General features: G+C 30.1%; 55 protein-coding genes and 1 riboswitch (2 of these 56 cut by a window edge). Of the genes, 13 read left to right on the top strand and 42 right to left on the bottom strand.

All coding sequences use genetic code 11. The features are described from left to right. Positions 1–294: the 3' portion of a hypothetical protein gene (locus tag OREMA_RS0106850; RefSeq protein WP_018248529.1), read on the top strand. It extends 105 nt beyond the left edge of the window; 294 of the gene's 399 nt are visible here — the last part of the coding sequence; its start codon lies beyond the left edge, outside the window; it ends in the stop codon at positions 292–294. A gap of 45 nt (positions 295–339) precedes the next feature. On the opposite strand, the gene lnt is transcribed toward OREMA_RS0106850, so the two are convergent. From lnt to OREMA_RS0106885, 7 genes are all read right to left on the bottom strand, one after another. Continuing rightward, positions 340–1,833, bottom strand: coding sequence for an apolipoprotein N-acyltransferase (gene lnt / locus OREMA_RS0106855; protein ID WP_018248530.1), 1,494 nt, complete (start codon positions 1,831–1,833; stop codon positions 340–342). A 50-nt stretch (positions 1,834–1,883) separates the two neighbouring features. Then, a complete protein-coding gene (locus OREMA_RS0106860; protein ID WP_018248531.1) occupies positions 1,884–2,366 on the bottom strand; it encodes an ECF transporter S component in 483 nt (160 codons plus the stop codon). 143 nt (positions 2,367–2,509) lie between these two features. Then, entirely contained in the window at positions 2,510–3,172 is a 663-nt protein-coding gene (locus OREMA_RS0106865) for a cell wall hydrolase (RefSeq protein WP_018248532.1), read from the bottom strand. 350 nt (positions 3,173–3,522) lie between these two features. Then, on the bottom strand, positions 3,523–4,431 hold the full coding sequence (locus OREMA_RS0106870) for an esterase/lipase family protein (RefSeq protein WP_018248533.1): 909 nt from the start codon (positions 4,429–4,431) through the stop codon (positions 3,523–3,525). 121 nt (positions 4,432–4,552) lie between these two features. Beyond that, entirely contained in the window at positions 4,553–5,521 is a 969-nt protein-coding gene (locus tag OREMA_RS0106875) for an NAD-dependent epimerase/dehydratase family protein (protein WP_018248534.1), read from the bottom strand. Positions 5,522–5,523: 2 nt separating this feature from the next. Continuing rightward, positions 5,524–6,111 (bottom strand): GDYXXLXY domain-containing protein, encoded by a 588-nt coding sequence (locus OREMA_RS0106880; RefSeq protein WP_018248535.1) that lies wholly within the window; start codon positions 6,109–6,111, stop codon positions 5,524–5,526. After that, complete coding sequence (locus tag OREMA_RS0106885; RefSeq protein WP_018248536.1) at positions 6,101–7,366, bottom strand: DUF2157 domain-containing protein; 1,266 nt, start codon at positions 7,364–7,366, stop codon at positions 6,101–6,103. Before OREMA_RS0106885 ends, OREMA_RS0106880 begins: the two co-directional genes overlap by 11 nt. A 989-nt stretch (positions 7,367–8,355) precedes the next feature. Between OREMA_RS0106885 and OREMA_RS0106890 the strand changes: the two genes are divergently transcribed. Next, entirely contained in the window at positions 8,356–8,940 is a 585-nt protein-coding gene (locus OREMA_RS0106890; protein WP_018248537.1) for a lysophospholipid acyltransferase family protein, read from the top strand. A gap of 57 nt (positions 8,941–8,997) precedes the next feature. On the opposite strand, the gene OREMA_RS0106895 is transcribed toward OREMA_RS0106890, so the two are convergent. From OREMA_RS0106895 to glgB, 8 genes are all read right to left on the bottom strand, one after another. Then, entirely contained in the window at positions 8,998–10,899 is a 1,902-nt protein-coding gene (locus OREMA_RS0106895; RefSeq protein WP_018248538.1) for an alpha amylase N-terminal ig-like domain-containing protein, read from the bottom strand. 185 nt (positions 10,900–11,084) lie between these two features. Next, entirely contained in the window at positions 11,085–12,962 is a 1,878-nt protein-coding gene (locus tag OREMA_RS17330; RefSeq protein WP_018248539.1) for a methyl-accepting chemotaxis protein, read from the bottom strand. Positions 12,963–13,246: 284 nt separating this feature from the next. Continuing rightward, complete coding sequence (sdaAA, locus tag OREMA_RS0106905) at positions 13,247–14,125, bottom strand: L-serine ammonia-lyase, iron-sulfur-dependent, subunit alpha (protein ID WP_018248540.1); 879 nt, start codon at positions 14,123–14,125, stop codon at positions 13,247–13,249. Between the two features lie 11 nt (positions 14,126–14,136). After that, positions 14,137–14,808, bottom strand: a complete 672-nt coding sequence (gene sdaAB / locus OREMA_RS0106910) for an L-serine ammonia-lyase, iron-sulfur-dependent subunit beta (RefSeq protein WP_018248541.1) — start codon at positions 14,806–14,808, stop codon at positions 14,137–14,139. A gap of 29 nt (positions 14,809–14,837) precedes the next feature. Then, on the bottom strand, positions 14,838–16,946 hold the full coding sequence (gene recQ, locus OREMA_RS0106915; protein ID WP_018248542.1) for a DNA helicase RecQ: 2,109 nt from the start codon (positions 16,944–16,946) through the stop codon (positions 14,838–14,840). A 200-nt stretch (positions 16,947–17,146) separates the two neighbouring features. Continuing rightward, positions 17,147–17,911, bottom strand: coding sequence for an exodeoxyribonuclease III (locus OREMA_RS0106920; protein ID WP_018248543.1), 765 nt, complete (start codon positions 17,909–17,911; stop codon positions 17,147–17,149). A gap of 94 nt (positions 17,912–18,005) precedes the next feature. After that, a complete protein-coding gene (gene trhA / locus OREMA_RS0106925; RefSeq protein WP_040657345.1) occupies positions 18,006–18,659 on the bottom strand; it encodes a PAQR family membrane homeostasis protein TrhA in 654 nt (217 codons plus the stop codon). Positions 18,660–18,901: 242 nt separating this feature from the next. After that, on the bottom strand, positions 18,902–21,097 hold the full coding sequence (gene glgB / locus OREMA_RS0106930) for a 1,4-alpha-glucan branching protein GlgB (RefSeq protein ID WP_018248545.1): 2,196 nt from the start codon (positions 21,095–21,097) through the stop codon (positions 18,902–18,904). Between the two features lie 413 nt (positions 21,098–21,510). Here glgB and OREMA_RS18280 point away from each other — a divergent pair, with 413 nt between their 5' ends. Next, on the top strand, positions 21,511–22,848 hold the full coding sequence (locus tag OREMA_RS18280) for a 3'-5' exonuclease (RefSeq protein ID WP_018248546.1): 1,338 nt from the start codon (positions 21,511–21,513) through the stop codon (positions 22,846–22,848). Positions 22,849–22,969: 121 nt separating this feature from the next. Here the strand turns inward: OREMA_RS18280 and OREMA_RS0106945 are convergent, their stop codons facing one another. Continuing rightward, positions 22,970–23,863 carry an MBL fold metallo-hydrolase gene (locus OREMA_RS0106945; RefSeq protein WP_018248547.1) on the bottom strand — a complete coding sequence of 298 codons (894 nt, stop codon included), beginning with the start codon at positions 23,861–23,863 and terminating at the stop codon, positions 22,970–22,972. A gap of 299 nt (positions 23,864–24,162) precedes the next feature. Between OREMA_RS0106945 and OREMA_RS0106950 the strand changes: the two genes are divergently transcribed. Together OREMA_RS0106950 and OREMA_RS0106955 are read left to right on the top strand one after the other, a co-directional pair. After that, complete coding sequence (locus tag OREMA_RS0106950; protein WP_026188937.1) at positions 24,163–24,609, top strand: staygreen family protein; 447 nt, start codon at positions 24,163–24,165, stop codon at positions 24,607–24,609. A 576-nt stretch (positions 24,610–25,185) separates the two neighbouring features. Next, positions 25,186–25,968 (top strand): hypothetical protein, encoded by a 783-nt coding sequence (locus OREMA_RS0106955; protein ID WP_018248549.1) that lies wholly within the window; start codon positions 25,186–25,188, stop codon positions 25,966–25,968. 125 nt (positions 25,969–26,093) lie between these two features. Here the strand turns inward: OREMA_RS0106955 and OREMA_RS0106960 are convergent, their stop codons facing one another. The 4 genes from OREMA_RS0106960 to OREMA_RS0106975 all read right to left on the bottom strand — a co-directional run bounded on the left by OREMA_RS0106960 (position 26,094) and on the right by OREMA_RS0106975 (position 29,438). Beyond that, positions 26,094–26,873 carry a tRNA 2-thiocytidine(32) synthetase TtcA gene (locus OREMA_RS0106960; protein WP_018248550.1) on the bottom strand — a complete coding sequence of 260 codons (780 nt, stop codon included), beginning with the start codon at positions 26,871–26,873 and terminating at the stop codon, positions 26,094–26,096. A gap of 275 nt (positions 26,874–27,148) precedes the next feature. Further along, entirely contained in the window at positions 27,149–28,138 is a 990-nt protein-coding gene (locus OREMA_RS0106965) for an AIR synthase family protein (protein WP_018248551.1), read from the bottom strand. A 37-nt stretch (positions 28,139–28,175) separates the two neighbouring features. Then, complete coding sequence (locus tag OREMA_RS0106970; protein WP_018248552.1) at positions 28,176–28,694, bottom strand: ECF transporter S component; 519 nt, start codon at positions 28,692–28,694, stop codon at positions 28,176–28,178. A 198-nt stretch (positions 28,695–28,892) separates the two neighbouring features. Next, entirely contained in the window at positions 28,893–29,438 is a 546-nt protein-coding gene (locus OREMA_RS0106975) for a DJ-1 family glyoxalase III (protein WP_018248553.1), read from the bottom strand. Positions 29,439–29,635: 197 nt separating this feature from the next. Here OREMA_RS0106975 and OREMA_RS0106980 point away from each other — a divergent pair, with 197 nt between their 5' ends. Continuing rightward, positions 29,636–29,866 carry a DUF1657 domain-containing protein gene (locus OREMA_RS0106980; protein ID WP_018248554.1) on the top strand — a complete coding sequence of 77 codons (231 nt, stop codon included), beginning with the start codon at positions 29,636–29,638 and terminating at the stop codon, positions 29,864–29,866. Positions 29,867–30,384: 518 nt separating this feature from the next. On the opposite strand, the gene OREMA_RS0106990 is transcribed toward OREMA_RS0106980, so the two are convergent. Then, positions 30,385–31,035, bottom strand: coding sequence for a hypothetical protein (locus OREMA_RS0106990; protein ID WP_018248556.1), 651 nt, complete (start codon positions 31,033–31,035; stop codon positions 30,385–30,387). Between the two features lie 406 nt (positions 31,036–31,441). On the opposite strand from OREMA_RS0106990, the gene OREMA_RS0106995 reads away from it, so the two are divergent. Both OREMA_RS0106995 and OREMA_RS0107000 read left to right on the top strand, forming a co-directional pair. Then, on the top strand, positions 31,442–32,725 hold the full coding sequence (locus tag OREMA_RS0106995) for a glycosyltransferase (RefSeq protein WP_018248557.1): 1,284 nt from the start codon (positions 31,442–31,444) through the stop codon (positions 32,723–32,725). A gap of 162 nt (positions 32,726–32,887) precedes the next feature. After that, positions 32,888–34,117, top strand: coding sequence for a glycosyltransferase family 2 protein (locus OREMA_RS0107000; protein WP_018248558.1), 1,230 nt, complete (start codon positions 32,888–32,890; stop codon positions 34,115–34,117). A gap of 13 nt (positions 34,118–34,130) precedes the next feature. Here OREMA_RS0107000 and OREMA_RS0107005 read toward each other — a convergent pair whose 3' ends face one another. From OREMA_RS0107005 to OREMA_RS19045, 8 genes are all read right to left on the bottom strand, one after another. Further along, the gene (locus OREMA_RS0107005; protein WP_018248559.1) at positions 34,131–34,976 is read right to left on the bottom strand and encodes a DUF7164 domain-containing protein; all 846 of its coding nucleotides are present in this window, start codon (positions 34,974–34,976) and stop codon (positions 34,131–34,133) included. A gap of 70 nt (positions 34,977–35,046) precedes the next feature. Further along, positions 35,047–35,820: a sulfotransferase family protein gene (locus tag OREMA_RS0107010; protein WP_018248560.1), complete on the bottom strand. Its 774-nt coding sequence runs from the start codon at positions 35,818–35,820 to the stop codon at positions 35,047–35,049. A 650-nt stretch (positions 35,821–36,470) separates the two neighbouring features. After that, positions 36,471–37,307 (bottom strand): dTDP-4-dehydrorhamnose reductase, encoded by an 837-nt coding sequence (gene rfbD / locus OREMA_RS0107015; RefSeq protein WP_018248561.1) that lies wholly within the window; start codon positions 37,305–37,307, stop codon positions 36,471–36,473. 150 nt (positions 37,308–37,457) lie between these two features. Then, complete coding sequence (gene rfbB, locus OREMA_RS0107020; RefSeq protein WP_018248562.1) at positions 37,458–38,540, bottom strand: dTDP-glucose 4,6-dehydratase; 1,083 nt, start codon at positions 38,538–38,540, stop codon at positions 37,458–37,460. A gap of 35 nt (positions 38,541–38,575) precedes the next feature. Then, positions 38,576–39,145, bottom strand: coding sequence for a dTDP-4-dehydrorhamnose 3,5-epimerase (gene rfbC / locus OREMA_RS0107025; protein ID WP_026188938.1), 570 nt, complete (start codon positions 39,143–39,145; stop codon positions 38,576–38,578). Next, complete coding sequence (gene rfbA / locus OREMA_RS0107030) at positions 39,138–40,025, bottom strand: glucose-1-phosphate thymidylyltransferase RfbA (RefSeq protein WP_018248564.1); 888 nt, start codon at positions 40,023–40,025, stop codon at positions 39,138–39,140. The genes rfbC and rfbA overlap by 8 nt, the downstream gene beginning before the upstream one ends. Before the next feature lie 146 nt (positions 40,026–40,171). Continuing rightward, a complete protein-coding gene (locus tag OREMA_RS19040; RefSeq protein ID WP_018248565.1) occupies positions 40,172–40,372 on the bottom strand; it encodes a hypothetical protein in 201 nt (66 codons plus the stop codon). A gap of 349 nt (positions 40,373–40,721) precedes the next feature. Beyond that, positions 40,722–41,075, bottom strand: coding sequence for a hypothetical protein (locus OREMA_RS19045; protein WP_018248566.1), 354 nt, complete (start codon positions 41,073–41,075; stop codon positions 40,722–40,724). Positions 41,076–41,198: 123 nt separating this feature from the next. Here OREMA_RS19045 and OREMA_RS19115 point away from each other — a divergent pair, with 123 nt between their 5' ends. Continuing rightward, entirely contained in the window at positions 41,199–42,548 is a 1,350-nt protein-coding gene (locus tag OREMA_RS19115) for a hypothetical protein (RefSeq protein ID WP_018248567.1), read from the top strand. Positions 42,549–42,977: 429 nt separating this feature from the next. On the opposite strand, the gene OREMA_RS18290 is transcribed toward OREMA_RS19115, so the two are convergent. The 8 genes from OREMA_RS18290 to OREMA_RS0107090 form a co-directional block, all read right to left on the bottom strand. Then, positions 42,978–43,460: a protease complex subunit PrcB family protein gene (locus OREMA_RS18290; RefSeq protein WP_018248568.1), complete on the bottom strand. Its 483-nt coding sequence runs from the start codon at positions 43,458–43,460 to the stop codon at positions 42,978–42,980. Positions 43,461–43,553: 93 nt separating this feature from the next. Further along, a complete protein-coding gene (locus OREMA_RS0107055) occupies positions 43,554–44,075 on the bottom strand; it encodes a chromate transporter (RefSeq protein ID WP_018248569.1) in 522 nt (173 codons plus the stop codon). Next, positions 44,062–44,625 (bottom strand): chromate transporter, encoded by a 564-nt coding sequence (locus OREMA_RS0107060; protein ID WP_018248570.1) that lies wholly within the window; start codon positions 44,623–44,625, stop codon positions 44,062–44,064. Before OREMA_RS0107060 ends, OREMA_RS0107055 begins: the two co-directional genes overlap by 14 nt. 267 nt (positions 44,626–44,892) lie before the next feature. Continuing rightward, positions 44,893–45,714 carry a sigma-70 family RNA polymerase sigma factor gene (locus OREMA_RS0107065; protein ID WP_018248571.1) on the bottom strand — a complete coding sequence of 274 codons (822 nt, stop codon included), beginning with the start codon at positions 45,712–45,714 and terminating at the stop codon, positions 44,893–44,895. Positions 45,715–46,294: 580 nt separating this feature from the next. Further along, the gene (locus OREMA_RS0107075; protein ID WP_018248573.1) at positions 46,295–46,660 is read right to left on the bottom strand and encodes a hypothetical protein; all 366 of its coding nucleotides are present in this window, start codon (positions 46,658–46,660) and stop codon (positions 46,295–46,297) included. Positions 46,661–46,722: 62 nt separating this feature from the next. Further along, on the bottom strand, positions 46,723–47,397 hold the full coding sequence (locus OREMA_RS0107080; RefSeq protein ID WP_018248574.1) for a Crp/Fnr family transcriptional regulator: 675 nt from the start codon (positions 47,395–47,397) through the stop codon (positions 46,723–46,725). Positions 47,398–47,499: 102 nt separating this feature from the next. Continuing rightward, positions 47,500–47,697, bottom strand: a complete 198-nt coding sequence (locus OREMA_RS0107085) for a DUF1858 domain-containing protein (RefSeq protein WP_018248575.1) — start codon at positions 47,695–47,697, stop codon at positions 47,500–47,502. Between the two features lie 182 nt (positions 47,698–47,879). Continuing rightward, complete coding sequence (locus OREMA_RS0107090; protein WP_018248576.1) at positions 47,880–48,797, bottom strand: Gfo/Idh/MocA family protein; 918 nt, start codon at positions 48,795–48,797, stop codon at positions 47,880–47,882. Between the two features lie 314 nt (positions 48,798–49,111). On the opposite strand from OREMA_RS0107090, the gene OREMA_RS0107095 reads away from it, so the two are divergent. Continuing rightward, complete coding sequence (locus OREMA_RS0107095; protein ID WP_244871493.1) at positions 49,112–49,780, top strand: M15 family metallopeptidase; 669 nt, start codon at positions 49,112–49,114, stop codon at positions 49,778–49,780. A 49-nt stretch (positions 49,781–49,829) separates the two neighbouring features. Here the strand turns inward: OREMA_RS0107095 and OREMA_RS0107100 are convergent, their stop codons facing one another. From OREMA_RS0107100 to OREMA_RS0107115, 4 genes are all read right to left on the bottom strand, one after another. Beyond that, on the bottom strand, positions 49,830–50,105 hold the full coding sequence (locus OREMA_RS0107100) for a DUF1540 domain-containing protein (RefSeq protein WP_018248578.1): 276 nt from the start codon (positions 50,103–50,105) through the stop codon (positions 49,830–49,832). 97 nt (positions 50,106–50,202) lie between these two features. Continuing rightward, a complete protein-coding gene (locus tag OREMA_RS0107105) occupies positions 50,203–50,385 on the bottom strand; it encodes an aspartyl-phosphate phosphatase Spo0E family protein (protein ID WP_018248579.1) in 183 nt (60 codons plus the stop codon). Positions 50,386–50,612: 227 nt separating this feature from the next. Then, positions 50,613–51,503, bottom strand: coding sequence for a cation diffusion facilitator family transporter (locus tag OREMA_RS0107110; RefSeq protein ID WP_018248580.1), 891 nt, complete (start codon positions 51,501–51,503; stop codon positions 50,613–50,615). Positions 51,504–51,921: 418 nt separating this feature from the next. Next, positions 51,922–52,323, bottom strand: a complete 402-nt coding sequence (locus OREMA_RS0107115) for a cytidine deaminase (protein WP_018248581.1) — start codon at positions 52,321–52,323, stop codon at positions 51,922–51,924. Between the two features lie 237 nt (positions 52,324–52,560). Further along, positions 52,561–52,667, top strand: a riboswitch (SAM riboswitch). A 440-nt stretch (positions 52,668–53,107) separates the two neighbouring features. Between OREMA_RS0107115 and OREMA_RS19185 the strand changes: the two genes are divergently transcribed. From OREMA_RS19185 to OREMA_RS0107135, 3 genes are all read left to right on the top strand, one after another. Further along, positions 53,108–53,452, top strand: a complete 345-nt coding sequence (locus OREMA_RS19185; protein ID WP_018248583.1) for a hypothetical protein — start codon at positions 53,108–53,110, stop codon at positions 53,450–53,452. Positions 53,453–53,498: 46 nt separating this feature from the next. Beyond that, the gene (locus OREMA_RS0107130) at positions 53,499–55,916 is read left to right on the top strand and encodes a homocysteine S-methyltransferase family protein (RefSeq protein ID WP_018248584.1); all 2,418 of its coding nucleotides are present in this window, start codon (positions 53,499–53,501) and stop codon (positions 55,914–55,916) included. A gap of 63 nt (positions 55,917–55,979) precedes the next feature. Then, positions 55,980–56,843, top strand: a complete 864-nt coding sequence (locus OREMA_RS0107135; protein ID WP_018248585.1) for a methylenetetrahydrofolate reductase — start codon at positions 55,980–55,982, stop codon at positions 56,841–56,843. Between the two features lie 163 nt (positions 56,844–57,006). Here OREMA_RS0107135 and OREMA_RS0107140 read toward each other — a convergent pair whose 3' ends face one another. Next, positions 57,007–57,671 carry the 3' portion of a GGDEF domain-containing protein gene (locus tag OREMA_RS0107140; protein ID WP_018248586.1) on the bottom strand. It continues 982 nt past the right edge of the window, so the window shows 665 of its 1,647 coding nt (coding positions 983–1,647); the start codon falls outside the window, past its right edge — the gene reads right to left on this strand; it ends in the stop codon at positions 57,007–57,009.

Genomic DNA, 57,671 nt, shown 5'->3' on the forward strand with positions numbered 1-57,671 from the left:
GAGTTAATAAATCACTTTTTTAGATTTATTTCTAATAGCCTAATATATGTTTCAGCATTACTGATATTTGTTGCTTATTCTAACAAAGCAGAAGCTCTAGCAAATATTATAACGCTTCAAGATCTACAGAGTTTTAGCTTAGGAAAGGTCGCAATTTTAATAACTTTATTTATTGATCTATTTATTATTCTAGCTGTTATATTTAATTTGATTAATAAGCTAAATAACAGAAAAGCAAAGGAAAACTCTGCTTCTCAATTAATTGATCAAGAAAAAGCTAAAAAGATAACATAGAAATAAAAAAGAGTGGCTCTTTAGCCACTCTTTTTTTATTTAATTCTACTTATTTGAACTTATGAGAAATTCTTTTCTTTCTAGATAAATTTTAGATAAAATAAAGAAAGTTATTAATAAAAGTGTCCATCCAAATACGTTTCCATACTTATAATATATTGTTTCTTTACGTACTGGAATAGCTAAATTAAAAGTTAATGTTTTAGTTTCAAAAATGTCAGTTCTAATTAGTACTTTTCCATTTTGGTTTATCACTCCACTAATACCTGTGTTACCTACTTTGACAATAGGAGCCCTGTGTTCTACTGCCCTAAATATAACGGCTTGTAAAACCTGTAAAGAAGCATGACTCTCTTCAAACCAAGCTTCATTAGAGATGTTAACCATAAAATCATTTTGATCATATAAATCTCTAACATAAAAAGGATTTAGAACTTCAGAACAAATTGGACTCACCCAAGTAATTTTATTATAATTAAAAGAATTCAATTCCTTTCCTGGGGTTAAATGATTTAAATTACTTTCTATTATATCAGGAATCAAATTAGGAAATGGTACATATTCTCCCCAAGGAACCAGTTTATTCTTACTATATCGGTCTACAATTCTTCTATTTTCATCAAATAAGAAGGAACTGTTTAATGTTTTCTCTAGATTCTCACCTTCTCTAGCAAAACCACCAATAAATAGTGGAGTATCTTTAGGCAAGTGATAAGGAAAGCCTCTACTTTTATAATAGGTCCTTAAAATGGCTGTTTCAGGCCAAATTAATAGATCAGGATCATTCTGTTCTAATTCTTTCGATGATAATTTTAGTAGCTTATCCACTACTTCTCTTTGGTGTTTTGAACTCATTTTAATATTTTGAGGTATATTAGGCTGAACAATTCCGATAGCTACTTCCTTGGAGATATTGTTATTCTGCTTTAAAACTAAAGATCCATAAGAAAATACTAAAACAAAGATTGAAATAGCTATTATTCCATAGCTTTTATTTTTCTTCTTAATAAAAAGATAAAGAAGAGTATTTACTAAGACAATAATAAAAGTAACTAAGTATAAGCCACCATATTCAGCTAACTGAATTAACTCAGGAATAAAACTCTGAGAGTAAGCAAGGAAAGCAAATAAAAATTGAAAAGAAAAGATACTCCGTAAAAATTCAACTGCTGTCCAAACTATTGGTACTACAATAAATACAGCTAAACTTAACTTAGATTCTACAGTTTTTAATATAAAAGCAAACAAAGCAAAATATAAACTAAGGATAGATATAGCTAATATAAAGATAAGAATACAGATAGCTAAAGGATACCCACTAAAATTAATCAATGGATTAACCAGCCAATAACTACTAATAGCTAAGAATGATAACCCCATAATCCATCCTAAATAAAAGGATCTTTTCTTATTCTCTCCTTCTAAGGCGAATAAGAATGGGATTAATCCTACCCAAGCCAATAATGCTAAACTAGGAAATTTAAAAGGAATCCCCAATAACAGACCTGCTAAAATAGCTAATAAAGAATGTATCATCATTTTCTTCCTCTCTTATAAACAAGTAATAAATTTATAATTCTTGTTGAAATCTATTCTTGATCTAGATTAGTTTTCATAATATAGGTAAAGATAAATAATGCCAAAAAACCACCAGTTAAGGCTGTTATCAATTGTGGAGTTTGCATTAGCTGAGCTATCTTAGCTGGTACATCAATTAAGAATTTAACTGCAATCGATAACACCAAAAACTTAAATAAAGAGGCAATAATAATGCCTAAGTATTTATTTGTGCTATCTAAGAGATGATAGATTAGCACAAATAAGATATTAGAAGCAATAATAAAAGGAATTACAGGTGCTAAAGGTGGTGGTAATATTCCTCTAATTAATGCAATCCAAGGTGTTAAACCACCGATTAAAACACCACTTCCAAGACCAATTAACATCGTTGCAAGTAATAACATCATATTAATTAAAGGCCCGGTAATATAAATTGGAAAACCTAAGATTTGGACTACCAAAGTTAAAGCTAATAGCATTGCCGTTCTAGAAAGCCACTTAGTATGTTTCATTTTTTCACCTCTCTTTTTTAAAATTTAATAAATTACCTATTTTATTATTCTTTAATAATGGAAATTGTCCTTTTTAATAGTTGCTTATTATCTGAAAAGTTATTATATAACAGAAAAAGCACCCATAATGGATGCTCTTTATATTAACTACGTAAATCAGCAAAAACATGATTTCCAATTGTTTTTCTAGCAATTGTATTATCGAAGATCCAACTGGCTGTAGCTGTAACAGGATTATAATAATATAATGCTCCTTCACTAGGATCCCATCCTTTTAAAGCATAATCTACTGCTTTATAAGATGTCTGATCAGGAGTTAAATGGATTTGACCATCCCATACTGCAGAAAAAGCATAGGAATTCCCTCCTGGTTTTTCAAAGATAACTCCTTTAACGTCATTAGGAAAGTGATTATCTAATACTCTATTAATTACTACTGATGCAACTGCAACTTGTCCTTCAAAAGGTTCCCCTCTTGCTTCTGAATAAACGGCCTTAGCCAACCAATCTCTTTCATCCTGGGTTATATTCAACCTTTGATAGGAAGATGTTTGAGATGAATCTTCTTGTGATGCTGACTCATATGAGTCTTCTAAATAATTTGACTCATCCTTATTAGACAGAAATGAAAAGAAGAATAACATTAATAGCCCTTTAAGTAAAGACATAAATCCTTTATTCTCTGTAAGCCCACCCTCTGCATAGGCTGGAGTAATTAAAATAAGTCCCGACATCATAGGAAAGACTAGAGTAAAAATTAGTATATATATTATGAATTTCTGATGAAGTGTAATTTTCTTTTTCATGACTTTAGCCCTTTCTAATTTGTTTTATCCGATACATAAGCGACTCTAAAACTCCCACTTAATAGAAGTGATAGGTAAAGAGACGCTATGGTTCTGGATTCGTTCTACTAAGTTTCAAGGGGAGATAACTGCTATCTCCTATTTTATACGCAATATTGATCCTAAGTACTACCGAATCGACTTGGCATAAAACTCCCTTTGAAACTAAGAAGTCACTTTATCTCCATTAGTTTATATCATATTGCTAATAATAAGTTTCAATCTCATAAGTTACATTTACATTTTCTCTTATTTTACTTTAAATTGCAAAGGTAATTCTTTGTAATGATAGTAATTTAAATACTTTAATACTAGTGAAGTGCCCAATCAATTCCCTTGAAGGTACCTGAATGGAATAATAAGCCCATATGAGTTGTATCTACTACTAATCTAAAACCAAAATTAGAAGTATTATAAGTTGCTTTATTGAACCCTGCTTCAATTGCTGCTTGCCATTCATAAGGTATTGCTGAAGATATAGTAACAAAACCTGGACCTGCAGAATCCGTAGCATTAGCAGATAACCTACTATTAAAAGACATTGTCTTATCAACTGCTCCTATTACTCCCCATTTCTGATAAGATGAGTGCTTAGATAATTCTTTCCATCTATTAGTAAGCAGATTCAAAAGCTTACTACCTTCTTTTAAATCTTCTAATTGTCCTACAATTCCTATAGAAGTACCAACACCTTGATTTGGAGTACCAACAGTAAGAATCTTATAGACAGAATTCCAAGACTCTTGATCTAAGGTCATATATCTTCTAGCAACAACTCCTCCCATACTATGGGCGATAATAACAACCTTATCCTTTCTAGTCAACCTCTTAATCTCTGCTATCATCTTCTTAACTCTCCAAGCATATAAATCCAAATCAGATAATAATATCTCTTCTGCAACCTGATTGCTATAATAAGAGATTCCCCAAACAGAGTAGTCTCTTCCTTGGTTATCAAAATCATAAATTATCGTATCTCTATCTTTAAATTTCATTTTATAGTAATTATCTTTAATTGTTTTCATACTCTGTTGCCAAAAATCTATTTTACCACCTATACCATGGATAAAAATCACAGGATAATCTACTATATCCTCTTTATTATATATACTCTGCCAAGTATCTTTTCGAAAATAACCCTCTTTTGCCCATGCTAAGGGAGTGTTTGAAATTATACTCAAGCAGATTATCAGTATTACTATTCTATATATTCTATACATATATACCACCTTGCTTTGAACTTTATAATTCAATAATCATATAATATCATATTTGAAAGTTAATTCCTAAATCAATTATTTCCTGTTATTAATAAATTTTCTCTTATCATCATTTTTAATTCTACTCTAGTTTGTCTAAAATAAAATCAATCTTAGTCATCGAATGAACAAATTGATTAGGATCTTCTTTCAAATACCATAGATAAGATCTTCTTAAACCTTCTTCTAAACTAGTAGCTGGTAAATATATCTCATCTTCTTTTAACCTTTCTGTACTTAAGATAAAATTAATATTTCTAAAAGGAAAGAAATCTTTAGAAACTAAGTTGAATTGCTTTCGAAATTCTTTGTCTACTTTTATTAAATTAACATCTTTTCTTGTTACCTCCATTATTTTATTTATTAAACCTTCCCAAGTAATCTTTTCAGGATGTGTTAGGTTATAGGCTTTTCCAAGAGAAGCTTTAGAAAGTGCTCCCTTTTCAAAACTCTTTACTAGGTCCCAAATATAGATGAATTGAACTTTCTTTTTAATGTCTGGAATTGGAATAGGCTGACCTTTAAGTACTCTATCAAAAAAGTAAACTTCACGATATAAATTATTCTCCTCACCATAAATATAAGTTGGTCTAAAGATAGTAATAGGAAACTTTTCTTCTTTATATAGCTTAAAGAGGTGATCTTCTGCCTTGGCTTTTGCTAATCCATACTCTCCCCAGTGTGGATTGGTACCTCTTGGATAGTTTTCAGATATAAGTTCTTGATTTGGTTTTGGTATATAAACTGCTCCTGAGCTACAAAAGACATATCTCTTTAATTCTTCTTTGTTAATTATTTTAATTAATGATTCTACATCTTCTCTAGTATAAGCTGAAATATCAAAGATATAATTATATTTTCTATCACTAAGTTTATCTTTTAAATCTTTAATAGAGTGTCTATTACCAGTTAAATGATTTTTTACTCCTGAGTAATCTAACTTCTTTTTCCCTCTAGTAAATATATCTACTTCATAAGCTTTTGAAATTAAATATTTAGCTAATGACTTACTAACAAACTCAGTACCACCCATAACTAACACTTTTTTCATAATTAGTCCTCCCGATGATTCTCTTTATGTTCTTTAATAAACTCTATGATTGCTTGGTTATCTAGATAAAGTTCTTCAATAACTGCAGCTCCTGATTTAACTCTGACTTTAATATATGTATTTGGATTTTCTTCCCTGTTGAGTTTTCTATATAATTTTTCAACTAGAGGAGCTATATTTTCATCCAAATAATATCTTTCAAAGGGTAAATCTAGATATATTTTATTCTCCTTTCTATTAATATAAGTAACTTTGGCTTTAATATAAGAAGATCCTGTTGGAACTTCTAGAGTCGCCTTAGTAAAATAAGCAAATCCTTCTTGATTCTTTTTTAGGTGGGCATAAATTTCATCACCTCGGCTGATATTCAACCTGCTTTCTGGTAAAGGAGCATAATCTTCTCTTATATCTAAGGCCACATAACGACCTCTATAAGGGTCATAAGGATCTATAGGAGCTGTTTTGAATTTAAAACTTTCCCCTTGCCTTAAGATTAATTCTCTTTTAATAATCATAGATGCAGGTACTGTTAATTGAATAATAACTATAATTAGAAATAGAATCACAAGTTTCGGTCTATTAATCTTCATTTTTTTCACCTCTATTCTTGCTTAAGAAGATATTACTAGCTAAAATAAATAAACCTAAAATTATAAAGATCAGAGCTCTTGTTAGAAAGGTAATTTCAAACATGAAGAAAAACCTACTTATTATTTGTATTGATATAATCAACATTCCTAAATTGGCTTTTCCTATCTTCTTTTCTTTAATTCCATAAACTATAATTAATATGCCTAAATAAAATAAATAAGCATTATAGATAAAGATCCTTAAGCTTGGAATCAAAAAAGTAAAAATTACTAGTAAAGGCAAAATAGCTAAACTTAATATAAGCTTATTAAAGCTGTTATAATACTTAACTGCTAAGAATACACAAGCAGCAAAGAATAAAACCGCTAAAAAATAATCAATAAAAGCCGCATTGAAGATTTCTATATTATCTACATCTTCAAAGCCTTGTATATAGCTAATAATTAATATACCTAACAGACCTATAGTCTGTAATGGTTTTTCTAATAATTTGTCTCCTTTGTTCATGAATAAAGAACCTAGCAAATATATAAGCACAAAATAACTACTATAAGATAGGGTCACTAATCCAGAATTATCCCATTCCAAACTTAAGCTAGTAGCTATAATAGAAGCTAGGATAACTTCCCACAATAATAGTAAATTGGAATTTGAGTAAAGATCTTTTTTAAATCTTTTAAAATAGTAAGGCAGTATTAAGCCTATTAAAGGCCAAATAAATAGCACTTCCATAGTATTATTAAGATTAATTCCCCAAATACTTATTCCAAGTACATAGATAAAAGATGGAAGAGTTACTTGGGCTAGATAAATAATAGGTAAATTTAATAACATCAGTACTAAAATAAAGTTATTAAAGTCCCCTGGTAAGTTATAAGTTTGGCTGATTAAAGCAATTGCTGCTCCAAGGATAAAGATTAAGAAGGTTGTGCTACCTTCTTTCCATGGTCTGGATTTGTCATTATAGATAACCCACCCCACAAAGATTTGCGTACTAATTAAAGATAGAAAAATGATAATAGTTCTAGTTAAACGAGTAAGTTGTAGCCAATTATGGGCTAATAATAGAATAATGCCTGAACCAATTAAAATTGTTCCCAAAATACTAAAGATATTTAATCCAAATCCTTTCCAATCTCTTTCAGTTACTGGCCCATAATGTTCTTTTATAAGCTTGGCAGTATCTGCTGAGATTATATCTTGCTGTACTAACTTAGGCAATTCTTTATAAAGCCAAGAAATTTCTTTTTTCATTATTTCCCTCCTTTGGTACTAAGTCTTTTATTTATATATAGTCTAATACAGACTAATATATTTATTCTGTTACTTCATTAATAGATTAGTAACAGACTTAAATTCTAATTTCCCTCTTATACCTAATTGTTCCTTTAATCTACGGTTGAAATTTTTAGATTTTACTTAATTTTTAATTATATAATTACCTTTTAAATTTTAGTTCAACAATGAACTTTGTGATTAACAATAATTTAAGATTTTAATTAGCACATAAAAACAAATATTAAATTATAAAAAAACACTTTGAAACCACGAATTATCACAAATAGTAATTAGCTATTGGCTAGTAGCAAATTTATTGCGAAAGGTCTTTTTTAAAGATCTAGAGAATTAGTCAGTGATTGATTCACCCTAAGAGAACTTCCTCGTAGAAGAGCCTAGATTTTTTATTTTTGAAGTTGAAATTTAAAATACATTTAAAAACAAGTAAAATCCATTATTTAGCCACAGATAACACAGCTCTGTGAAAAAAGTTATATTTTACTTCTTGATCAACTAGTCTTGGGCTAATGAAATGCGGATAAAGGTTAAAAGATAAAAAAACTAGTTTATCAATGATTTAAATACTAATTGACACTAATAAATAACAAGAGATTCAATTTATTGTTTAAAATGGTTTTGAATTAATTTGTGGAGATTTGTGTGCCTTCGTGGTAAAAAATTAATCTTTAAATCTTTAAAATAATTTAGACATATTTTGACGCTGATTAAATTCCGATTTAAAACCTTAATAAGCTTTTATTCTTTAATCAGATTTTTTCTGCATCCACCACCTCAAGAGTACTCCTTCAATTGTAGGAAAGCACACTTTGGTTTAGAAAACTTGGTATATATCTTTGATTAAAAATCAAAACAGGGATATGAAAATGAATATCATTTGCAAAATAATGTCTGTTCATGATATACTATAACAAGATTAAATACTTACAGAGAGGGGTACAAAAATAATGAACTTAACCTATAGAATTGCAATTAATTTATTCAAAGTTTTTTATAGTTTAGGTTATAGACCTAAAATAACAGGTAATCGAAAGGTTCCTAAAGATCAAGGTTTAATTGTAGTATCAAATCACATTAGTAATTATGATCCTCCTTTCTTAACAACTCTGTTAGATGGAAAGATTAACTTTATGGCAAAGGAAGGATTATTCAAAAATAAATTCACTAGTTTTATATTGAAAAAATTAGGGGCTTTTCCTATTAAAAGAGGTGGAGTTGATAGAAGTGCGATTAGAAAAGCATTAGAAATATTAAAAGAAGATAAAATTTTAGGTATCTTCCCTGAAGGAACTAGAAGTAAAGATGGACAACTAAAAGAAGCTAAATTAGGGGCTACCATGCTTGCCCTTAAATCTAAAACTCCTATCCTTCCTATAGGAATCAAAGGTACTACAAATCCTTTTAAAAAGCTTATTACAGCTAATATTGGAGAAGTTTTTACCTTAGATGATTTTTATGATAAAAGATTATCTAAAGAGGAAATGAAGGAAGCCAGCTCTATAATAATGAATAAGATTAAAGAATTACTTTAAAATATATTTACTATTATAATAAGAAGTGCCACTTAGATAAGTGGCACTTTAGTTCTTTTAAATGGTAATTTCAAATAGTAGACTCTCTTTAGCATCTAACTCTATCTCTAATCTCCCCTCATTAAAATTATATAAGTTAGAATAGTTAAAGACTTCCTTAATTTCAGACTCTTCTCCAATCCCTAGAGGAAATACAGGAATTTCAACTTTAGTCCTATTATTATCTTGAGAAATAACCACTAAATATGCCTTCTCATCTGTAAATCTAGCATAAGATAATACATAACCTTGATCATATAAAAGCTTAAATCCTCCCTCTTGTAATACATCCTCTTCTTGCTTTAAGAGAGCTAATTTATTATACAGCTTATAATAATTTTGATTCTGTTTCTCTGCATCCCATTCCATTGGATAACGACATCCTTCAAAGGTATCTATACGGCCATCTAATCCAACTTCATCCCCATAATAAATATTTGGTGTTCCAGGAAAGGTAAAGAGCATCATTACAGCACCTCTATATTGATCCCAGGATATCTCCGGATTATTATGTAAACGATGAATATCATGACTATCAAATAGATTGAATTGCAAATAGGCAATTTGATGGGGTAACCTAGCTAATTTCTGCATGAACATTTGACTAATATCTTTGGCTTTTTTCTTACTAGACTTGAACTTATAATCAGAGTTATTAAAGCTTAGAAAGCGGTCTAATTCTCCTAAAAATTGTCTTACTGGCCGACCAAAACCATAATAATTCATAGATGAATCCCACTCATCACCTCTTAAGAATTCTCGATCATCTGTCCAATGTTCACCTAAAATATAGGCTTGGGAATTTTCTTCTCTAATACTCTTTCGAATTTCTGGCCAAATTTCATGATGCATCTGCTTTTCATTCATTCTTCCCATAGTATTAGCTACATCTAATCTCCAACCATCAATATTAAAGGGAGGTTTTAACCAATGTTTAATTACAGAATCTTCTCCTTGATAAATCATATCTCTTAACTCTTCAGAAGTGTAATTTAAAGTTGGTAGAGTATCTACCCCAGCCCAGCCATGATAATTATTATCTTCATCAAAATAATAATACTCTCTCTCTTTAGAATCTTCATTATGATAGGCGCCGATATCTTTTGAATAGAATGATCCTTCCTTATTAAACCATTTATGGGCTGTTCCAGTATGATTAACTGAAGTATCAAGAATAATTCTCATATCATTTTTATGAAGTTCCTCTATAAGTTCTATTAATGCCTTATCTCCGCCAAAATGAGGATCAACTTTAAAGTAATCTAAACAGTCATATTTATGGTGAGTAGCTGCATAAAAAATAGGATTTAAATATAATGCATTTACTCCTAATTCTTTCAAATAAGGAATTTTAGCTTTAATTCCTTCTAAATCCCCACCAAAAAAATCTAAACAGAAAGAATCTTCATAATCACCAGGGATTTCACTCCAATCGCGTTGAATAGTTGGATGACCATCAAATTCATATTCATTATCCTTAACATCATTAGCAGGATTGCCCTTATAGAACCTATCAGGAAAGATCTGATAAAATACTGTAGATTTTATCCACTCTGGTGCTTTATATCCTGCTACTATTACAAAATCATAATCTTCAATGGGAATATGTGTACTAACTTCTAATTGATTATAAAAATAAGTTTCCTTTTGAGTAGAAATATAAAAATGATAATTAATACGTGGTTGAGATATTTTTAGTTTACAACTATAATATGTAAAGCCTTTCTTCTTTTGCTCCACTTTCATTTCAATTAAATGATCATCACCATTTAAGACAGTACGTAAAAAAATTTTATCTACTGGTGCAGAAGATAAGACCCTTAATTTAATTTTGACTATATCTCCTAATTCTGGTGTTGGATTGTCGATGTAATATCTAGAACCATCTGAATAAATACTTTCTTTCCAATCAAAATTCATATTATTATCCTCCTTTGAATATCACGAAATCGTTTTCTTTATAAATTATTTTAACATAAGAAAATAACTTATACAATAAAAAACACAGTCTATTTACTTAAAAGTAAATAGACTGTGTTTCAAAAGTATCTCTAATCATTTAAAAAGAAAAAACTATCTCTTATAATAAGGCTTAGATTACTATATTATATTTTAAATTTATTAACTAAAGTTTGTAATTTTTGAGCCATAACAGATAATTCTTGTGAAGAATTAGTTACTTCATCTGACATTTGTTGAATACCTTCTGAAGCCTCTGTAATTTCATCGCTATTTTTTGCTAAGCTTTGAGTAGCAGATGCAGTATGTTCAATTTGAGCTGATGTTTCTTCAGCAGCTTCTTCAATTTCTTTAAATACCTGGCCAGTTTCTTGAACTATTTCTTGTCCAGATTCTGCTGTGCTTTTCACTTTCTCAATTGCTTTTATCCCTGTATTAGATTTTTCTTGGGTCTTATTAATTAGATTAGCTATTTTATCAGTAGCATTAGAAGTATCTTCAGCTAAAGCTCTAATCTCTTCTGCTACTACCGCAAATCCTTGTCCATGCTCTCCTGCTCTAGCAGCTTCTATTGCAGCATTTAAAGCTAAGAGATTAGTTTGTTCAGCAATAGTGGTTATCATCTCTACAATTTGCCCAATTTCTTTAGAGGTATCATCTAAATCATTAATAATAGTTACTGTTTCACCTACTGTTTGATTTATATCTTTAATATTTGCAACTGTTTTTTCTATTTTTTCTCGTCCTATTCTAGTTTGAGAATTAGATTGCTGTGCAAAACTAGTTACTTCTTGAGCACTAGCCGAAATTTGTTGAATACTTGCAGACATATTTTCAATCAAATCATTGGTAGTCTCTATAGTAGCATTACCTTCTTCAGATGAAGCAGCTAATTCTTCACTATAAGCTGACAAATTTTCTGTAGTATCAAGTATATTGGCTACAATATCATGTAGGTTTCTAATCATTGTATTTAAAGCAGCTTGAATTTGACCAATTTCGTCTTCTTGAATATTCTCTACCGCTGTATTTAAATCTCCTTGAGCTACTTTAGAAATTAACTTTACTAATTTATTAATTGGATTTAATAAATACTTTTTATTTATAATATATACTGCTAGACCTACCATAATTAAAACAAATAAGCTCATTCCTAAAATCACCAATTGCAATTTATTTTTTACTGCATATGCTTCCTTAGACTTAATTTGAGCAAAAATAATACCATTAATTCTATCAACTGACACATATGAAGCTAATTTTTCTTCATAAGTATCAGAATCTTCATACTTTATTGATCCTTTCTTTGTTTCTAATGTAGATTTAAAATCAAAATCTTGCTTAATATTATATCCTTTTTTAACTAAACTATGATTAGGATGAGCAATAATCTTTCCTTGGCTATTTACCATATAAGCATATCCTGTTTCTCCTATCTTTCTGCTAGCTACTGCTTGACTTAGTTGATCTAATGAAACATCTCCTGCTAAAATACCAATAAATTCACCTTCACTATTTTCAACTGGTATAGCAGTAGTCATTATTGGATCTCCACTACCTGCATCTATAAAAACATCTGTCCAAATTAAGCTATCTTTTTCCATAGCTTTTTTATACCAGGGCCTTGTTGTTGGATCAAAGTCTGATCCTAAATCAACTTTAGGATAAATGATCATTTCCCCTTTAGCAGTAGCTAAGTATACATATTTAAAATGTGGATTTTCCTCTTTCACTTTTCTTACTATTTCTAAAGTATCTTTATTATTGCCACTCTTAATTTTATCAAATCTAGAAATTAATTTAATTACACCTTCTGTCTGATTAAAAAAATTATTTGCCTGCTGTTGTAAAGAACTGGCTACTTCTAGATTCTTTTCCTCCACTTGACTAGTCAATTCTTTAGAAACTAAATTATTAACAACTATACCTAACAACATCATGAAAATAATTAAAATACAAATTATACTCCCATTAACCTTAAATAATAAACTTTTATTCCATTTTAATTCATTTTCTTTTTTCATCTTATTCACTCCTTATTGATAGATATGTAATTCTTATTTTCTCTTAGTCTTATTTACTTTGATCTACTCGTTGATTTATTAATTATAAAAATCATCTTCCTGCTATCTGAAAAATAAATTAAATAAATAACTTTTATAACATAATTTTCTTTAAAAGATAATAAAAAAGATCCTTATATTAATATCAAATCTAAAAAATTATGCTCTATTAAGGTTAATTCTTTTGAGGAGATGAACAATATTAACTGATAATATTTTAAAATATCATCAGTTAATATTCTATTCTAATCAGAAAACACTTCTTGATTAAGCTTACATGCTGTAGGTGTAGCAGCTAAGCCACCTAAAGAAGTCTCTTTTAGTTGAGGTGGTAAAGCTTCTCCAACCTTTTTCATAGCAATAATTACCTCATCAGCAGGAATAACACTATTGATTCCTGCCAAGGCCAGTTCTGCTGCAGTTAAAGCATTACTTGCTCCACCAGCATTTCTCTTAATACAAGGAACTTCAACCAATCCAGCAACTGGATCACATACTAAGCCTAATATATTCTTCAACGCAATAGCTACTGCATTAGCTATCTGTTCATTACTTCCCCCTAATAAATAAGTAATAGCTCCAGCAGCCATAGCAGCTGCAGAACCACATTCAGCTTGACATCCACCTTCGGCTCCAGAGACTGATGCCTGTTTAGCAATAATAAGCCCAATTCCAGAAGCTACAAATAAAGCATTTATTATCTCTTCATCCTTTTTTTCTCTATCTTCTGCAATAGTTAATAATGTTCCTGGCAAGATCCCACAAGAGCCTGCTGTAGGAACAGCTACAATTTTACCCATAGCAGCATTTACCTCTGCTACAGCTATAGATTTTGCAATAGCCGATGACATGATACTACCTGTAACTGATCGTCCACTTTTTTGTGCCTTATCAAGTAACTTAGCATCACCGCCAGTTAACCCACTAGTAGATTTAATATCTTTAGTCAAGCCTTCCTTAATAGCTTCTTTCATTACTTCTAAAGTATCTTTCATTTGCTTTCTAATTGCCTCTTCACTTTTATTGTTTAATTCTTTTTCTCTATTAATTATCACTTGAGCAATAGACAACTCTTCTTGTTTAGAAATCTCTATTAATTCAGCAATAGTTTTAAAGTTATACATTCTAATTCCTCCTACCTAATAGGTCTTAGAAATCTGATACTATTTATCTCTGGAATATTTTTAATTTCTTCTAAGGCATTATCATTAATTTCTTCATCTAATTCTATAACCGCAGTAGCTAAAGATCCTTTAAATTCTCTTAAAACCTTCATATAAGCAATATTTAACTTATAATTTTCTAAGACTTTAGAAATTTGAGCTATTATACCTGTTTTGTCTTGATGGATAGTAATTAAGCTATAATATTCTCCTGTTATTTTAACCTTAATCCCATTAATTTCTTCTATAATTACACTACCCCCTCCAACCGAAGAGGCTATAATATTTGTTAAATTATCATTTATATCTTTAATTTCTAATTTAACTGTATTAGGATGAACTCTGTCTAAGTCTATTGTTAAAAAGTTAAATTTTACCCCTTCTTTTTCAGCTAGGGCAAAGGATTTTTTTATTGCTGTATCATCAGTCTTTAAGCCTAATAACCCTCCAATTAAGGCTTTATCGGTGCCATGGCCTTTATAAGTTTCTTTAAAAGAACCATGTAAATAAATTTTGATTTGACTAATCTCTTCTCCTACTATCTCTCTTGCTAAATTTCCTATTCTTACTGCTCCAGCCGTATGAGAACTAGAAGGTCCTACCATTACAGGACCAAGAATATCAAATATACTTAGATTACCCATAATATCACCACTTTTAATAAGATTTATTGCTATTTCTGAATAAGATTACCCTTTAATTTTTCTACTAAGATCATAGCTTTAATCTGAAAATAACTTATCTCTTCTGGTAAAGCGTCTTTAATAGGTTTCAATTTCCCATCTTCACTCTCTTTAATTTCTGCCATAATTAATTCTCTATATTCTTTAGGAACAAAAGATTCAACCTCTACTTCTAAACCTTCTTCTGCAGACTTTAATAGATGATTTTTTACTGTTGAAATAGCCAAGTCTCTAATTTCACTAATTTCTTTCACTTTTTTGCCCTCTTTATATAAATCGTAACTGATAATATGGCTTGGTGTTTTAGTATTCTTACTTTTTAGTTGGCTATCTTTTCTGTAATTTTGAATTTTATTTAAAAATTCTTTGCCATATTGTTTAAATTTACTAAAGTTAACCCCTGATATTTTTAACATTTCTTTTTGGGTTAAAGGCATCTTAGAAGACATCTCTCTAAGTGTACTATCCTGAAATACAATATAAGGTGGTAAGCCTTCTTGTTTAGCAACTTTAGTTCGTAATTCATCTAAAAGATCAAACAACTCATTTCTAAGATTAATCTTTTTAATTTCTTTTCTACCTTTATGATATACCTTTTCCTCTTTATTTAAAACCTTTATAGACTTTTTAGTTAATTTGGTAACTGGGTATTTACTTTTAGTAATTCTGATATAACCCTCAGCAACTAAAATATTGATTAAATCTTTGATCTCTTTAATCTTATAATTATCCATAATTCCATAGGTAGATAATTGGTTAAAACTTGATTTTAAGATTTTCTTCTTTTTGGATCCTCTCAGTACATCAGCGACTGTTGATACTCCAACTTTCTGTTCTGTTTTATAGACGCAAGATAGAATTTTTTGAGCTTCAATAGTTATATCAATTACTTCATTATCATTATTACAATTACTACAGTTATCACAACTTTCTACTATCTCTTCTTCTCCAAAATACCTTAAAATAAAGGCTCTTAAACATTTGGATGTATAGCAGTAGTCGATAATATCCTGTAATTTCTTATATTCATGTTTTTTTAATTTAGGAGATAACTTTGATTGATCAATAAAGAATTTTGGTAATCTTACATCAGCAGGATTGAACAATAAAATACATTCACTTGGCTCACCATCTCTTCCTGCTCTTCCTGCTTCTTGATAGTAAGCTTCTAAATTTTTAGGCATATTATGATGGATTACATATCTAACATTGCTTTTATCAATTCCCATTCCAAAAGCATTAGTAGCAACAATAATTTTTAGTTCATCATAGATGAATTTTTCCTGAGTTTCTTTTCTTTCTTGATGACTTAATCCTGCATGATACTGCCCTACTTTAAATTTTTTCTTCTTTAAAAAAGCAGTTAAATTTTCTACCTCTTTTCGAGTAGCAGCATAGATAATCCCTGAATCTTCTTGATTTACCTCTAAGTATTCTTCAATAAAATCTCTATTATTTTCTCCCCTAATTAAGCTAAAGGTTAAATTAGGTCGATCAAATCCTGAGATAAAGGTATTTTGATCTGAAATATCTAATAATTCACTAATATCTTTAATAACTTCTGTTGTAGCTGTAGCAGTAAAAGCAGTTATAATTGGATTATTAGATAGATTACTGATTAACTTTGGTATTGATCTATAACTTGGTCGAAAATCATGTCCCCAACTCGAAATACAGTGTGCTTCATCAATAGCTACTGCTGATATATCAATAGCTTTTAATTTCCACAGAAAGTCATCATTATTTAATCTTTCAGGAGCAATATATAGTAATTTATATTCTCCCCTTCTGCTCATCTCAATTCTTTCTTCAATCTCCATCCAGTCTAAAGAACTATTAATAAAAGTAGAAGGTATCCCTAATGTATTTAAGGAATCTATCTGGTCTTTCATTAATGAAATTAGAGGAGAAATTACAATAGTAACTCCAGAAAAACAGAGAGCTGGAATTTGAAAACAGATAGACTTTCCTCCCCCAGTAGGCATAATACCTAAAGTATTTTCTTTTTTTAGTATATTCTTAATTATTCGCTCTTGTCCTGGTCTAAAAGAATCATAACCAAAATATTCTTCTAAATAATTTTTAGCTTGATTTAACATTTAATGCAACTCCTTGAATTTATCTATAAGTTATTGTTTTAAGTATAACATAAAATATATTATTAATTAAATTAATTTGTTTAGTCATAAATGACTATGTTTTAACTGTACACGGTAACAGATATATTTTACAGATTACTATAGGATCCCTTAATTAGAAAAATCCTATGGCTTTTCCATAGGATTTTTCTAATTATCTATTAATCTGCTAATTCTAAGAGAACTGGACAATGGTCTGAGCCCATAACATCATTTAAAATTTCAGCACTCTGGACTTGCTCCATTAAATCTTCACTAACAAAATGATAATCTATTCTCCACCCTGCATTTCTTTCTCTAGCCCTTGTTCTATAACTCCACCATGAATATTTTTCTGTATCAGGATAGAACTCGCGATAAGTATCGACATATCCATGTTCGATAATCTTATCGATCCATTTCCTTTCGATAGGTAGGAAGCCAGACTTATCCTTATTAGAATCTGGATTTTTCAAATCTATCTCTTTATGAGCTATATTATAATCACCACAGACAATAACTTTTTTACCTTTTGCCCTTAACTCATTACAATAATTAAGTATTGCCTCATGAAAATCTAATTTATATTGTAGCCTTTCCTTACTACTACGTCCATTTGGAAAATAAATATTTACTAAAGTAAAGTTAGGATACTTTGCTGTAATGACTCTTCCTTCTTCATCAAATTTATCTATGCCAATTCCCTTTTCTATAGATAATGCTTCTTCTTTACTGTAGATAGCTACCCCACTGTATCCCTTTCTTTCTCCATAATTAAAGTAGGAATAGTATCCATCTATATTTTTAAGTTTTTTCTGTAATTGTTCTTTCTGTATTCTAATTTCTTGCAAACATAAAATATCAGGCCTTTCTTCATCCACCCAATCTAAAAAACCTTTCTTAGCTACTGCCCTAATTCCATTTACATTCCATGAATATATCTTCATTCAAACCAAGCCTCCTATATCTTATATAATTTCATATTTTAGCTTATATTTTATTATTCTGAGCTTATTTAGATTTACCTTCAAAAATCTTGTATTATCTTAAATGTAAAATATATCTATACATTAACCAGAAATGAGAGATACTACCTGCTAATACGAAGAGATGGAATATCTCATGAAATCCTAAATATTTTGATAGAAAATCTGGTTTTTTACTTCCATAAATAACCCCACCAATTGTATAAAAAATTCCACCTGCCAGTAACCACCACAATCCAGCTGCAGGAATTGTTTTAATCATTGGCAAGAATGCTATAACTACTAGCCATCCCATAATTAAATAAAAGGCTGTAGATAACCAACGTGGAGCATCTAGCCAAAATGCCTTCATTATAATACCTAAAATAGCAATTACCCAAATACTAATTAACAGACTCCAACCCCATACTCCTCGTAATGGAATTAAACAGATCGGAGTATAACTTCCAGCTATTAAGACATAAATCATCATATGGTCGATTCTTTTAAGAATTCTTTCTCCTTTAGGAGACAATGGTAACCAATGATAAATAGTACTAGCTGTATAAAGCAGTATTAAACTAATACCAAAAATTGAAAAGGATACAACATGCCAACTGCTTGCCTGCTGATTAGCATAATAAACTAATAACACTAAAGCAGTTATAGACAATAAAGCTCCAAAGAAATGACTAAATGCATTAAATGGTTCTTTAACTTTCATTATTATCACCCCTATTATAACTATATAATTAGATTAAAAATTAAAATTATTATTTTCCTATGCATTATATTATATGTTATACAGAAAATATAATTATCCTCTTTTTTTGATAATGATTCTTGATTTTGTTTAAAATATTTTTGATATAGTCATAATTGACTAATATTATCTAGACTATATCAAATAAAAAAAGTCTTTCCAATCAAAAGATTAGAAAGACTTTAATATTAAATGTTTATTTGTAGTTATTATTTTTTATATTTGAAATATAAACCACCTAAAGGAGGTAACTTTACAGAGATAGAATCTGCTCTATCTTGCCATGGAATAGATTCTGACCAAACTCCCCCCATATTTCCTAAATTACTACCCCAATACTGTTCAGCATCAGTATTCAATATTTCTTCATAATAGCCTGCTTTAGGAACTCCTAATCTATAATTATGCCTTTCCATCGGAGTAAAGTTAAATACACAAACTATCAATTCATCAGGCTTCTTACCCTTTCTCACAAATGAAAGCACACTATTATCTACATCATCACAACTTATCCACTCAAACCCATCATAACTAAAGTCTATCTCCCATAAAGCCTTTTCAACTTGGTAAGTACTATTTAAATCTCTGATAAAATCTAGTAATTTCTGATGTGGCTCATATTCTAATAGATTCCAATCTAAACTCTGTGTATCCTTCCATTCCTTCCATTGCCCAAAATCTCCACCCATGAATAATAAATTTTTACCTGGATGAGCAAACATATAAGAATAAAACAGACGTAAATTAGCAAACTTCTGCCAATAACCACCTGGCATCTTATTAATCATTGAGCCTTTGCCATGGACTACTTCATCATGAGATAATACCAACATAAAGTTTTCATTAAAAGCATAAACTAAAGGAAAAGTTAAATTATTATGATGATACTTCCTATAAATAGGATCTTTTTCTATATATTCTAAAGAATCATTCATCCATCCCATATTCCATTTCATAGAGAATCCTAAACCACCTAGATAGGTAGGTTTTGATACTCCTTCAAAAGCAGTAGATTCTTCAGCAATTGTTAAGATTCCTGGATAATATTCATGAGTTATTGAATTGAAATATTGTAAAAACTCTATTGCTTCTAAGTTTTCTCGACCTCCATATTTATTTGGAATCCATTCCCCTTCTTCTCTACTATAATCTAAATAAACCATAGAGGCTACAGCGTCTACCCTTAATCCATCTATATGAAACTTATCTAACCAATAAAGAGCATTAGAAATCAAGAAATTTTTAACTTCATTTCTACCATAATTGAAGATATATGTTCCCCAATCTTGATGTTCTCCTAGCCTTGGATCTAAGTGTTCATATAAAGCTGAACCATCAAATCTCCCTAAACCATGTGGATCTTTAGGAAAATGTCCTGGAACCCAGTCTAAAATTACACCGATATCATTTTTATGGAATCCATCAATTAAGTACATTAAATCTTCTGGTTTACCAAATCTACTAGTTGTAGAGAAATAACCAGTTACTTGATAACCCCAGGATTCATCAAGAGGATGTTCTGCTATTGGCATTAATTCAACATGTGTATAATTATGATCTTTAACATAATCTACAAGCTTATCAGCTAATTCTCTATAAGTTAAAAATCTATTCCCTTCTTCTGGTACTCTAGCCCAAGAAGCTAAGTTAACCTCATAAACTGAAATTGGCTCTTCTAACCAATTAATTTCTGACCTTTTTTCCATCCAATCTTGATCTTCCCATTCATATTTGCCGTTATAATCATAAACAATAGAAGCATTGGCTGGACGCATTTCAGTATAAAAAGCATAAGGATCAGATTTTACTACAATATATTCTTCTTTAGTTAAAATTTCAAAGCGATATAGATCACCTTCTTTTATATGTGGAATAAATATTTCCCAAACCCCTGAATGCCCTAACATTCTCATTTGATGAACTCTACCATCCCAATTATTAAAGCTGCCTATTACACTAACTCTCTCAGCTTCTGGTGCCCAAACTGTAAAACTCGTCCCCTCAACTCCTTCATTTGTAATAACATGTGCTCCCATCTTATCATAAACACGATGATGATTACCCTCACTAAATAGATATAAATCATAGTCAGATAAGATTGGTGCAAAGGAGTAAGAATCTTTTCTGCTCCATTTTTCTCCATTATATCCTTCATAATTTAATTTATAATCAAATAATTCTGTAGATTTAATTACTTTCTCAAATAACCCCTGGCCATTTATCAAGTCTAATTCTATCTCATTATCTAAAAATTCAGATTCTACAAAAATTCTTTTAGCATAAGGTTCAAAAACTCTAATTACTACATTATCTTGATCTAGCTGGTTAATTCCTAAAAATTGATGAGGATTTTTAGTTTGAGCATTCAATAGCTGATTTATTTCTGATTGTTTTAAAGTGACCATATCTCTACCTCCATGATTTTTATGATTTTTTAAATATTTAATTTTAGTAAAAAGTTTCTAATAAAAGTAGTTCTCGTTTTTACATAAAATTCCTTCTAAAAAACACAAGAAAATTAAAAAAAATAAAATCATTCCACTAAATTTGTATAAAAACCATATTGTAATTATTATGTAACTAAACCATTTTTTATTACATATTTTTGCTAATATAGATTTTTTATGGATTAGCTATTACTCTTAAAAAGTTATACTACTTATTGTAGGTTGATGACTAAATTATTATCTTACTCACTTCATAATTTGATATAATAACTATCTATATAAAGAAAGTTATTATAAAAATATATATTGAAACTAATAGACAAATAGCCTTCTATGTTATAATCTATAATATAAGAGAAAGGAGTTCTAAAATGTTAAAATATATTAAGCTAAAAAAGAAATCACTTAAAAAGACATTAGAGTTTACAAAAAATAAATTTTTCGAAGATAAATATAATAAGTATAAAGAAATCGATCAAATGATCTCACTATGGAATGAAACCTATGATTGGAAAACCAGTAAAAATGAGCTATCTGAACAACTAGAAGATCTATTAGAAAATCAAGAAAGTAGATCAAAAATAGAAAAAGAGATCTATACCGATCTATATAATATATTAAAATCTGAAGAAAGGCCCAAGTTTTATGTTGGTATAGGAGAGAACAATCCACCACAAGAAATAACAGAACTTATGAGCAAAATAGCGCAGAAATTAGAAGAAGAAGGTTATATTTTGCGTAGTAATAGTAGTGGAATAATATCGAAATCCTTTGAAACAGGTGTTAATAATTCAAAAAATAAAGAACTATATTTACCCTCACAAAGTTTTGAATATACTCTTGATTTTATTGATAAATTCAATTTAAAAGATATAGATGTTGAAAAAAATAAAGATTTATTAGCTAGAATACCCTATCAAATTTTAGGAATTGATTTATGTACTCCTTGTGACTTTCTAATCTGTTGGACTAATGATGGTTGTATTAGTCATCAGGAAAACAATTCTAAAAAAGGAATTACTGCTCAAGCTATCTCTATTGCTAATTATTATGGAATTCCTGTCTTTAATTTAGAAAAAGAAGAACATAAGAAAAGATTAATCAAATTTATCGGTGGCAAAGAAGAAGATCAACATATAGGTCAACAAATTATAAAAGATGATCATCCAGTAACTAAGAATAAATTCATAGTTTTTGACCTAGAAACTACAGGAACAAGTAATCAAGATAAAATAACCGAAATTGGTGCTATAAAGATTGAAAATGGCAAAGTTGCAGATATTTTTAGTAGTTTAGTCAATCCTAAAAGAAAGATAAATTCATTTATTCAAAACTTAACAGGTATTACAAATGAAATGGTTAAAGATGCCCCTTTTATTGAGGATATACTTGATGAATTCATAGATTTTGTAGAAGATAGTATCCTTATCTTCCACAGTCCTAGTAATTTTGATCTTAGATTTATAAATAATGAATTAACTAACTCTAATAGAGCTGTTTTAAAAAATGATTACTTAGATACAGTAAGACTAGCTAGAAAGATCTTGCCTCAGCTAGATAGTCATAAGCTGAATATAGTAGCTGATTATTTGGACTTAGAATTTAACCATCATCGCGCTACCGATGATGCCTTTGTAACAGCACAAATCTTTGGTAAATTAGTTGCTTTAGATCAAACAGGATATATTAAATCAGAGTTAGAATCGTAAATAAATAAAAAAGTTTTACTAATTAATTCAAGCCACAGGTTTAAACCTGTGGCTTATAGGAAAAAATTTAATTTATTAAATTTTTTTATGTTATATTTATTAACAAGCAACTATTAATTTATTATTTAAGTTCCCAATATAAATAGTTATCAACAATATTATTCCTTAACTTATCTTCTTCATACAAATAAGAAAGATAAGCCATAACTACCGTCTTCATCAGATAATATTGTTGACTACCTTTAAGTTCTAGTGAATATTTATCACATAATTCTTTAAAGACCTCTTCAGTTCTTTTTCTGCTGCTTAAAATCTCTAAGATAGCAGCTTCAATCTGATTAATATAAGCTAGATTTTGATCAGAAATTTCTACAATATTATCAATTTCTCTAATATGTGAAGAAATATATATATCATAATTACTCCTCTTAAGAAAATTTAAAGTAGCCTTCTGTTTTCCTATATCCATATAATAAAGCAGTTTATGCTTCTTAATTAATTCTTCTGAAAAGATGGCATCTCCACAGAATAATACACCTTCTACTCCAATACCAATTTGATTTACAGAGTGGCCCTGCAAATTAACTACCTCTAGCTCCAAATTATCAAAGATTAACTTATCTTCCTGTTCAGCTATTACATAGTCAACTTCAGAAGGATCAGACATTAAGAATTTATTCTTTAAATCTCCAATAGGATTAGCGCCAGAAAAGAACGTTAATGGCTCTAAATACGGATATTTAATTACAGCTGATTCCATTCTAAAAGCATATACTTCTGCTCCTGTCTTCTTCTGCAAATAAGCATTAGCACCATAGTGGTCAGCATGACTATGAGTATTAATAATCGCCTTCAATTTAAGATCATTCTCTTCAAGTATCCTTAAAATCTTTTTAGCTATACTATCATCTAAGCCAGAATCAATTAAAATAGCTTGATTATCATCCTTAATAACTCCTATATTTGTCTTAGCCTTGATATAATAAACATTCTCTGTTAATTTTTTTAATTTCATTTTATCCTACCTTCTTTCTTATAATTATCCCAGTTTAAAGCAAAATTTAATGGATATAGTGCGACACTTTTCGGTGTTAGGGCTTAGGAGTTAGGGTTTATCTAGTTCCTATGTCCTATGTCCTATGTCCTATGTCCTATGTCCTATGTCCTATGTCCTATGTCCTATATCCTATATCCTATATCCTATATCCTAATTCTATTCTACTTTTTCATAGTTATTAGACAGGTCAACAATGCACTAAATAATTTTAAATTCATAAACTAATATAAATAGTATTTAAAAAGGAGGTTTAGAAGCTGAAAAGATTAAATCCTGATAAATTATTTGTAGAGTTTAGAGATGGAGTTACTCCGACAAATCCTATCATTTCTAGGAAATATACATTGACCCATTCTGATGTCACAGCAGAACTATTTTTAACTATCGGACTAAGTTATGCTTATGACAAAATTTCTCCAATGAGAGATGAGGTTCTAGCAGAATGGACCTTATCGGATAATCAATATATACTTAAAGCTACTGTGCAAGTAGATAATAATGGTGGCTTTATTAATTCAGCAGTTCGAAACAGAATTTTTATTAGAGAACTTCCCTTGGCTTTAGAAGCTATTGTTTATGGTGATAAAGAACTATTTAAAGCTCATCCAGTCTTAACTCAAGCACCGATTTATATACACTTTGAATCTGTTTACCCCTATTTTGATCGTAAAGAATACTGGGGGACTCCAGCAGACTATCAATAAACTATAATAAGAGATCACCTCGCATCTTCTAAGTTTAATTTGCTTATATAGATGTCCAGTTTAAAGTGACACTTTTAGGTGATAGGCATAGGTCATAGGAGTTAGTGAGATCTTTCTATGTCCTAGCTCCTAACTCCGAAATTGTCGCTTTATCTATATATAATGATATATTTGAATTTCATTCTAAAGGTTGAAGATCTACTATAAAAGGACAGTAAGAAGTGACACGCTAGATTCTGATAGCTATAATATAGTTTTCTGATTAAAAAATAATTAGCTATTCTTTTAATTAATATTTCATTATTAGCTACAATTCCCCTTCATTTATACTTTAAATTTTAGTGTTTTTATAGGCTCAAGCTGATTTATCTAAACAAAATATCTAATTTCTTTATCATTGTTACTTCTTTATTATTAATGATCATGCAACTTTTGAATACAATAATAAATATTCTTTAGTTGAAGAGAATTGAATGGTCGAAACTTCCATAACTTTTCTTCCTCTATCCTGTTACAATTAAATATATCTATGTAAATAGCTAATTATATAAAAGTTGAAAGGTTGTGATCAATATAATGAATAAAAGATTATTATCATTACTTGTAATTCCTATTCTAATCACCTCTTTATTTTCTACTGCCACACTAGCCAAGAAAAATAAAGGAAAGAAATTTAAAAATAAAGGGCATAAGAAGAAATTCTATTCAAAAGATAAAGATACTAAATTCTTAACAGATAACTTTAGGGTTGAACAGGAGAAGATAGATTATTTTGCTAGATTAGGCTTAAGCTCTGAAGAGATGAGTTTGATATTTTATCTATACTCTGCTTCTAATCGACCTATAACTAAGAGTGAAATCAGCTTTATTGTTAAGAACAAAGCAGATTGGAGTAAACTAGCATGGTATTTTGGAATCCCACCTATTATTCTTGAAGATGGAATCTTAAGATTTAAGCATCCAACCCATTCAAGACTTTCACTACCCTTAGGTAGAAAAAATTATAGTAGGGAGAGAAGAGGCAGATTCAATGAAAAAATCAGCAGCAAAAAAAATAAATATGAATATACATATGAAGATAAAAGATTAGCTATTCAAAAAAAGATTGAAATTAAGAAAAATAAGTATGAATATAAGTATGAGAACAAACATTTCGGTATTATAGAAAGGTTAGAAGTAAAATACCCTGCTAATAAATATGAGTATTCCTATTATAATAGGAATACTGGAGAAAGAATTAAGAAATCTGGAAGAGGTAAGCCATTTAACCCTAGTCATTTCTATAGCAAACTAAAGAAAGAAAAAGAAGAGAAAGATAATAATATCAACTTCTCTGTTAATATAGATATTGAGTTATAGATATCTAAATTTAGAATAGATATTAAATTATTATTAGTTGAGGTATAAGCAGATCCCCCTCTTAAATTAAGAGGGGGATCTTTATTAAGTGGAATAGCTTGTAATTCACATAGTTAATATAAAACCTAAACTCTATTCCACAACTTTCTGCTTCGTTCCAATATCTCTTTATTATTTAATTCCTCTGGCCATAACTCTATCTTATTTCCTTCTCTCATAGCTGAAGCTACGTTATAAAAGATCTGTTGGCTATCATCAAAACTTTTAATCAGCTGTTTAATCTCTTCTCTCTTAGTTTCACCATCATGGGGACAAGGACTAGCAACTGGATTATACTCAGTAATTTCCTTAGCCTTTATAATCTCTTCTTCTCGTAAATAAATCAAAGGTCTAATCACATGAATATCACTATTACTCAAATAACTTTTAGGCTCAAAAGTCTTTATCTGTCCAGAGTAAATAATACTCATCAAAAAGGTTTCTACAGCATCATCATAATGGTGACCATAAGCAATCTTATTATAGCCATGTTTACTCATAAACTCTGAAATAGATCCTTTACGAAAATAGGCACATTTAGAACATGGGTTCTTAGTATTTTCATCAGTAATTACATCTGCTATCTTAGTCCTTTCAATATGGTATGGTAGATCTAGTTTAGAACAATATTCTTCCATCTCAGAAAAATCTGCATCATCTTCAAAGCCTAAATCAATGGTCAAGGCACTAACTTTAAAATCAATCGCCATACTCTTCTGTAAAATAGCCAAAGCATATAATAAAAATGCGCTATCCTTACCACCTGAAAATCCAACTAAAATATTATCTCCTTCTTCTATTAAATCAAACTCTGCTATAGCCCTTGAAATTTTTCTATTATAACTTTTAGGTAATGATAACTTCATCAATCTGCCTCCCATTCAACTTCTTTTTTAAGTAATTATTAATTTCTCAAAACAAGTATATAATATTATCTAATTCAGTACAAGAATAATTTAGATTTCAAAGCTCAGCTAAATATAGGACACTATGTAGAAAGCTATAAAGATTCCATATCAATAATGTTAAAAGCAAAAAATTAGACAAAAAACAATAGGATCTAGACTGATAATTCAATGAACAATTCCAAAAAATAAAAAGAGATAGCACCAATTAGTACTATCCACTATCATTTATAAATTTAATTTTCAGCTAAAAATCTCCATAGTTCATCTTGAGGTGCATTAGTAAGCTTGATCTCTTCTTTTTCTTTTTTAATTATTCTATCACTTTTAGTAATCTTTCCTATAATTGTAGCCTTAATTCCCTCTGACTTTAATTCTTTGACCAATTCTTGACCACAAGCAGTTGTAATTATCATCATCCCTGAGCCAATTAAATGATAAGGATTAATCTCCAACTTCTCAGCAATAGCCTTTGTCGCCTTATGAAGTGGAACTAAATCTTCTTCAATTATAAATCCACATTCTGCTGCTATTGACATTTCAAAAACTGAACCATATAAGCCACCTTCAGTAACATCATGCATTGCACTAACTCCAAATTCAGCTGACAATAGCCCTTCAGCCATAACACTTAATTCTTGGCTTAATGCTTGCCCTGCTTGTAATAATTCATCACTAACACCTAAATTCAATAAGCTTTCATAATAATCATTAGCTAAAATAGCTGTCCCTTCTAAACCAGTCCATTTAGTAACTACAATATCATCACCTACTTTGGCTCCAGAAGAGGTAATATATTTTTCTTTGGTAGTTTTACCTATTGCAGTACAAACTACTAAAGGCTTATCTACAATATCAGTTACTTCTGTATGTCCTCCCAAAATATCTATCTCTAGCTTTTGAGCAGCTTGATTGATATCTTTAATAATTGCTATAATCTCTTCTTCGCTAGTAGATGGTGGAACTAATAAAGCTTGCTGAATACCAATAGCTTTAGCTCCATTAGCAGCAATATCATTACAAGCTACATTAACTGCTAAATTTCCCATCCCTTCCTTAACTCCAGTAATAGGATCTGTAGACATTACAGCAACAAATTCTCCAAAATCAATTACTGCAGAATCTTCTCCAATTTTGGGTCTAACTAGTACATCTTGATTACTTGTTGAAATTTGATCTAAAATTAATTCCTTTAAATTTCCAATATCAATCTTACCAGCTTTCATTAATATCACCTTTCAAAATATGAATTATAAATCATCATTAATTTTCTTTAATTACTTTGACAATACTTGTCTTTAAAATAGCAAATATAATAGGATAAGCAATTACTCCTCCGCCAATAGCTTGAATAATATTCCCTCCTACACTATCTAAAGGAGCTAGCCAACTTCCTTTTAAAATTGCTCCTCCAAGATAATAACCTGCTACCATCCAAGTTCCACCAACTAATACTGCTATAATATCTCTAATTTCAAAAGAACTTTCACTAGTCTTCTCAACAGCAATTTTACCTACAATAAAGCCTTCTAACCCTTTAATAATCAGAGTTGGCAAAGCCCAGTGAGTATAGCCTAAAAATATATCAGCTAATGCAGAACCAATTCCACCTGCTAAAAGCCCAAATCTTGATCCAAATAAAATAGCAATCATAAAGATCATACTATCTCCAATATTAATATAGCCATTTGTAGCAGGCATAGGTACATTAATAGTCATTGTTCCTATAGTTACCAAAGCAATTAATAGTCCACCTAATGCTAAATTCTTAGTACTTTTCATCTTATTTTCCCCTTTCTGATGTATATTATTGTTTTTTCTCAATAATAGCACAAAAAAATTGTACTGTCAAAATTTTATGAAATTAGCATAAATGAACCCATACAGTTTACATTTTATAACTTTTTTCTATAATAAAAACAATACCACGGTTTTTAACCGTGGCTACTAAAATCTTTGGTTCTTATTTAATTTATGCGACTAGAAATTACTTATCATCTCTGCTTTAATTTCTTCTGCTTTTTCTTTATTTACTAAAAGCTCTACAATTTTTAAAGCAAATTCTAAAGCTACCCCAGGCCCACGCCCTGTAATTAAATTATCGTCAACTACAACTCTATCTTGGAGATAAGTACAAGATTCCATCTCTTGACCAAATCCGGGATAACTAGTAGCTGGTCTATCCTTTATCACTCCTGCTGCCTCTAAAACTATTGGAGCAGCACAGATAGCTGCAATTAATCCATTTTTTTGATCTAATTTCTGTACTATATTAATAATTCTTTTATCATCTCTTAAATTAGCAGCTCCTGGCATTCCTCCAGGTAATATTATTCCTCCAACTTCTTCTATATTAAGCTCATCTATCTTCTTATCGGCTTTAATTATAATATTATGCGCTCCTTTTACTTCTAAACCCTTTAAAGAAATAGTCTCTACTTCTACTCCGGCTCTACGCAAAACATCAATATTAGTAATTGCTTCTATCTCTTCACAACCATTAGCCAATGGAATTATAATTTTCATTATTATAAGCTCCTTTCATTTATATTATTATCATCTTTCTTCTATTTTATAATTAATATCTTCTTTACTCATAAGGAATTTCCTGTTTATTCATCAAAACGCATGGAATATCCTTGCTCTATTATATTAATATACATCTTATATTTCCTAAGCCAAAGGATATCCTATTAATGTATTAGAGAGGAGGTGAAAAGTTAATGACAATAGGTCAAGATTTGCATCAAGCTCTTAATGGATTAGAAGGTGCTAGAGTTACTTTAGAGGGATTTGCTCAAAGTACTCAAGATAAGATGGCACAAGATATGTATAATAAGCAAGCTCAACAGGTTGCAAATGTTGTAAATGAATTACGAAATCGTGTTAATTATGTTGAAAGCCAAGAACCTCAATTTAAAGTGGGGCAAAATGAACAAAATAAAAAACAATAAGAATTTATAATAGATAATATATATAGGACACAGAATTAATTCTGTGTCCTTCTGTTATGAATAAAATTAATTGCTAATAGAAAGACTAGCTTTAAATCATCAAAAGGAGTAGATGCTATGCTAAATCTATTAAATCAAATTATTTCTTCTATTATCAAATTAATCTTTTATTTATTAGTTCTTAGTTTTATCTCTATATCTATTTATTATTTCTTAAATAATAACTATACTCTCCAACATTTGATTATTAACACAACTGCTAATTTATATAGATTAAATAGCTTAATAATTTTAAACTTTTTTATTTAATAACTTATCTCCACTTAAATTAAGTGCTTTCTGATAATATTCACTTTGAGAATGATTAAAATGATTTTTTGATATTATTAAATTTAGCTATTCTATTTTTTATTTTATTTCTAGTCATAAGTGACTAAGTTATAATTGTATTATACTAAAACAAAAAAATTCAGGAATATCCTGAATTGAAAAGAAATAATTACTTGGCTTTAGTCTTATTAAAATTTAATATCTAATATAACTCCTGTTTCAATCCCACTGAAATCCATATTTTTCAGTCTTGGATTTTCAAGCCCTACCTTAAGTCTTCTATAAGCAATTCTAGCTTTCAAGCTAATAATATTGAGATCTATTGGAGCCTCTAAACCTAGCCCCACTTTAAAACCATAAGCACTATTAGACTCAGATATATCATCTATTCCCTTGAGCCTAAGATTGGCTGAGTATAGACCTCCACTAATTTGACTGGATAAACACTGATTAAATCTATAGCTAATCGTTCCCAAATAACCAATTGCCGAGGCTTTTGCTAAATTATTAGCATTATCAGACTTAGCTATAATACACTCTATTTCTCCACCTACAGCAAGATCTTCTGATAACCACTTTTTACACCCTAGAAATATACCATAGCCTAATTCTAATTCCTCAAGCTTCTTATCTTTTATATAGTTATTTATTTCTGTTAATGAATATTGATTTAAACTAAAACCTCCATATCCTTCAATAGATCTTCCTTCTTTTAAAATTATCTGTTTCTGCTCTATCTGATTATCTATTATAATCTTTAATTCCTTGGCTTGCAAGGGCATATTTAACAGTAATAAGGTAGTTAATAAAATAGCTAGGATAATTATTAATTTTCCCATCTTATACCTCCTTATTACACTCTTAATATTTAATTTTAAATTTCAAGGCCAAAGGATCTTCTATAAATATCCAATTACAAAGTGGGAATTAATGGATATATTTTGGGCTTTAGGTGATAGGAGTTGGGAGTTAGTTTTTCCTAATACCTAGCACCTATCTCCTAGTGCCGAAAATTTCTCAATCTCTATCTATTTAATTATATTCTAAAGTTACCCCCTTTAATTTTACAATTAATACCATGCTTTGTTGGTTAATTCTCTATCTGTGTAAAGGGAGATAAGAGCAATTATCATCTAATAAATTTCCAATAAATTCTTAAAATCAACTCTATCCCAAACACATTATTTAATAATAACTTTAATATAGATATATTATGAATTAGATAGAATAAAGGAGGAAGGTCTAATGAAAGTGGCTATTTTAACGATGTTCAATGGACTTAGTACTACCTATTCTCTAGTAAATGTAGTAGCTGAACAATTAAAAATGCTACTTAATAATAACATTAAAACTAAAGTGCTAGTTAGTGAACATTGTCCAGATAATGATCGTTATGGAATCTTTAAAGATGAAAGAATTGAATGGGTTAAGGTTAGTAATAGTATTGATGGTGAACAGATTCATTGGCATGACTATTCTCAAGCAGAAGGAAAAGTGCATGAAAGCTTCTTCGATGAAGCTGAGGTAATAGCAGAAGATTTAGTAAATAAATTATCAGATGTAGACTTTTGTATTATGCATGATATCCACTATCAAGGATGGCATTTAATACATAATATAGCTATTAGAAAGGCACAAGAAAAATTACCTAATCTAAAATTTATTGCTTTCACTCATTCTTTTCCTGCTAATCATCCACCAAAAAAGGATTGGCCTTTATCTGCCAGATACAGCCCTATGCCTAATACCACCTATGTCTATCCTACTTATTCCGGAATCCCTGCTCTTGCTAAGCAATACGCGGTTCCTGAAGGAAGATGTCGTGTGGTGAATAATAGCTTAAATCTCTTAGAAGATATGAGTGAAGAAATTCAACTTATCGCTGAAAATTTTGATATTTTCTCGTCAGATATTTTAATAGTATATCCTGGTAGATTGACTACTGGCAAAAAGTTTGAAAAGGTTGCTGCTCTTGCAGGAGCCATTAAAACCCAATCTGAACAAGATGTTAAAGTCATCTTCTGTGATTTCAAATCTGCCGATATTAAACCAAAGCTTTATAAAAGAATTATAAAAGAGTCAGGTTTTTCTTGTGGTTTAACTGAAGAAGATATCTTATTTACATCTGATATAGGATATCCTCACGGTATTCCTAGAAAGACAGTTTTAGAATTATTTAGCTTATCTAATCTCTTCATCTGTCCTTCTTATTCAGAATCCTTTGGTTTGACAGTGCTTGAAGCAGCAAGTAGGGGTAATTTCCTGGTCTTAAATGAAGCTGTGCCGGCATTAGAAGAGCTTGGCAAGAAACTCAATGCTTACTTTATGAGATGGGATGCAAGAAATTATGGCTTCGATACTTCAGAAAACTATCAACCATCAGAAGAAGCTTATTATCAAGAACACGGAGAGATAATAGTAAATATGATCAGACAAAACAATGTACTCTATGCTAAGACTATGGTTAGAAAACGATATAGCCCACAATGGATTTGGAAGAATCAGTTAGAACCACTTTTAGAGAAGTAGGTTTATATTTTAGGGTACTATTAGTTAGGTTATAGGAGTTAGGGGTAGGTAGTTTTTCCTAATACCTAGCACCTATCTCCCATCTCCAAAACTGCCCTTTTATCTTACTAAGGAGATAATATATGCATTAAATTGAATTTAAAGAGATAAGGAGGTGTAGAAATGCCTTATTATAGTTTTTTTATCCTATGTTATAACAATTGGCAAATGTCTAAAGAGGCTATCAATTCTCTAATCAACTCCCTAAATGATAAGCATAAAGAAAGGGGGATTGAATTAATTATTGTTAATAACGGATCAACTGATGAAACAGCTAGTGGTATTGAAAAATTAAAAAAATATTATAAAAATAATCCAATTGAAATTATAGCTGTTAATTTAAAAGAAAATATGGGATATCCAGTAGGTATTAATCTAGGTTTAGCAGAATGTAGAGGAGAAATTATCACAGTCTTAAATAATGATTTGATCTTTCCACCAGGTTGGTTTGATGGATTATCCAATACTACAGAAAAAAATGAAGATATTGGAATGGTTGCTCCATATCTCTCCTATGCCTGTGGTCCTCAGAATGTAGGGGTTAAACTTGATAGTTTTAAAGAAATATGCGACTTTTCTAATAAATTCATCAAAAAAAACAGTCAAAAAATCACCTATCCTCTACGTATTATTGGAGCTTGTTATACAATCAAAAGAGAAGTCTATGATAAGATTGGCGGTAATGATTTGTGGTTTGGGATTGGAATCTGTGATGATGATGATTTATCACTTAGAATATCACTAGCAGGATATAAATTAGCCATCACTGGTAGTTCTTTTGTCTATCATCTAGGAACCATTACTTTCAACCAAGAAGTTCACCACCTTAATTGTGCCTTAGGAGCAAACCACCAGAAGTTTTCATTGAAATGGAATTTAAAACCCCATGGGAAATATAAATCTAGAGAAGATATTATTGCTAATCTGGCTTATAATCGAAAAGAGCATTACTTTCCTATAAAAATAGAAGAGTTTGCAGAACTAGAGCCTCCCTTAATAGATCAAGTTGAAGATAAAGATAGATTACTATTAATAGCTGATTGGAATAATCCTAGATCACAGTGGAAAAATACATTAAACTCAGCATTAGAACAGATATCTAACACAGAGAAAATTTATATCTGGATACCGAAGAATTACTTCTTAACTGAACAAGTATCAACAAAAATAAAAGCAACTATAGAATTAGAACAGATTGAATCTGATTCTATTAAGTTTTTTTATAAAAAACTAAGCCCTTTAGCTTTATTAAAATTTTTGAACTCCTTTGACTTTATCTTAAGAGTTAATGATGATTTCATTAATCGATATATAGCTTATTTAGCAAGAGAAATATCAATACCACTTATCTAATAAAAACCATAGCTTATAAGCTATGGTTTTTATCTTTGGATTTTAAAGCCATATATAAACAATAATTATTAACTTTATCAATATCTAAATTTTCTATAGATAGATCATCATAATTTCCTGCTTCAAACTGAAACTTAGAAAACATATTATTAGTATGCCAACAATGAATATGAGGATGATTAGCAATTGACTCATCAGAAGCACTACCATAATCGAGTTTTCTACCATCAATCTTAAATTCATCTACCAAATGATTAACTGCAAGCTCACAACTATACATAGTTGTTACTCCAGCATACCACCCAGGCCATGCTCCTTCACTATTTTTAAAATCATGGGTCAATAAATATTCTGCTATTGATACTGCTAAACGAGAAACTTCCCTTAGTAATTTAGCTTTACCATAATGGGTTGAACCTAGATTATGAACTCCTTGATGTCTAAGTTCAAAATGATTGGCTACCCTTCTAATATTTTCTCTTACCTCATCATTATTTACATAACCACCTTGACCTACTGTATATAAGTCAGGATAAAATGAATTCCAAGCTGGGGTTAAGAAAGTATCTGCATCTGTTCTTAAGATAAGATCATATTCATCTAAAAAATCAGCTTGCTCACCAACTAAACAGCTAATTGAGTTAATAAATCGATAGTTTAAAAATTCCGGTGGATCTCTTAAAATATCATATTCCACCTTAATACAATCCTGTGGTATCCATCTTAAAGCATCTTCAGTAGCAAATACTACTAAGTCTGTATCTTTACTATTTATATATTTATAAGATTGATACAAAGATCGGAACTGTAACTTAAGTGATCTTTTATCTTCAACAAATACAACTACAGCCCTTCGCAAAGTTAGCCCTCCCTTCTTATAAAAATAGTTATCATCTCAACTTCTCTTCTTACTTAATAAAATAAATCACCTAGTTATATCCCTCTATATCTTCATAATAATAATCAGCCTTATGCCTTACAACTTTCTCAATCTCTTGACATTCTTGTGCAGAAAGTTCTAAACGCCATTTATTCAATGATGCTTCTTTAACTCTAGGTCTTGCTAAAGGGATAGATAACTCTAAAAATTCATTGAGTTTATTCAATTCCCTTTCAGTCTCTACTATAAGATCTCTATAATAAACTACATGTAATTTAGATCCTAAAATATCCTGTAAATATTCTAAACGCTCTTTATGAGCCCTCCATCTCAAAGCACATTGAGTTGTTATTGATAGATCTTCATATTGTTCTACATTAGATTTATCAATCCCTAAAAACGAATTAGGTACAGGAAAATCACGCCAGTTCTTATGCCAATAAAGTACTCCTTGATGCTTTAACATACTAGCAACTGTAGCATAAGGATTTCTTTGAATAGCAATAAAAAAAGCTCTTGGGAAAATCTGTGCTAAATCTTCAGCAAGCCATAGATTTGGGTGACTCTTATCTAAATAATCTTTTGGAAAAGATTTTTTTGCTTCTTCACAATATAACTTAATTAATTTAGGGAAATTTTCTGCTCTTAAATCTTCATTAAGAGCCATCTTAGTTACCAAATCAAATATAATGGGCTCTTCAATAGTAGCTCTTATATTAGGATGATTTGCTAAAATGTAAGCAAGCCAATGTGTACCTGATCTACCAGTTCCTAAAATAAAAATCTTTTTATTTCTTATATTCTCATCTTGCAGAATAGTCATCTCCTTACCTCTCCTTACTCTTTATAATTTAGTTTTACTCTCCAAACATTTTAAACTCTTAAAAACTCTATTATATATCCAAGTAACTAGTAACTAATAACAAATGACAAGTTAAGTTATTTACTGCTTAGTCTTCACTTGTCACTAGTTACTGAAATGTCGCTTTATCTATAAATTTCATTCTAAAGTGCGATGACTATATAGATGTCAAACCCTAAAGTGAAATAAAAACAAAATCAAAAGATAGTTAACCACAGATACACACAGATAAAATATAAATTCAAGAAATAATAAAAAACTACACATCTGAAGAGAAGTATAAAAATTAAAATCTCACCAAGGGTTATTTTAGGCTATGCCAGGTCGAATTATCGGTCAAACCCAAAGAGATAGTTTTTATCGACTGAGTAATTAGTCTTGAAGTAAATGATTATAAATATACACCAATAAGAGTAGTAAAAAGATAGACTATGAAAAATATTGATTATTTATTAGTGATAATTCGTGTAGATTAGTGGTAAAAATAATGCTTTCATCTATTCCTCCTTCCTAAGAGATTATAGTATCTTCTTGATAATTTTTATTAATCCAACTAACAAAAATATTAAGCAATTATAAGACCAATCTATTAATCAAATAAAAATTTCACTTTAGCCATTATGCAAATAATCTCTTAAAGCAACCTTCCAATCTCTCATCTGATATCCTAGTCCCTGTTTTAAAGAATAATTATTTAAAGCAGAATACTTTGGTCTAGTGGCTGCTCTGATAAATTCTTGAGAGCTTACAGCATTTACTTCAATTTCTATATTGCTATACTCGAAAATCTTTTTTGCAAATTGATACCAAGATACTTCTCCTACATTAGTCAGATGATAAGTTCCATATAGTTTACTTCCAATCAATTCTTTAATGGCTTGAACTAAATCTTTAGTATAGGTAGGAGATCCTATCTGATCATTGACAACAGTTAAAACATCTTCTTCAGTAGATAGCCTTAACATTGTTTTGACAAAATTATTACCATATTTCCCATATAGCCAAGCAGTTCTAACGATAAAGTACTTATTTACTAAACTCTTCACAAATTCTTCGCCTGCTAACTTGCTTTTACCATAGATATTAAGTGGGTTAGGGCTATCAAACTCACAATAAGCTTTACCTTTCTTACCATCAAAGATATAGTCACTACTAATATAGATCATTTCAGCATTAGATTCTTGACAGGCAACTGCTATATTTCTACTTCCATAAGCATTTATCTGATAGGCTAAATCTATATTTATCTCACAAGCATCAGCATCTGTGTAAGCAGCAGTATGAATTACTAAATCTGGGTTCAAATCAACTATCTTAGCTATGGCTTCTTGAGCAAAAGTAATATCTAGCTCTTTTTTATCCCAAGCATAAATTTCATAGTCCTCTTCTAAGGATAACTTTAACTCTGTCCCCAGCAAACCACTTCCCCCAGTAATTAAAACTCTCATCATTCTCACCTGCTTAATAATTTTAAAATTTAAAACAGAATTAAACTCAATTACAGATTAATTAGCACTAATAAATGATCAAAAATCCTTTATACTTTAAAATATTATAAATTAATTCTCAAATATTTAAAAATTGTATCTTTCTATCAATTATATTTCTGTCTTTTTAAGATCATTCACACCAAGATTTTTATTCATAATTTTTTCAGGTTGATAAGATCTTTGATATTCTCCATCTTGAACCCTTCTCCACCAATCTTCATTATCTAAATACCATTGAACAGTCTCTTTAATTCCTGTTTCAAAGCTATATTCTACCTCCCAATCTAAATCATTTTTAATCTTACTAGCATCAATAGCATACCTGTAGTCATGGCCTAATCTATCGCTGACATAAGTAATCAAAGAATCTGATTTATCAAGTAACTGTAAAATAATTTTGGTAATTTCAAGATTTGTCCTTTCATTATTAGCACCAATATTATATACTTCTCCACTCTTGCCTTGTTGCAATACTAAATCTATTGCTTGGCAATGATCTCTAACATAAATCCAATCTCTTATATTCTTACCTTCACCATATATAGGCAATTCTTTATCATCTACAGCATTAGTAACGAACAAAGGGATTAACTTTTCTGGAAATTGATATGGGCCATAATTATTAGAGCAACGAGTAATATTTATTGGTAGATTATAAGTTTGATGATATGCCCTAACTAGCATATCTGCACTTGCCTTGCTTGCAGCATAAGGACTATTAGGAGCTAAGGCAGTTTCTTCACTAAAATATCCTTCACCTTCTAAAGAACCATAAACTTCATCAGTTGAAATCTGAAGAAATTTAACCCCTGCTCTATAATTACTGCCATCTACCTTCCAAAACTCTTTAGAAATATCTAATAAATTTTGAGTTCCCAATACATTAGTCTCTATAAAAAGCTGTGGGTCTTTGATAGATTTATCCACATGGGATTCTGCTGCAAAATTTATTAGATAATCTATATTATATTCGGCAAAAATATATTCAATCAAATCTCTATTAGCAATGTCACCTTTAATAAATTTAATTTCATTCATAATATATATTAAATTATCAAGGTTACCGGCATAACTAAGCTTATCTAATACAATTAGTTTAATATCTTTTCTGGTATTATATTTTTCAAGCATATACTTTACAAAATTGCTACCGATAAATCCCGCACCACCAGTTATTAGATAACTCTTCATTTTACCCTCCTTAATCTAATTAATAATTAGCCATTCTAATCATTAGCTTTATATTCTTTAAGTGTAGGTAAGTTCTTATCTTTATCAGATAATATTATCTCTCCTTCTTTAATCCCATATTCTTCTAAAGGCCAATCTATAGCTAGATCACGATCATTCCAGATAATCCCTGTAGCATATTCTGGATAATAATAATCAGTTGTCTTATACATAAATTCTGCTTCATCACTTAATGCTATTAGCCCATGTGCACATCCTTCAGGTATATAAAGCATCTTTCCCTCTTCCTCTGATAAAATAATTCCATAATATTCTCCATAACTTTTTGAATCCTCTCTTAAATCAACTATTACATCATAAAAAATTCCCTTTATCACTCGAGCTAATTTCCCCTGGGGATGTTCAGTCTGAAGATGTAGACCTCTTAAGACTCCCTTCTTAGATTTAATATGATTATCTTGAACAAAGTCGAGCTTTAAGCCAATATTTTTAAATTCTTTTTTATTGTAAACCTCTGTAAAATTGCCTCTTTGATCTTTAAAATTAATTATTTCTATAAGATATAGCCCTTCTATAAATGTAGTTATCTTACTAAATTTATCTATTTCTTTCACCCCTTTCTCCCTTGCTAATTGACATCAGGTATTTCCCATAGTCGCTTTTAATTAAAGGCTTTGCTAGCTTCTCTAAGTTATTGTAATCAATATATCCTAACCTATAAGCAATCTCCTCAATAGAAGCTATACAAAATCCCTGTCTTTTTTGAACAGCTGCTACAAAATTAGCAGCATCTAAAAGGCCATCATGAGTACCTGTATCCAACCAAGCCATACCTCGGCCAAATAGTTCTACCCTTAGCTTTCCTTCCTCTAAATATAGTCTATTTAAAGCTGTAATCTCAATCTCTCCCCTAGCTGAAGGCTGTAGTTGTTTAGCTTTGTCTATGACTGTATTATCATAAAAATATAATCCTGGTACTGCATACGATGATTTAGGGTGATCAGGTTTCTCTTCTAAGGATAATACCTTCCCCTCTTCATCAAATTCAACAACACCAAATCGACTTGGATCTTTGACATAATAACCAAATATAGTTGCTCCACTTTTTAAAGAAGCTGCTTTTTTTAATATTTCGCTAAAACGTTGACCATAAAATAGATTATCTCCTAAGATTAAAGCTACATTATCATCTGCTATAAACCCTTCTCCTATAATAAAGGCTTCAGCCAAACCTTTGGGCTCTTTTTGTATCTGGTAGGATAAACACAAACCTATCTGGCTCCCAGCTCCTAACAACTCTTTAAATACTGGTAAATCTCTGGGAGTAGAAATAATCAATATCTCTCTTATCCCTGCCAACATAAGTACAGATAAGGGATAATAGATCATTGGTTTATCATAAACTGGTAAGCTCTGCTTTGATAGAGCCTTGGTCAAAGGATATAACCTAGTTCCTAAACCACCTGCTAATATTATTCCTTTCATTGACCCCCTTCCTCCCCTTGTATTAATCTCTTGTTCTGCTATTATATTATTCAGAATAGAAGATACTGTGAATATCTCTTATAGACTAACAAAAAAGGTTTCTCACCAAATAATTTGGGAAAAACCTTTTTAGTATAATATTATAATCAAGGACAATCACTAATTATTACTTGGCCATTTGTAACTGATACTAGGCCGCTATTATAATCAGCATCTGGACTTCTAAAAATTATCATCTCCAAAGTATCTGGACTATCGGAAAGAGTCAAACTAAAAGTTCTATTTGCTACAAAAGTCCCACTATTATTTGGATCGCCGTCATATTCTTGACCTATACCTTGAAGCAATACACCTTCCTCTATACATACCATAGCTGTTATCTGAGTAATTAGAAGATAAATTATTCTCTGAGGTACAGTATTATCTTGATCTCTAGCTTGATAAAAACCTAAATCTCCAGTGATTGTTCCTCCACAGTTACAGATTGGATTCTCATCACTTCCTATACTAAAAGAGACACTTTCCCAAGGTTGAGCACCAGTTAAATTCCCACCACTTCCCTTGACACAGCATTGTAATGGCGCTTGGGTTGTTGTGCTGGTAGTACTAGTGGTGCTAGTTGTCGTACTAGTGGTGCTAGTAGTAGTACTAGTTGTTGTACTAGTTGTTGTACTAGTTGTTGTACTAGTTGTTGTACTAGTTGTTGTACTGGTTGTTGTACTGGTTGTTTGTACTTGTAGTAGTACTGGTTGTAGTAGTTGTCTTTTTTTTCTTTTTTACCTTACTAATAGCACAGATACATGAAATTCGAATAAACATTACTTCTTCACAATTACCATTAACAGGAATCAACTTAACATAACAGTCATCAATTACATCACATATAAAACCTACAGTTCTGCAGCAACAACTACTTGAATCCCCTATTTCACATTGACCACCAGAAGTAGTTATAATCTCAACTAATCCTCCTAATTCAAGTCTCTTTAATAATCTTATAAAATCATCACACTTAGCCTTAGTTCCACAACAAGATTCAATTTGATCCATTATTTCACCTCCTCTGTTATAAATAATCTTAATATTGTAAACCAGATTCTGCTTTTGTGATCATTCTTTTCTACAGAATCTGGTTATAATTATGGTGCTGATGTTGTTGTGGTGGTAGTACTAGTGGTACTAGTGGTTGTAGTAGTACTAGTAGTTGTACTTGTAGTTGTACTTGTAGTTGTACTTGTAGTTGTACTAGTAGTAGTACTTGTCGTGGTACTAGTAGTAGTACTTGTCGTGGTACTGGTAGTAGTACTGGTAGTTGTGCTTGTAGTTGTGCTTGTAGTTGTGCTTGTAGTTGTACTTGTAGTTGTGCTTGTAGTTGTACTTGTAGTTGTACTTGTAGTTGTACTTGTAGTTGTACTTGTAGTTGTACTTGTAGTTGTACTTGTAGTTGTACTTGTAGTTGTGCTGGTTGTTGTACTTGTAGTTGTAGTTGTACTTGTAGTTGTACTTGTAGTTGTACTTGTAGTTGTACTTGTAGTTGTACTTGTAGTTGTGCTGGTTGTTGTACTGGTTGTTGTACTGGTTGTTGTACTGGTTGTTGTACTGGTTGTTGTACTTGTTGTTGTACTTGTTGTTGTACTTGTTGTTGTACTTGTTGTTGTACTTGTTGTTGTACTTGTTGTTGTACTTGTTGTTGTACTTGTTGTTGTACTTGTTGTTGTACTTGTTGTTGTACTTGTTGTTGTACTTGTTGTTGTACTTGTTGTTGTACTGGTTGTTGTACTGGTTGTTGTACTGGTTGTTGTACTTGTTGTTGTACTTGTTGTTGTACTTGTTGTTGTACTTGTTGTTGTACTTGTTGTTGTACTTGTTGTTGTACTTGTTGTTGTACTTGTTGTTGTACTTGTTGTTGTACTTGTTGTTGTACTTGTTGTTGTACTTGTTGTTGTACTTGTTGTAGTACTGGTAGTTGTACTTGTGGTAGTACTTGTTGTTGTGCTCGTAGTTGTACTGGTAGTTGTACTTGTGGTAGTACTTGTTGTAGTACTGGTAGTTGTACTTGTAGTAGTACTAGTAGTAGTACTAGTAGTTGTACTAGTAGTTGTACTAGTAGTTGTACTAGTAGTTGTACTAGTAGTTGTACTAGTAGTTGTACTAGTAGTTGTACTAGTAGTTGTACTAGTAGTTGTACTAGTAGTTGTACTAGTAGTTGTACTAGTAGTTGTACTAGTAGTTGTACTAGTAGTTGTACTAGTAGTTGTACTAGTAGTTGTACTAGTAGTTGTACTAGTAGTTGTACTAGTAGTTGTACTTGTAGTAGTACTTGTCGTGGTACTGGTACTGGTAGTAGTACTGGTAGTTGTGCTGGTAGTAGTACTGGTTGTTGTACTTGTAGTTGTACTTGTAGTTGTACTAGTAGTTGTCTTAGGTTTTTTTATCTTTTTGATACTACAGATACATGAAATTCGAACAAATATCACTTTTTCACAACAAGAATCTTCATCACTAGGAATCAACTTTACATAACAATTATCAACTACATCACATATAAACCCAACAATTTTACAACAGCAATTGCTTGATCCTCCTATTCCACAATCTCCTCCCGAGATAATAGTAAGTTCAACTAAACCTCCTAATTCAAGTCTCTTTAATAGCTTTATGAACTCACTACATTTAGTTTTATTTCCACCACAACATTCAATTTTATCCATTATTCCACCTCCTCTTTTATAAAATAACTCTTTTATAAGCTAATACATAATACTCCTTATTATATAATTGTGTGAAAAATATGGTATTATTTTTTCTTTTCTCTATTTTAGGCAAGATCAAACTTATTAATATTTCACTTTATTGCTCAAAGATCTAAAAAACTATAAAAAAAATAAGCTGGCACCTGTTAAATACAAGTACCAGCTTATTTTTAAAATTTTCCTTTAAACGAAAATAATATTATAAATTCTTTTCCTTTAACTTATTGCCCTTTTCAGATATAAAAATTACTTTTTTTATCTTACCTAGCTCTTCTAAAGGCAATTTAACAATATCATAAGGATAAGTTATAATTTGAGTAACCATATCTGTAGGTGCAGGACCTACAGCCTTTACAACTACCAATAATTTATTATCTTTCTTTCTAACCTGTTTAATCTGGATTCCATAACCACCGCTAGGCCGCTCACCCAAAGTGATATAAATAGCTAATTGATCATCTAATCGAAGTCCTTTAACACCTCTTAATTCTTCTTGTAATTGAAGCAAATTATTATCATCAATTAAAACAAATCTACTATCTTCAGGATAATTACTCTCTTGCCATTCTCCCTTTAAATCTTCAGTATTTTTATACAATAATTCACCTTCCTGCAATAAATTTTGATTACACCCTGTTAGTAGCAAAAACAATAATAGCACCAATGTTATTTTACTTTTCATTTGGATAATTACTCCCCTATTTTAATTTTAGACTTATAATATCAAATTAATTTTACGAAATTGTGACAAAAAGCAACATCTTAGCTAACTATTCTATAATAGACCCAAAATTAATCCTAATAACGCCGAAGTTATAATTACCGCTATAGGATGTAGCTTTAGTTTAACCAATAATATTAGAGCTACTACCCCAATTACAACTCCATTAATATCCAAAATAACCTCTTGAGCAATAGAAATAACAGCAGCCATTATTAAACCAACTACAGCTGGCCTTATCCCTTGCCATGCTCCTTCTACTAATGGATAATCCTTAAATTTATTCATTGCTGTTGCTACAATAGTAATAATGAACAAAGACGGACTAATTACTCCAAAAGTACTACATAAGGCCCCTATAATCCCCCCTACTTTATATCCCACAAAAGTAGCAGTATTGATTGCTATAGCACCAGGTGTCATTTGTGATACGGCTACAATATCTACAAATTGATCAATGTTAAGCCATCCATGAGCAATCATCTCTTCTTGAATTAATGGTAGCATAGCATATCCACCACCAAAAGTGAATAGACCTATCTTAAAAAATATAAAAAACAAATTAATTAGTACCATTCCCAGACTCCCTTGTTTCATTAATTGAACTAATTGCTCCAATTACTCCAGCAATAATAATTAAAATAATTGGACTAATCTTAAAATATAAAACCCCTACCAGCATTCCAAATGTATATAAGATACTAGTGTAATTATTAATTGCTTTTTTACCCATTCTATATCCTGCCCAAAAGATTAAAACAACTACAGCAGACCTAATACCTGTAAATAATGAATTAAGCACACTATTATCTTTTAAATTAAGAAGTAATTGAGCAATTGAAATAATAATTACTATAGATGGTAAGCTCATCGCTAAGGCAGATATTAATGCTCCAAAGATTCCTCTTAATTTATATCCTATAAATAGAGAGGAGTTAATTGCTATTATCCCTGGTATCCCCTGTACAATAGCAATTATATCAATAAATTCATCTTCACTAAGCAGCTTCTTATCTTCAACAAATTCTTTCTCAATTAAAGGCAGCATTGCATAACCACCACCAAAGGTAAATCCACCTATTCTAAGAAAAATAGAAAATAATTCTTTTAACCTTATTTTATTCATGAAAAACCCTTCATCTCCTCATCTATAACATATAAAAAGCAGACTATTTAGTCTGCTTTTTATTACTTTACCTTATATTATTGCTTATATAATTTGATTATATTATAGATTTTACTTTCTTTCAATCTACTAAAGATATTATTATCAAATTATAGTATAAATTTAATAATAATCTTCAATGATCTGTTATTTGAGATCAATTAATAGTTTAATATTAAATTATACAAATAATATCACAATTACCCAAGTTAATTGATAATATATCAATTAACTTGCCATAGTCAAATAACTATCTACATTACGATTATAATTTAATGATTTTAACTTATCTAATGCTCGATTAAGCAATTGTCTAATCCTTTCTCTAGATAATTCTAATCTATCTGCTATTTCTTGGAAGGTTCTTTCCCTACCATCTTCTAAGCCAAATCTTAATTTCACAATCCTTTCTTCTCTATCTGTTAAATAGCCTAATAAGTTATCTAAGACACTTTTTAAATCATCTCTTAAAACAGTTTCTACTAAATCAAATTCACTAGGGATTAAAGCAAATAGATCATCTTCCTGCTGTTCTCCAATTTTATGATCTAATGAAGAGATATCTTGACCTAACTCCATCAATTCATATACTTCATCAATAGATAAAGCCAACTCTTCTGCTAACTCTTCATAACTTGCTTCACGCTGTAATTTACTTCTCATATATTCCTGCGTTCTTCTAAGCTTATTAATCTTATTTTGAATCTGAAATGAAAGCCTAATAGTTCTTCCTTGACGCTTTATAGCTCTACGAACCTTCTGTTCGATCCACCAAGTAGCATAAGTACTAAATCTGTATCCTTTAGTATAGTCAAACTTCTCCACAGCAGTAATTAATCCAATATTACCTTCTTGAATTAAATCTAATAATTCCAAACCTTGTCCAGTATATTTCTTGGCAATACTTATTACCAATCTCAAATTATAAGCAATTAATTGATCTCTTGCCTCAGCATCTCCCTCAGAAATTAATGATCCCAACCTTCTCTCATCTTCTCCACTTAGTAATTCATGTTCTGTTTCTTTAAAATATATATTAGTTAAATTCATATTCATCATCTCCCCTTAATTAGTATAAGTAAAAATTTAGCCTTACAATATATACAAAATACAACTAGCTGACTTATTAATAAAAAAGTTATTTCGATTAGAAATTAAATTATTATTCTTGATTCTAAATTAATTATAAATAATAATTTTTACGAAATTATGACATAATTAAAACTTTTTTAATTTATTTAGAAATTTTATTATTTAATATAGCTTTATAAGCATTATAGATGTCCAAATCTAAAGTGACAGTTTTAGGTGATAGGTCATAGGTTATAGGAGTTAGTAAGTTCTTCCTACCTCCCACTTCCTATCTCCTATCGCCGAAACTGTCGCAATATCTATAGAGACATATTTAGATCTGATTCTAAAGTTGGATAACTATACTTTCTGGCATCTAATAAAGAATATTACTAGATTATTAAATCTTGGGGAGATAATGTTAAGCTAAATTATGTATTGTAGAAATTAAATCTTAATATTGCTAGTACTGTCCTAATAGCTATCCCATTAATTCTTCTACTAACAAAACATTAACATAAATAATAAAAAGCAGCCAAAAGGCTGCTTTTTATTATTCTTATATATAGTAAAACACGCTCAAAACAAATAATATCATACTTGCTATTCCAAAAAAATTACCCAATTTTCTATAACCTAAATTACTAATTATCAGTAAAAAGAATAAATTTAATTGAGCTAATATTGTAGAATATAACCTTAGCAGAACTGCATCATTTAAAATTAAAAATTCAATTAGCCAAACATAAATTCCAATCCCAAAGATCAAATAATAAAACTTAGTTTTAGAAATACTAAATACAGGGATTTGACTTTTATCTCTAATTTCCAAAACCTTCGGTAACTTATTATCTAATAAATAAATAGTTACATAAATAACCAATGTTGATATTAAAACAATTAAATCCAGTATACTGATTATCATATTAAACCTTCCTTTTTTAATTATAATCACTGAAATGTATTAATATATAATTTTCGCTAAATCTAAATAATATCTTTTAGACCCGCTAAATCTTTAATCACTATCTTCTGTCTAGAAACAGAGATTAGATTGTCATCTTTAAACTTATTTAAAACTCTTGATACAGTCTCTCTAGAAGTCCCTATTATATTAGCCAATTCTTGCTGGGTCAATGATAAATTAATCTCTACTTGAAGCTCATCACCAATCCCATGTTCTTGAGCCAAATAAACTAAAGCACTTGCTGTTCGACTTGTAGTATCCTTCAATCCCAAATTCCTTATTCTCTGTTGAGCTCTTCTTAACCTTTTACTCATTACTTTTAATATCTTAAGAGCAATTTCAGGAATTTGATACATTAACTTTTCTATATCCTTACCTTTGATCATTCCAATTTCTGTATCTTCCATTGCTATTGCTGTTGCAGGGTAATCACCATTATCAAATAATACTACCTCAGCAAAGATGTCTCCTCTTTTAACTATATTAATAATTTGTTCTTCTCCGCTTTCAACCATTTTAAGCAACTTAACTTTTCCGGATTTTACTAAAAATAAGGCTTCTCCCACTTCACCCTCAAAAAATATAATTTCACCCTTTTGATGGGTTTTAGTGATAACTAACTTATCTATCTCAGCCAAATCTGCTGCTTTTAACTCTTTAAAATAAGGATGTTCTTTTAAGATAGCTTCTCCCACTTCATCTCCTCCTAATATATCTATTAATTTAATTATAATAGATATCTTTCTTTAATTGCAAGAAAAAACCCCTATATAGGGGTTTTTTCTACTATGTGTATTCTATTCTGATGCTTTCTCATTTAAAGCTTTAAGCATTTCATCTAAATCAATCCCATGTACCATAACTGCCTGTTCTATTGATTCTCCAGTAGCTGTAGGACAACCTAAACAATGCATACCAAAGGACATAAATACCTCTGCAACCTCTGGATATTTTTGTAACACTTCAGAAATAGTATCTTCTTTTTTTATTTTCATAGTAATTACCCCCTGAATTATTTTTGAATTTTATAATATCGTATTTATTACAATTATATTATAATTGATTTTCTCTGATCCTTATATGACTTTCATCACATAATAATAAAGTATTTTTAATTTTAGTATAGATTAGAATAAAGATTATATACTTTCAATAATAACTAATGTCTAATAAGATATTAATTCTTAAGAAGCTTACTTATAATTAATTCACATAACTCATGAGTTTTTAAAGCATCAGACATAGAAGAAATATTAGCTTTATCCTCTTTAATCAGACTCAAAAATGAATCAATTATATTGGCAAAACCTCTGTTATCTAACATTGGAGACCAATCATTTACCCTAGTTATTTTTTCTTCACCATCTTTATAAGTAGTCATCTCTACTAAATCTTTAACTACAACCTTATTATTTGATGCTATAACTTGAGCATTTTCTTCATTTACCCCACTATCTCTATTCATAATACCTATTACAGTTAAATTTTTTCCTCTTAATTTAACTATAACTTGATAAAGTAAATTATCCTTTACAATCCCATCTACTGTAATATTTTGTACAATATCTTCTGCTTCATCTCCAGCTAAAAATCTCATAGTATCAACAATATGTATAAAATCATCATAAATAACCTCACGTACTTCTTGGGGTTTAGATAATCTATTCTTTTCTAACATGATCATTGCTGGACTATCTATTTCTTTTAATTTCTGATACATTGGTGCATACCTTCGATTAAATCCAATCATTAACTTTAATCCTTTTTCTTTGGCTAAGTTTACAATCCTTCTTGATTCATCTATAGAATAGGATATTGGCTTATCTACATATACGTCTATATTATTATTCAATAATTTTTCAACAATTGATACGTGAGCTATAGTAGCTGCATGTACAAAAGCAGCTTTAATATTACTTTCTATTAGTTCATCTATACTTCTAACTTTGCTACTAACTTTATATTTATCAGCTAAATAATTTAACTTTTCTTCATTTCTAGTACAAAAAACTAATTCAATTCCTCTTTTAACTCCAATAATAGGTAAATAGGCCTTTTGTGCTATATCCCCTAGACCAATAACTCCTATCTTCAACTCTAATCCCCCCCATTAACAAATAACTATAAATGATTATATCATAACTTATCTGATATCTAAAGTTTATCCAAATCAAACAAAAAAATTAGCAAATATATAAATCAATACATATATTACTAATAAACAATGCTTGCAAATAACTTTGATTTTTACATACAATAGTTAGTGGAATTGTTATTTTAAATTAAATAAAAATTATCTTTCAATAAAATCAAAAGGAGGGAAAGAAAATTAAGAAAAAGTTATTATTTCTAATATTATTGCTTTTGTTAGTTGATGGTTACAGCGGTTTAAAGCCTAGTAAATTTACTTTGGCAAAAGATAAAAATTCCAATAAAGATAAGCTGCTTCTTGATTCAAAGAATAAAAAAAGAAACTCCAAAAATCCTAAGCAGAATGACTTAGAAATAAAAGATCCTTCAAGCCCCTTAATACTAGTAAATAAAGAACAGGGATTAACTGAGGGATTTATCCCTGATGATCTTGTTATTCCTAATATTCCTTTCTCCTTTAATGAAAACCTACCAAAAAAACAGATGAAAAAGATTGCTGCAAGAGCAATAGAAAGATTATTTGCCCAAGCTAAAAAAGATAAGATTGATATTGTAGGAGTTTCTGCATATAGATCTTATCAGCGTCAAAAAGATATCTTTGCCTATAATGCTAAAAAAGATGGTGTCACAGCAGCTAATAAATATAGCGCTCATGCTGGACATAGTGAACATCAAACTGGATTAGCAATTGATGTTTCTAGTCCAAAAATAAACTATAAATTAATTGAAGAGTTTGGAGAAACTAAAGAAGGAAGATGGCTACAAAAGAATGCTCCAACATATGGTTTTATAATTAGATATCCTAAAGATAAAGAAGAGATTACCGGATATCAATATGAGCCTTGGCATTTAAGATATGTAGGAGTAGAACATGCTCTTGCAATAGCAAATAAAGATTCAACATTAGAAAACTATCTTTATAGTTAATAATCTCATTTAAAATCATATGATAAAAAGCTGACAATAAACTGTCAGCTTATACTTCTACTTTATTATATTCAGTCGCTCCCATTCCCCTTTGATATTTATCACGTGGGACAAAAGTTTTACAGCAGCTTTCATAACATTCATTCACTGGTGATAGTCCTAAATCATCGACTATTTGATTGGTCTGTTCTACATCAACCTCATTTGGTAGCTTTTTAGCAAAATCATCACTTACCACTAATATTTTTTCTGCTACACATAGATTATTCTCAGCCCACCATTGACAATTATCTACTGTACAGTGAACGTGTATTTTTTTCCCCATTAATAACTCCCCTTTTTTGTCTATATATAATACTTTATTAGTATTTAAAAGATACTAGTAAAATATTCTTTTTTTAAAAAGAAAGTTTTAGAATTAACTAAGAATAAAAATATAATCCTGAATCATAAAACTTTGTATATATATTAATTAAGTTATCTAACTCTAAACTTAACTTTATTACCTTAGGATGATCACTGCTGTTATATTTTAATCTGGCTGCTACCATCTCTTGTCGTAATTTTTCTATTTTAGCATTAATTTCCTTGCTGATGTCTATCATTTTTTCTGCCCCCAATAGCTAATTAGTCTTCCCAACTTATAAAATTCTATATATTTTTTAATTTAAAATTTGACTATATAAATAAATGTAGTAAAAAAATACCTTTATTATATTTATTTCTTCTTTTGCTTTAATATACCTTTAATCTAAGTTAAAAAATGTCGCAACTACTCATATTATATTTTATTTTAGTTCTTTTTAGCAAATCAAATATAATAATAAATATTTTATAAGCTAAGTTTCTTATGAACACTCAGTGGATCAATATGAATTAATATCTCTTCAACAATATCTAATTCTCTTTTTATCCTACTTTCTACTTCACGTGATATACTATGACCTTCTACAACTGAAAGTTCATCGTTAATAACAATTCTCAAATCCACAAAAAGATCTGGTCCATGATTTCTAACTCTCAAATCTCTGATAGCAATTACCTCTGCTTGAGTAGAAACTACTTCTCTAATCTGTTGATATAACTCATCATCTACTTTATTCATTAAATCATCAATAGCCTCCATAAATATTTCGTAACCCATATGAATAATAAATAAGGCTACTATCAACCCAGCTATAGGATCAGCAATCAAATAACCACTTTTGGCCCCTACTACTCCAATTAATGCTGCAATTGAAGATAAAGCATCAGAACGATGATGATAAGCATCAGCCATTAATGCTTTATTATTCAAGCTTTTCCCCTGCTGATAAGTATATCTATACATCCATTCTTTAGCCAAAATAGAAATAAAGGCTATCCAAAAATTTAATATACCTGGCTCTCTTATATTTCCTTTAAGAATTGTCATTATACTCTCTTTAATAATAATTAGACCGGTTAAAAACAAGATAATACCTATAAACTTAGCAGCAATAGTCTCAACTGTTCCATGACCATAGGGATGTTCATTATCTGCTGGCTGTCGAGAAATTCTAATTGCTACCCAAACTGCTAAAGTTGATATCACATCAGAAATAGAATGAATTCCATCGGCTATAATTGCTTGACTAAAAAATAAAATTCCTATTGCTACTTTTGCAACCGATAATAGCAAGTTAACAATCAAAGTAACTAAAGTAACCTTTTTACAGCTCTGATACCTCTCTTCTGGGTTCATAACTTTCCCCTCTCTTAATAAAAATTAATCATAAGTTCTAATCTAAAAATGTAATATTTGATAGATAAAGTGACAGTTTCGTAGTTAGGCGTTAGGAGATAGGAAGACCTTACTAATCCCTATAACCTAACTCCTATAGCCTAAAAATGTCTCTTTATACTAATATCACAACAATCATTTATAAATAACTAATCTTGCATTAAGCTAATTTCACTTTATTTATATTCACTTCTAGTTAAAAATGTTAATCAAATTAAAAAATTCTTCTAATTTATTATAATTATAATAATCATTTTCAAATATCACAGTTTAATTTTGAAATATCTATTATAACTCGTCCTATTTAAAGATTTAATAATAAAATAAAGCCCAGTAGTTAATTTAAATTAACTACTGGGCTTTATTACTTTCTTTATATTTATCCTAAATCCTGATTGGAAAAAGATCCCCATAATAAATCATCAGCTTTTTTTATAATAATATCTCCTGTTAAATTAGACATGATCACATCAATATCTTTACCAAATTCAACAATTACTTGCCGACAAGCTCCACAAGGTGGGCATGCTCTATCAGTATCAGCTACTATGGCAATAGCTTCAAAATCAATCTCTCCCTCAGATATAGCTTTAAAGATCGCCGTTCTTTCAGCACAATTACTTAATCCATAAGAAGAATTTTCTACATTACATCCTGTGTGAACTTTACCATCCTTTGTTAGTACTGCTGCTCCTACCCTAAATTCTGAATAAGGTACATATGCATTTTCCCTTGCTTTTTTAGCTTCTTTAACTAACTTTTGAATTAATTCTTCTTTCATTTTAACCCTCCTTCAAGTTAGACGTCTAACAACTATTTTTAAAAAATTATAATCTATTACTTTATTTTAGTATATCAAAATATACTATTATCTAAAAGGACTAATTCAAATTTTTTATAATACATATATATATAAAGATACACTTATTTCACAGTCATTCCTAAAAATAATTTATCTTTTGACAAAATATAAATTTAATGTTATACTTATTTAAAATAAAATTAAATAATAAAATAACTCTTATCGAGAGTGGTGGAGGGATAGGCCCGATGAAGCCCGGCAACCACCCCTATTTGGGGAAAGGTGCCAATTCCTGCAGAAGTTTATCTTCTGAAAGATAAGAGAAGGGTTTAATATAAATTAGAATCTCTTCTCTTACGAAGAGATTCTTTTATTTTTATAATCTTTATAAAAGGAGGAAGCCAAAATTATTATTAGAGATATTTCAATAAAAATACCAAAATCAGAAGTAAAAAGGCAATTAGGATATGGAGAAAGTACTATTTCAAATTCTAAAATTGAAACTTTAATCTCCTCTTTAATTGACCTCTCCTACTCTTTAATAAACTGTCAGGGAGCTTATAAAATCATCAACAATTTTAAACTAAATAAAAAAGATAATAGAGTTGATTTAGGTGATAAATTAATCTTCCAAAGTAAAGATATAACTTCTTTACTAGATAAACAAGAAAAGGTTGCTTTATTATGTGTAACTATTGGTAATTCCCTAGAAAATAAAGTTAAAGAGTTATTTGAAAAAGGAGAATTTGCAGCAGCAACTATTTTGGATGCTATAGCTTCTATTGCTGCTGAAGAGGTTGCTAATGAAATCAATCAGATAATTGTTCAAAAGTCCAAAGAATTAAACCTCCCCCACCAAACAATGCGTTATAGCCCAGGATATGGTGATTTAGCAATAGATATTCAACCTCAACTATTAGCTGTGCTTGATGGTGAAAAATTAGGAATTAGTGCTACTAAAACTTGTATTTTACAGCCAGAAAAATCTATTACAGCCATCATTGGATTAGGTACTAATGAGAATTCTTATAAAGCAAAATGTGATTTTCACTGTGCCTCCTGTAAATTTGATACTTGTGTTTATGATAAATTAGCCACTAGCCATTAGATGTTGGTTAATAGCTAACATCCAAATCGAAAGGAGTAGATAGTAGATGAGTAGATTATTAGATAGATTAAAAGATGAAATTTTAGTTTTAGATGGTGCAATGGGAACCCAATTACATAAGAAAGGATTAGAAGTTGGTGAATGTCCAGAAAAATTAAATTTAACTAATCCCACAATTTTAACTGAGATACATCGTAGTTATGTTGAAGCTGGTAGTGATATTATTCAAACCAATACTTTTGGAGCAAGTAGAATCAAACTAGAGGAATATGGCTTAGGTAATCAGGTTGAAGAGATTAACCGTCAAGCTGTAAAGTTAGCTAAAGATGCAGCTGAAGAAGACACAATTATTGCAGCTTCCATGGGACCTACAGGCAAATTAATAGCACCAATAGGTGATCTTCCTTTTAAAGTTGCTTATGAAGCCTTTGCTGAACAAGCAAAAATTTTAGAAGAAGCTGGTGTAGATCTGATCAGTATTGAAACTATGACAGACTTACAAGAAGCAAGAGCTGCTGTTATAGCTGTTAAGGAAAATACTGACTTACCTATTCTCTGCCATTTGACCTATGAAGATAGCTTAAAGACAATGACTGGTACAGATCCAATTACTGCTATTACAGTCTTAGAAGGACTTGGGGTTGATGTTATTGGGGCTAATTGTAGTATGGGGCCTGAGGGCTTACTGAAGATTATTGAAATCATGGGTCAAAATACTGATACATATCTTTCTGTTGAACCAAATGCAGGCTTACCTATCTTAGATAAAGATAATAACACCCTCTTCCCTATGAAAGCTGAAGAAATGGCCAGTTATCTTGAGAAATTTATTAAGGCAGGAATCAATATAATTGGTGGTTGCTGTGGGTCTACACCTGAATATATAAAGTTAATAGCCGATAAAGCAAAGAATTTCAAAGCAGTTAAACGAACTAGAATAGCAACAACTAAATTAGCTAGCAGGACTAAAACTGTAGCTATTGCTGATCACCTTCCTACTAGAATTATTGGGGAAAGAATTAATCCAACTGGACGTAAAGAGTTATCTGCTGAATTAAAAGAATCTAAGATGAAAATTATTTCTCAAGAAGCCCAAAAACAAGCTGATGCAGGAGCAGATATTCTTGATGTCAATGTCGGAGTTCCTAAAATTGATCAAGTAACTACTATGAAAAAAGCAGTTACTACTGTTCAAAATCTCGTTAATTTGCCAATTTGTATCGATACTACCAATCAAGAAGTTTTAGAAACTGCCCTACAAAATGTAGTTGGTAAACCTTTAATTAACTCAGTTAATGGTGAAGAAGATAGTCTAAATACTGTCTTACCTCTAGCTAAGAAATATGGAGCTGCTGTTTTAGGATTAACTCTAGATGAGAATGGAATCCCTAAAACTGCTGAAGGTAGACTAAAGGTGGCACGTAAAATAGTTAAACGAGCTGAAGAATTAGGTATAAGAAGAGAGAATATATTAATCGATACCCTGACCCTAACAGCAAGTGCACAACAAGAAGGTGTTCAAGAAACTCTAAAAGCAATTCGTCTAATCAAAGAAGAATTGGGCCTTGCTGCTGTATTAGGAGTTAGTAATATCTCCTTTGGATTACCAGATAGAAAGAAGGTTAATACCGCCTTCTTAGCTATGGCTATTCAAGCAGGGCTTAATGCCCCTATTCTGGATCCGACTGTTGAAGAGATGAAAGCTACTCTACTAGCTAGTGATATCTTAGTAAATCGTGATGTTAGTAGTAAACGCTATTTAAATACTTATGGGCAAAAAAAAGAAGAAGATAAGATTAAAGAAAAGCAAGATGAAATTAATAATGATAAGAAAGAAATAGATATTCTAACTCAAATCCACCTCCAAGTTCTAAATGGTGATAAGGACAATATTGTCGCTAATATTGAAACAGCCTTAGATAAATATACTGCTTTAGAGATTATTAATCAAGCTTTAATTCCTGGTATTCAAGAGGTTGGAGATAAATATGATGAAGGGATCTACTTTTTACCCCAACTAATGCTAGGAGCTGAAGCAATGCAAAATTCCTTTGCTAAGTTAAAACCTATCTTAGCTAAGGAAGGCAGTAGTGAAAATTTAGGTACGATTGTTATAGCTACAGTCAAAGGTGATGTTCATGATATCGGTAAGAATATTGTTAAGGTTATGTTACAGAATAATGGATTTGAGATTATTGATCTAGGTAAAGATGTAAGCAACAAAACTATTATCTCTACCGCCCTAGCTAAAAAAGCTGATATCATCTGTTTAAGTGCTTTAATGACTACTACTATGCCTAGAATGGAAGAAATCACAGAAGAATTAAAGAAGAATAACTCCAATATTAAAGTTATGGTTGGTGGAGCTGTAGTAACCAAAGAATATGCAGATAATATTGGTGCAGAATATTCTTCTAATGCAGTTGAAGCAGTCAAAACAGCAAAAAAATTACTAGGCTTATAGAAGAAAAGAGAAAAAGATATAAATAAAGTGTATTATTGAGTATTGAGAAGGGAGTAGATAAATATGCTATTAAAAGATAAATTAAAGAAAAAGGAGTTTGTCATTACAGGGGAGTTGACTCCACCCAAAGGAACAGATTGTAGTAAAATGTTTAGAGTGGCTGATGAATTAAAAGGAAAAGTAGATGCAGTAAATATCTGTGATTCTCCTATGGCTAAAATGAAACTTAGCTCAGTTATTGCTAGTCATTTAATTCAAGAAGAGACTGGACTAGAGACTATTCCACATATTACCTGCCGTGATAAGAATATTATCGCTTTACAAGGAGAACTACTAGGAGCATCTAGACTTGGCATTAAAAATATCCTAGCTATTACTGGCGATGATCCTACTGCAGGTGATCATCCCCAAGCCAAAGCCGTTTTTGATAGCAACTCTATTAGCTTAATTAAAGCAGTACAGAAATTAAATGCTGGCTCTGATATCAATGATAATGAATTGAAAGGAAATACAGACTTAATAGTTGCTACTGCTGCTAATCTAGGAGCTGAAGATTTAGATAAAGAGATTGAACGATTAAAAGTAAAGATTGATGCTGGGGCAGATTTTATCCAAACTCAACCTTGTTATGATCTGGATTTATTAGATAGATTCTTAGATAAAACTAAAGATTTTAACATTCCAATTTTAATTGGTATCTTGCCTTTAACTAGTTATTCAATGGCTAAATATTTGGCTAATAAAGTACCAGGTATCGAAATTGACCCTTCTATTTTAGAAAGAATGAAAGATAAAGATGAAAATGAAGGTATTAAGATTGCTAGAGAGTTTCTTCAGGATGCCTATGTTAAGATAGATGGTATACATATTATGTCTGCTAGCAGATCAGATATATTATTAGAAGTTATAGATGGTATTGTGAAATAGAGTATTATTTTTTATTTAAAGTAATTTATCATTAAAAATTAAATTGAATGAGATCATATTTACTTTTAAGTTCTAGTCATAAATGACTAAGTTATAATTGAATTTGAAATAAAAAAAGAAAAAGCTATTAGTAGCGAGCTACTAATAGCTTTTTTCAATTTAATTAATAAGTATTAATTTTTGATTTTCCACCTCTTTTAGCAGAATAAAGTGCCTGGTCTGCCTTATTAATTGCATCTTTCCAATCATCATCTCCATAACTACTATAAATACCAATAGAAGCTGTTACTTCTAATTTTATCCCCTCAGGACTATAATGAGGACTTTCAATATCCTGTTTGATTCTAGCAGAAATATGATGAGCAGCTTCCCTTTCACAACCAAATAATACAATAATGAATTCATCACCACCATATCTACCTAATAGATCATCTGCTCTAATATTCTTTTTCATCTCTTCTGCTGCATATTTGATTACAAAATCCCCCATCTGATGGCCATAATTATCATTTATCTCTTTAAAGTTATCCAAATCAATCATAATCAAAGAAAAGAATTTTTTAGTCTCTTCCAATTTATTAATAATATATTGATGATTATAGATACCGGTCATTTGATCCTTAATAGCTCTCTCATACATCAACTTACATTTATTCTTTTCATCCTCTATTCTCTTATGTAATTCTACATAATGAAACACAATTAATAAAATAATTGTCATCGCAAAAATAATAAAACGGAAAACCTCAATTCTCATACCATAAAAAGTATTATCTAAAACTAGATTATTTATGATATCATAACTACCAAAAATTGTTCCTATAAATA

Source organism: Orenia marismortui DSM 5156, assembly GCF_000379025.1.
In the GTDB taxonomy this organism is placed as follows: Bacteria; Bacillota; Halanaerobiia; order Halobacteroidales; family Halobacteroidaceae; genus Orenia; species Orenia marismortui.

Bases quoted from the DNA above. Each gene is read 5' to 3' on its own strand.
- OREMA_RS0106975 (WP_018248553.1), bottom strand. From the start codon at position 29,438: ATGAAAATTATAATTCCATTGGCTAATGGTTGTGAAGAGATAGAAGCA.
- OREMA_RS0106865 (WP_018248532.1), bottom strand. From the start codon at position 3,172: ATGAAAAAGAAAATTACACTTCATCAGAAATTCATAATATATATACTA.
- OREMA_RS19045 (WP_018248566.1), bottom strand. From the start codon at position 41,075: ATGGATCAAATTGAATCTTGTTGTGGAACTAAGGCTAAGTGTGATGAT.
- OREMA_RS0107130 (WP_018248584.1), top strand. From the start codon at position 53,499: ATGAGTAGATTATTAGATAGATTAAAAGATGAAATTTTAGTTTTAGAT.
- OREMA_RS0106870 (WP_018248533.1), bottom strand. From the start codon at position 4,431: ATGTATAGAATATATAGAATAGTAATACTGATAATCTGCTTGAGTATA.
- OREMA_RS0107000 (WP_018248558.1), top strand. From the start codon at position 32,888: ATGCCTTATTATAGTTTTTTTATCCTATGTTATAACAATTGGCAAATG.
- OREMA_RS0106955 (WP_018248549.1), top strand. From the start codon at position 25,186: ATGAATAAAAGATTATTATCATTACTTGTAATTCCTATTCTAATCACC.
- OREMA_RS0106885 (WP_018248536.1), bottom strand. From the start codon at position 7,366: ATGAAAAAAGAAATTTCTTGGCTTTATAAAGAATTGCCTAAGTTAGTA.
- OREMA_RS0106920 (WP_018248543.1), bottom strand. From the start codon at position 17,911: ATGAAGATATATTCATGGAATGTAAATGGAATTAGGGCAGTAGCTAAG.
- OREMA_RS0106980 (WP_018248554.1), top strand. From the start codon at position 29,636: ATGACAATAGGTCAAGATTTGCATCAAGCTCTTAATGGATTAGAAGGT.
- rfbB (WP_018248562.1), bottom strand. From the start codon at position 38,540: ATGAAGAGTTATCTAATAACTGGTGGTGCGGGATTTATCGGTAGCAAT.
- OREMA_RS0107085 (WP_018248575.1), bottom strand. From the start codon at position 47,697: ATGAAAATAAAAAAAGAAGATACTATTTCTGAAGTGTTACAAAAATAT.
- sdaAA (WP_018248540.1), bottom strand. From the start codon at position 14,125: ATGTATAACTTTAAAACTATTGCTGAATTAATAGAGATTTCTAAACAA.
- OREMA_RS0106860 (WP_018248531.1), bottom strand. From the start codon at position 2,366: ATGAAACATACTAAGTGGCTTTCTAGAACGGCAATGCTATTAGCTTTA.
- OREMA_RS0107055 (WP_018248569.1), bottom strand. From the start codon at position 44,075: ATGGTACTAATTAATTTGTTTTTTATATTTTTTAAGATAGGTCTATTC.
- OREMA_RS0106890 (WP_018248537.1), top strand. From the start codon at position 8,356: ATGAACTTAACCTATAGAATTGCAATTAATTTATTCAAAGTTTTTTAT.
- OREMA_RS18290 (WP_018248568.1), bottom strand. From the start codon at position 43,460: ATGAAAAGTAAAATAACATTGGTGCTATTATTGTTTTTGCTACTAACA.
- OREMA_RS18280 (WP_018248546.1), top strand. From the start codon at position 21,511: ATGTTAAAATATATTAAGCTAAAAAAGAAATCACTTAAAAAGACATTA.
- OREMA_RS0107075 (WP_018248573.1), bottom strand. From the start codon at position 46,660: ATGATAATCAGTATACTGGATTTAATTGTTTTAATATCAACATTGGTT.
- OREMA_RS0107115 (WP_018248581.1), bottom strand. From the start codon at position 52,323: ATGAAAGAAGAATTAATTCAAAAGTTAGTTAAAGAAGCTAAAAAAGCA.
- OREMA_RS0107010 (WP_018248560.1), bottom strand. From the start codon at position 35,820: ATGACTATTCTGCAAGATGAGAATATAAGAAATAAAAAGATTTTTATT.
- rfbA (WP_018248564.1), bottom strand. From the start codon at position 40,025: ATGAAAGGAATAATATTAGCAGGTGGTTTAGGAACTAGGTTATATCCT.
- OREMA_RS0107065 (WP_018248571.1), bottom strand. From the start codon at position 45,714: ATGAATTTAACTAATATATATTTTAAAGAAACAGAACATGAATTACTA.
- OREMA_RS0107100 (WP_018248578.1), bottom strand. From the start codon at position 50,105: ATGGGGAAAAAAATACACGTTCACTGTACAGTAGATAATTGTCAATGG.
- sdaAB (WP_018248541.1), bottom strand. From the start codon at position 14,808: ATGGGTAATCTAAGTATATTTGATATTCTTGGTCCTGTAATGGTAGGA.
- OREMA_RS0106965 (WP_018248551.1), bottom strand. From the start codon at position 28,138: ATGAAAGCTGGTAAGATTGATATTGGAAATTTAAAGGAATTAATTTTA.
- glgB (WP_018248545.1), bottom strand. From the start codon at position 21,097: ATGGTCACTTTAAAACAATCAGAAATAAATCAGCTATTGAATGCTCAA.
- OREMA_RS0107110 (WP_018248580.1), bottom strand. From the start codon at position 51,503: ATGAACCCAGAAGAGAGGTATCAGAGCTGTAAAAAGGTTACTTTAGTT.
- OREMA_RS0106995 (WP_018248557.1), top strand. From the start codon at position 31,442: ATGAAAGTGGCTATTTTAACGATGTTCAATGGACTTAGTACTACCTAT.
- OREMA_RS0107135 (WP_018248585.1), top strand. From the start codon at position 55,980: ATGCTATTAAAAGATAAATTAAAGAAAAAGGAGTTTGTCATTACAGGG.
- recQ (WP_018248542.1), bottom strand. From the start codon at position 16,946: ATGTTAAATCAAGCTAAAAATTATTTAGAAGAATATTTTGGTTATGAT.
- lnt (WP_018248530.1), bottom strand. From the start codon at position 1,833: ATGATGATACATTCTTTATTAGCTATTTTAGCAGGTCTGTTATTGGGG.
- OREMA_RS0106970 (WP_018248552.1), bottom strand. From the start codon at position 28,694: ATGAAAAGTACTAAGAATTTAGCATTAGGTGGACTATTAATTGCTTTG.
- OREMA_RS0106960 (WP_018248550.1), bottom strand. From the start codon at position 26,873: ATGAAGTTATCATTACCTAAAAGTTATAATAGAAAAATTTCAAGGGCT.
- rfbD (WP_018248561.1), bottom strand. From the start codon at position 37,307: ATGAGAGTTTTAATTACTGGGGGAAGTGGTTTGCTGGGGACAGAGTTA.
- OREMA_RS0106945 (WP_018248547.1), bottom strand. From the start codon at position 23,863: ATGAAATTAAAAAAATTAACAGAGAATGTTTATTATATCAAGGCTAAG.
- OREMA_RS0107105 (WP_018248579.1), bottom strand. From the start codon at position 50,385: ATGATAGACATCAGCAAGGAAATTAATGCTAAAATAGAAAAATTACGA.
- OREMA_RS0106895 (WP_018248538.1), bottom strand. From the start codon at position 10,899: ATGAATTTTGATTGGAAAGAAAGTATTTATTCAGATGGTTCTAGATAT.
- OREMA_RS0106880 (WP_018248535.1), bottom strand. From the start codon at position 6,111: ATGAAGATTAATAGACCGAAACTTGTGATTCTATTTCTAATTATAGTT.
- OREMA_RS0107060 (WP_018248570.1), bottom strand. From the start codon at position 44,625: ATGAATAAAATAAGGTTAAAAGAATTATTTTCTATTTTTCTTAGAATA.
- OREMA_RS0106990 (WP_018248556.1), bottom strand. From the start codon at position 31,035: ATGGGAAAATTAATAATTATCCTAGCTATTTTATTAACTACCTTATTA.
- OREMA_RS0106875 (WP_018248534.1), bottom strand. From the start codon at position 5,521: ATGAAAAAAGTGTTAGTTATGGGTGGTACTGAGTTTGTTAGTAAGTCA.
- OREMA_RS17330 (WP_018248539.1), bottom strand. From the start codon at position 12,962: ATGAAAAAAGAAAATGAATTAAAATGGAATAAAAGTTTATTATTTAAG.